Origin of the sequence: Agrococcus beijingensis, assembly GCF_030758955.1 — a bacterium.
Lineage (GTDB): Bacteria > Actinomycetota > Actinomycetes > Actinomycetales > Microbacteriaceae > Agrococcus > Agrococcus beijingensis.
Window position 1 is genome coordinate 2,308,141 of the sequence record NZ_CP132360.1, and the last position, 55,508, is coordinate 2,363,648.

Genomic DNA, 55,508 nt, shown 5'->3' on the forward strand with positions numbered 1-55,508 from the left:
CACGTGCCGTCGCTCGACTTCCTGGGCGTGCGCTTCCTGATCGCGGCGGCGATCATGACGGCGATCGCCTGGCGCCGCGTCGCACGGCTCGGGAGGCCGCTGCTGCTGCGCTCGGCGGTGCTCGGGCTCCTCTACACGGCGGCGCAGATCCTGCAGACCGTCGGCCTCGAGACGACGCCCGCCTCGGTCAGCGGCTTCCTCACCGGCGTCTACGTGGTGCTGACGCCGCTGATCGCCGCCCTGGCCTTCCGGCACCGCATCGAGCGCGGCACCTGGATCGCCGTCGCGGTGGCCGCCGCCGGCCTCGTGGTGCTGACCCTCACCGGCATCTCCTTCGGCGTCGGCGAGGCGCTCACGCTCGGCGGCGCGCTCGCCTACGCGCTGCACATCCTCGCCACCGCGCGCTGGGCCCGCGTGGAGCACGCGCTCGGCATGGCGATCGTGCAGCTGTGGGTGATCGGCGCGGTGTGCTTCGCCGCCGGCGCCCCCGACGGCATCACTCTGCCGTCGACCGCCGGGCAGTGGGCGTCGATGGGGTACATGGTGGTCTTCGCCTCGATCCTCGCGATGTGGGTGCAGACCTGGGCGCAGGCGCAGATCACCGCCACGCGCGCCGCGATCATCATGACGGCCGAGCCGGTGTGGGCGACGGCGTTCGCGGTCGCGTTCGGCGGCGAGGGCCTCACCTGGCGCCTCCTCGTCGGCGGCGGCATGATCCTGGGCGCGATGTACGCGGTCGAGCTCGTGGCCGCGCGCAGGCCCGCGCGCCGCGACGAGCCGCCGACCGGCGCGATCGATGCCGTGGTGCGGATGCCGGGCGAGTAGCACCGCGCCCGGCGGGTGCACGGCGGGGAGTGCGGCATGCTGGACGCATGCAGCTCGACCCGCGACGCATCCTGATCTTCCGCACCGTCGCGCGCGAAGGCTCCGTCTCCGGCGGTGCCCGCGCGCTCGGGTGGACGCAGCCTGCCGTCAGCCAGCACATCCGCCTGCTCGAGGAGGAGGTGGGCCAGGCGCTGCTGCTGCGGTCGTCGACCGGCGTCACCCTCACCGAGGCGGGCGAGCGGCTGCTGCGCCACGCCGACGGCATCGCCGGGCTGCTGGGCTCCGCCGAGGCCGAGCTCGCCTCGCTCGCCGAGGGCGCGGGCAGCGTCACGATCGCGGCGTTCCCCTCGGCGCTCGCCGACTTCGTGCCCCGCGCGATCGCCGCGGCGCGCCTCGCGGCGCCGGGGCTCACCGCCCGCGTGATCGAGGTCGAGCCGCCCGAGGCCATCGAGGCGGTGCTCGCCGGCGACGCGGACATCGCCGTCGCCTTCGAGTACGACGAGCTCCACGACGATGTGCAGCTCACCCGCATCGACCTCGGCCCCGACCCCTCGCGCATCGTGCTCCCCGCCGCGCACGGCCTCGCCCGCAGCAGCGCCATCGACATCGCCTCGCTCGCCGGCGACGACTGGGTCGGCGGGTGCGAGCGCTGCCGTGCGCACCTCGAGTCGCTCGCCGCCGACGCCGGCTTCTCGCCCCGCATCCAGTTCGAGACCGACGACTTCGTCGCCGCCCAGGCGTTCGTCTCGGCGACCGGCTCGGTGACGCTGCTGCCCGACATGGCGCTGCGGGCGCTGACGCGCGACGACGTCGTGGTCGTGCCGCTCGCCGACGGCTCAGGCCGGACCGTCTCCCTGCGCCATCGCCATGGCGCGGAGCGCGTTCCCGCGGTGCAGACCGTGCTCGACGCACTGCAGCGCATCTGGAGCGAGCGCGTCGCCTGACGCCTCGCCCAGCGCGACGCGGGCGAGAGCGCTCGCGTGCGCCAGGCACGAGTCGATCAGCGGCACCGTCGCGTCGGCCTCGCCGACGAGCAGCATGATCTCGGTGCAGGCGAGCACGATCGCATCGGCGCCCGCGTCGACGAGCGCGGCGAACGCGGCGCGGAAGACGGCGCGGGACGCATCCGTCACCGTGCCCTGCGTCAGCTCGTCGAAGACGATGCGGTCGAGCTCGACCTGGGCGGATGCGTCCGGCACGACTGCGCGGATGCCGTGGCGGGCGAGGCGGTCGCCGTAGAACGGCTCGGCCATCACCCAGCGGGTGCCGACGATGCCGAGGGTGCGGGCTCCCCGCTGCCGCGCCGCATCGGCCACCGCGTCGACGATGTGCACGAGCGGCACCGCGACGGCCGCCTCGACGGCCGGCGCGACCTTGTGCATCAGGTTCGTCGCGATCGCGATCGATCCTGCGCCGGCGCGCTCGAGGGCCGTCGCCTCGCGGGCGAGCAGCGCACCCGCGGCTGCCCAGTCGCCGCGCAGCTGGCAGTCGCGGATCTCGTCGAAGTCGAGGCTCGACAGCAGGATGCGGGCAGACGCGTGACCGCCGCGGGCGGCCGCGACCTGCTCGTTGATCGTGCGGTAGTAGGCGAGCGTGGAGTGCCAGCTCATGCCGCCGAGGATGCCGAGGACCGGTGGGCCCGGGGCGCGCGGGGCGCGCGAGGCGGCGGCTCGGCCGTGGGGCGCGGAGTCGGTCTGCGTCGAGGCGACGCCCTCGCCCGGGTGCTGCTGTTGCATGGGTTCGATCTCAGCACGGCGTTCGGGCAGTAGTCCAGCCTGTCTTGGTGCTCTAGGCTATTGGCTGTTCTTATGCGCGGCCGGAGCGGCGCGCAGCAGCAGCACGGCGAGCAGCCCGCCGACCAGTGCCATGGTCGCCAGCACGCCGCTCGCCAGCGGCAGGCTCACGGCGCCCACGAAGCCGGCGACCGGGTAGGCGATCAGGTAGCAGGCGTGCGAGAGCGAGAACTGCGCCGCGAATGCGGCGGGCCGCTCGGCCTCGGTGGTGGCGCGGCGCAGGATGCGCCCGGCCGGCGTGAGTGCGAGCGAGCTGGTCGCGCCGGCGAGCGCGAACGCGACGAGCAGCACCGGCCAGGCGATCGGCGACGGCGACTGCGCGGACGCGGCCAGCAGCAGCACCGGAGCCCCCGCCAGCGCGGCGACGGTCATCAGCGTCAGGTCGCGCACCCGCTCGACCAGCCGAGGTACCAGGAACGCGGCAGCCATCGAGCCGAGGCCGAACGCGGCCAGCACGACGCCCACCTCGGGCTCGCCCAGCTGCAGCGCGGCGCGCACGGTCACGGTGGTGTTCACCATCACCAGGCCGTAGACGGCAGCGACGGCCAGGTCGATCGCCAGCACCACGCGCAGGGCCGGGCGGCCGAAGAACATGCGGGTGCCCGCGGTGACGCGCTCGGCGAAGCCCGCCGACGAGGCGGGCTCGCCCTGGGGCAGCGCCGTCACCGCCACGAGCAGCGCAGAGCCGGCGAAGCCGACCACGGTGCCGGCGAAGAGCCAGCTGAAGGGCAGCACGCCCAGCAGCAGCGCGGCGATCGCGGGGGAGAGGAGCGCCTCGAGGTCGTAGGCGAGGCGCGACAGCGACAGGGCCTTCGTGTAGTCGGCCTCCTCCGGCAGCACCTCGGGGATGAGCGACTGGAAGGTGGGTGTGAAGGTGGCCGACGCCGCCTGCAGCACCGCGATCGCCAGGTAGATCTGCCACGCCTCGGTGATGAAGGGCAGGGCGAGCGCCGCGAGCGCGCGCACCGCGTCGGCGCCGATCAGCACCGCCTTGCGCGGCAGCCGGTGCACGAGCGCCTGCACGAGCGGCGCGACCAGCACGTACGCGAGGATCTTCACCGTCATGGCGATGCCCAGCACCAGGCCGCCGTCGGCGCCCGCGATCTCGAAGGCGAGGAGCCCGAGCGCGACGGTCAGCAGGCCGGTGCCGACGAGCGCCACGACCTGCGCGGCGAAGAGGCGGGCGTAGGTCGGGTGGCGAAGGACCGCGAGCATCAGACGAGTCTGACAGCGCCCGCGCCCGCGCCCGTGGCCGTGTCCGTGCCCGCGCCGAGGCCCAGCCGCTGCTGGAGGCTGAGCGCGAGGAGCGCCTGGGCGCCGACGTACGGGACCAGCACGACGAACGCCCGCAGCGCATCCGGGATCTCGATGACGTACAGCCCGAGGCCGAGCACCAGGTCGCTGACCAGGAAGAGCAGGCCGCCGAGCAGGCCGATCGCATCGATCGCCGCGAACGCCGCCATCGCGGCCAGCACGAGGGCGTAGGCGAGCACCGGGATCGCCAGCGGGCCTGCGTTGACGGCGATGATGCTGCCCGCGGTGAGGCCGACGAAGCCGTAGCCGAGCGCGCCCCAGCCCCAGGCGAGCGAGCGGCGACGGGTCGGCCAGAGGGCGGCGATGTAGCCGAGGTGGCCGACCAGGAACAGGGACAGCAGCACGAGGGTCTCGCCGGTGGCCGAGCCCAGCCCGTCGGCCAGCCAGCACAGCAGCAGCGCGAGGACGTGCCAGCGTCCGACGGGGTGCCGAAGGGCGCCGATCCAGACGAGCCCCACCGCGATCGGCGGCACCATCGCCCACATCAGCACCGAGCGCGCCGACCCGAGCACGCCGGCGTCGCCGAGCTCTGCGTCGATGAGCACCGCCGCAGCGACGTTGGCGGCCAGCACGAGCGCGGCGATGAGGAAGCCGGTGCGCAGCGGTCGCGGGATGGGCGACTGGGGCATGCCGCCATCGAACCACGCCCGCGCGCGCGGGCAGGCGTGCCGGGCAGCCGTGTCGCACGTCGGTGGCAGAGTGGGCGCGTGCACGACAACCCCTTCCGCCCCGGCTTCGGCATCTCGCCGCCCATGCTCGCCGGGCGCGACGCGCTGCTCTCCGAGTGGCGCGAGGTCTTCCGCCTGGGTGCCTGGTCGCCGTATCGCGCGGCGCTCGTCACCGGCATGCGCGGCGTCGGCAAGACCGTGCTGCTCAACGCGGTCGAGGACGCCGCGCTCGAGCGCGACTGGACGATCGTGCACGGCACCCTGCACGTCGGCCTGGTCGAGGCGCTCGAGCACGACCGCCTGCCGGCGAAGCTGCAGGAGCAGGATCCCGAGGCGGTCACCCGCGACGTCACCGGGCTCACCGTGCCGTCGGTGGGCGGCGTCACCTCGCAGCTGTCGAAGCGCTATCCGCGCGAGCCGCGGCTCGAGAGCATGCTGGCGCGGCTGGTCGAGCTGGCCGAGGCGCGCGGCGCGGGCGTGCTGGTCTCGCTCGACGAGGTGGCGCGCGAGTCGCTCGACGAGCTGCGGCGCATCGCGATCGCCGTGCAGCACCTGCTGCGCGAGGACCGCCGCGTCGCCATCGTCGCGGCGGGCGTGCCCGCGTCGATCGCCGCCGCGCTCGAGGCCGACGGGCTCACCTTCTTCCGCCGCGCGCAGCAGGTGCGCCTCGACACGCTGACGCTCGCCCAGACGCGGCAGGCGATCGCAGAGCCCATCCGGCAGCGCGGTCGCACCATCGACGAGCCGGCCCTCGACCGCGCGGCGCGCGCCAGCGAGGGCTACCCGTTCCTCGTGCAGTCGATCGGCGCCCGCGCCTGGGAGTACCAGACGCACGTCGAGGAGATCACGACGGATGCGGTGCAGCACGCCGTCGAGGTCGCCTACGCGGCGATGGGCGAGAGCGTGATCGTGCCCGCGCTTCGCGGGCTGTCGGGCCGCGACCGCGACTACCTGCTGGCGATGTCGGAGGACGACGGCCCCTCGTCGACCGCCGCGGTCGCCGAGCGGATGGGCGCGAGCCTCGGCAACGCGGGCAAGCAGCGAGCCCGCCTCCTCGACGCCGGCATCGTGGTGGCGCCGGAGCGAGGCCTGGTCGACTTCGCGATCCCGCGCATGCGGGACCACCTGCGCGCGCACCCGCACGACGCGCAGCTCGGCCTGCCGACCGCCGCCCGCGAGACCTTCCGGGACGCGGGCGCGACCGGCTAGCATCGGTCGGGTCAGGCGCTGCCCCTTCCGGATCCGCGCGCCGGCCACGAGAAAAGTGGCCACGTGCCCTCGCGCGCGACACACACGAACCCCTTCCGCGAGGTTCCGTGCGTGTCTGCGGACCTCTCCCTCTCGAGGAGCGTCTCCTGTGCCCGACCTGACCCAGACCACCGCCGCGCCGACCGCGACCACCGCCACCACCGTCTCCGCCGCCATCGCGGCAGAGCTCGAGCTGCACGCATCCCACGTCTTCGCCCTGATGGGCAACGGCAATGCCTGGTTCCTCGACGCCGTCGTGCGGCGCGGCGCCATGCAGGTCGTCACGGTGCGCCACGAGGCCGCGACCGTCGCCGCCGCCGACGCGCACCACCGCGCCAGCGGTGCCCTCGCGATCGCCACCACCACCTACGGCCCCGGCTACACGAACGCGCTGACGCCGCTCGCCGAGGCCGCGATGGCGCGCGTGCCGCTCGTGCTCGTCGTCGGCGATCAGCCCACCGCCGGCGCTCGCCCGTGGGACGTCGACCAGGCAGCGATCGCGACCGCCGTCGGCGCGACGACGATCGTCGCCGACGCGGCCGACCCCGCCGACGCCGCCCGGCGCGCGGTGCAGACGGCGCTCGTCGAGCGTGGGCCTGTCGTGCTGGCGATCCCGTACGACCTGGCGCAGGCACCGATCGAGGGCGCCGCCGTCGCGGGCGCCGCCGGCGACCTGCCCGCGGAGCCCTTCATCGCGCTCGACGCCGAGGAGCTCGCCGAGGTCGCGCAGCGGCTCGTCGAGGCGCGCCGGCCGCTGCTGCTCGCGGGCCGCGGCGCGCACCTCGCCACCGCATCGGAGGCGCTGCGGGAGCTCGCCGCGGCCCTCGGTGCCCGCACCGCGTCGAGCGTGCTGGGCAGCGGCATCTTCGCCGACGACCACCGGCACCTGGGCATCGCGGGCGGCTTCGCCTCGGAGCGCTCCGCCGCCGCGATCGAGGCCGCCGACGTCGTGCTCGTCGTCGGCGCGGGCCTCAACCAGTTCCAGACCCGCTTCGGCGAGGCCTTCGCCGACGACGCGCGCGTGCTGCAGGTCGACGTGCTCGATCGGGCGACGAACGCCCGTGTCGACCAGCTCGTGCGCGGCGACGCGCGCGCCGTCGTGCAGGCGCTCGTGGCGCTGGTCGCCGAGACGCCCGGGCTCGACGCGGCCGGGCGCGGCGACGACGGCTGGTCGGCAGCCGGGTTCGGCGATGTCACCGGTGCTCACCGACAGCGCGATGCGGGCGACGCGGCGGCGCCCGACGGCAGGCTCGACCCGCGCAGCCTCTTCCACGCGCTCGAGCGCATCCTGCCGGCCGACCGCGTGATCGTCTCGGACGGCGGCCACTTCATCGGCTGGGCGCCCACGCACCTCAGCGTCGCCGACCCCGAGCGGCTGCTGCTGGTCGGCACCGCGTTCCAGACGATCGGCCTCGGCTTCCCGAGCGCAGTCGGTGCGGGGGCGGCGCGACCCGAGTCGACGATCGTGCTCGTCACCGGCGACGGCGGCGCGCTCATGGGCATCGCCGACCTCGATTCGGTGATCCGCACCGTGCGGCACGGAGTCGTGGTGGTCGTCAACGACGCCGCCTACGGCGCAGAGGTGCACCAGTACGCGGTGCGCGGCGTGGCCGAGCAGCCCATGCTGATCGAGCAGGTCGACTTCGCCGCGGTCGGGCGGGGCTTCGGCGCCGAGGCCGCGGTCATCGCGTCGCTCGACGACCTGCGGCTGCTCGAGGCCTGGCTGGCGAGCGGCGCGACCGGCGTCTTCGTCGCCGACTGCCGGGTCAGCCAGCAGGTCGTCGCCCCCTACATGCTCGAGGTCGTCGAGGCGGCGACCCGCGCAGCCGCGAGGGCCGCCACGGCCTGATCGGCGCTACGCCTCGTCGAGCTCGAGCAGGCGGCGGAACAGCGCCAGCACCTCCTCAGGCAGCAGCGGCTCGGCGACGGTCACGTCGCACCGCGTCTCGATCGTCACCCGCCACAGCGCCGCATCCGGCAGCGTCTGGCCGTCGAGGTCGGCGAGCACGCCCGAGGCCATGAGCGTGTCGAGCTGCTCCCGGTCGTCGCCCGGGATCACCTGCAGCTCGAGCACCGCTGCCCGCGTGCGCCCGAGCATCCCACCCGTGCGGGCGACCCTGATCTCGGCATCGTCCACGGCATCCGTCGTCGCCTGCTCCTCGCCGACCCCGACGGCGGCCCACGCCGAGCGCACAGCCTCGGTCTCGGCCGCCTCGGCGCCGTAGCGCGCGACGGATGCGTCGACCGTGGCGCGCGCGAACGTCGCGAAGTCGGCGGTGCGGGAGAGACCGCCCGTCAGCGCGTCGATCCAGATGCGGCCCGGCGCCTCCCAGGCGCTGCCGCCGATCGCCGTCGCCACCAGGTGGAAGGCCTTGTTGGGGATGCCGGAGTTGATGTGCACGCCGCCCAGGTCGTCGGTCGTGACGACGAAGTCGCGCATGTGCGCGGGCTGCGGATCCTTGCCGAGCACCGGGTCGTCGTAGGCCGTGCCGGGCGCGGCCATCGAGCGCAGCGCCTCGCCCCGCACCGTGTCGGTGAACACGCCGGCGCCGATCAGCCAGTCGGCCTCGTCTGCTGTCTGCCCGAGGTGGTGCTGCTTGACGAGCGAGCCGAGCACGTCGGCGATCGACTCGTTCAGCGCACCCGACTGGTCGCGGTAGACCAGATCGGCGGTCGACGAGATGACGCCGTGGCCGAGCTCGTGGCCGATCACGTCGATCGCGTTCGTGAAGCCGGCGAACACCTCGCCGTCGCCGTCGCCGAAGACCATGCGCTCGCCGTCCCAGAACGCGTTGTCGTACCGCTTGCCGTAGTGCACCGTGGCGAGCAGCGGCAGCCCCGCGCCGTCGAGCGAGTCGCGGCCGAAGGCTTCGAACAGCATGCGCCAGGCGGCGCCGAGCCCGTCGTAGGCCTGGTCGGCGGCCGTGTCGCCGGTCGGGCCGGCGCCCTCGGCGCGCACCTCGACGCCCGGCAGGGTCGTGGTGCCCTGCGCGTCGCTGATCGTGCGGCGCGGGGCAGGCGGTCCGTCGGGCACGAGCGACGGCCTCGGTGCGCGCAGACCGGGGTGCGACGGGGCGGCCCGCTCGGCGCGCACATCGCGGTCGACGCCGAGGGTGCGGGCCGCGACCGCGGCGGCGGGGAGGTCGGCGGCGGCAAGCTGCTCGAGCAGGTAGGGAGGCACGATGCCGCGGCGCACCGGCGCGTCGTGCGCGGTGCCGTCGGGGCTGCGGCGATCGCCCGTGCGAGGCCCTCGCCGAGCGCCCGCGCCTCGGCCCGCCCGCCGCGCTCCTTCACCGCCGCGACCAGCCCGCGCACCGCGCCGCGATAGGCGGCGGCCGCGACGAGCGGCACCCCGTCGAGCTGCTCGTGCAGCGGAGGGCCGAGCAGCAGCGCGGCGCAGTCGTCGCACACCGCGATGTCGACGGCGCCGCAGCCCGCGCACTCGACCGGCCACAGCACCCCGGCCGCCTCCCGCAGCACCGCACGCATCCGCACGCCGGCATCGTGACGGGCGGATGCGTCGGTGCGGGCGGGGCGAGCGGGCGGCTGTGGAGAGCGCCCTCGAGAGCGGCGCGGGCAAGCGTTACTGCTGGGTGGCCACCAGGGCGATCGGCCCCAGGCCCTGCACCTGGCTCCAGACCCTGCCGCGCAGCGACAGCAGCGAGCCGTCGACGCCCAGCGCGCGGAGCGTCGAGGTGCCCTCGCTGCCGCCGACGATCGCCTGCACCGGCTCGCCGGGCGAGGGCAGCTGCTCCGACTCGCCGCCGATGGCCAGCACGCCGATCTGCGACCGGTCGCCGCTCGCGGCGAGCACCGCGATCTCGGTCGAGCTCACCCAGGTGAGATCGCTCGCGGTGCCCTCGAGCCGCGGCATCGCGTAGGGCTCGCCGAGCGACACGGGGGCGCCCTCGCCGTCGCGCACGACGGCCGTCACCCACACCTCGCTCGTGCTGCCCTCGACGGTCACGATCGCCAGCCGGGCGCCGTCGCGCGAGAGCTCGATCGCGACGACGCGATCGGAGCCGGCCGGCAGCGGGATCTCCCGCCGGGCGCCGTCGCGCCAGGCCAGCAGCCGCTGGGGCGCCGCGGCCTCCTGCACGATCACCCAGCCGCTGTCGTCGGTCGTGGCCGGCAGCGCCGCATCCGCCGAGATCGCGACCGGGTCCGCCCCGGGCTCGAGCCAGAGTGCGGTGGTGCCGGTGGTGGCCACCCCGCCCGCGGCGCCCACGGTGTAGGCGGTGGCGCCGATCGAGGAGAGCGTCGGGCCGACGTCGTCGATGCTCACCGCGCCGCCGCCGATCGGGCGCAGCGTGCTGCCGTCGAGCACGAGCGGCCGCTGGTCGACGTCGCCGTCGTCGAGCGCCGCGGCCGAGGCGCTGGTGGCGGTGAACCCGTCGAGGCCCTCGATCTGCACGCGCGCCTCGCGCACCTGCAGGTCGCGCAGCGACAGCGCCAGCTGGGCGGCGAACGGCTGCAGGCTGGTCGATCCGCGCTGCTCGACCTGGGCGATGTCGAGCGTCACCGTGGCGATCGTGCCCTCCATCAGCACCTCGCCGACCCGGCTCGCCTCGGGGGCGCCCGCGGTGGTGACCGCGGGCGCGAGCCAGGCCGAGGGCCCGCCGAGCAGCGCGTCGACGATGCGGCTCGGCAGGGTCGTCGCGGTGCGCTCGAACCAGCGCACCTCCGGCACCGAGCGCGTGCCGTCGCGCGTCAGCCAGTGCACCGGGTGCGGGCGGTAGAGCTGGGCGAAGTGGAAGCCCGAGAGCACGATGCCGTCGGGCGCGAGCGCGATGCGCCACTCCCCCGCGACCCGCAGCATCCGGAACTCGAGCAGCCGGTCGGCCCCGGCGAGCTCGAGCGCGCCGCCCGCGTCGACCTCGGACATCGCGGTGACCGTCGCGGTAGCGGCGGTCTCGCCGCCGAGCGACACCTCGGGCTGGCCCGAGCGCACGATCACCCGCGCGCTCGGATCCCACCGCTCCGACTCGCCGGCCACCAGGTACTCGCGGGCGATGGCGAAGTCGTCGTCGGGGCTGATGCCCGCGGCGAGGAAGCCGAGCACGATCTCCTCCTGCGTCGCACCGGCGCGCGGCGCCTCGGCGAGGAACACGAGGTCGCTGGTCTGCTCCTCGACGTCGACCTGGCCCGGGCTGACGGGCCCCGCGTCGGGGATCGCGACGCAGCCGGTGAGCAGCAGCAGCATCGCGGCGGCGGCGGTGGCGAGGCGCTTCATCGCTCCACCTCCTCGGTGGTCGTGGTGATGGTGGGGTCGACGAGCGCGATGGGCGCGCTGGCGGGCTCGTCGCCCGTCTCCGTCGGAGGCAGCTGATCGACCGGCAGCACGATCGCCGCGGTGTCGGCCGGGGGCAGCTCGATCGGCGACGCGACGACGCGCGAGCCCGCGCGCGGCAGCGTGAGCCGGAAGGCGGTGCCCTCGCCGGGCTTCGACCACACGTCGATCCAGCCGCCGTGCAGCGCCGCGTCGTCGCGGCTGATCGAGAGGCCGAGCCCGGTGCCGCCGGTGCGGCGCTGGCGCGACGGGTCGGCGCGCCAGAACCGGTCGAACACGCGCGGCACCTCGGCCTCGGTCATGCCCACGCCGTGGTCGCGCACCGCGATCGCCGCCGCGTCGCTCGTCGAGTCGACGGTCACGACGACGGGCCTGCCCTCGCCGTGGTCGATGGCGTTGCCGAGCAGGTTCTGCAGGATCCGGCGGATGCGGCGAGGGTCGACCTCGGCCTCGAAGTGCCCGCCGGGGGCGACCAGCCGCAGCTCGGTGCCGCGCTCGAGCGCGAGCGGCTGCACGGCGTCGATCTCGGCCTCGGCCAGGCGCACGAGGTTGGTGGGCTCGATCTCGAGCTGCGCGGCGCCGGCGTCGAAGCGGCTGAGCTCGAGAAGGTCGGCGAGCAGCCCCTCGAAGCGCTCGATCTGGGTGTGCAGCAGCTCGACCGTGCGCGCCGCCACCGGATCGAACGCTTCGCGACGGTCGTGCAGCACGTCGCCCGCGAGCCGGATCGTCGTCAGCGGGGTGCGCAGCTCGTGCGAGACGTCGCTGACGAAGCGCTGCTGCACCGTCGACAGCGTCGCGAGCTCGTTGATCTGCCGCGAGATCGAATCGGCCATGTCGTTGAACGAGGCGCCCAGCTTGGCGATCTCGTCGTCGCCCTGCACGGGGATGCGCACGTCGAGCTCGCCCGCGGCGATGCGCGCCGACGAGTCGGCAGCCAGCTGCACCGGGCCCACGATCATGCGCGCGACGAACCAGGTGATGAGGCCGATGAGGGCGATGAGGGCGGTGCCGCCGAGCGCCATCGTGAGCTGCATGAACGAGAGCGTGCCCTGCGTCGAGCGCAGGCTGGTCTGCAGGTAGAGCTCGTAGCGCCCGGCGAGCGGCACCTCGACGGGCGAGCCGACGATGATCGCGGGCTGGGCGCCGTCCGCCGTCTCGAGCCGCACCGACTGGTAGTACGGCGAGACCTCGGATGCGCCTGCGACGGCCGTGCGCAGATCTCCCGTCAGGAGGTCGGTGTCGAAGCCCTGCGACTGCACGTCGTTCATCTGCAGCAGCGTCGGCTCCTGGTCGTCGCTGCGCAGCATCGCGTACTCGGTGCTCGCGCGCGACGAGATCAGGCGGGTGACGGCGTCGAGCGCCCGGTCCTGGAGCGCATCCACCTCACCGCTGGTGAGCGACTGCGTCACTGCCTCGTTGAAGATCTGCTGCATCTCGCTCGAGGCGCGCACCGACTCGACGAGCGCCTCGTCGCGGCGGGTCTCGAAGAGGTTCTGGCCCACCGACGCCGACATGTAGCCGAACACCCCGATGAGGGCGAGCGTCGACAGCGCCATGCTGGCGGCGACGACGCGCCACTGCAGCGAGCGCCGCAGCACGCCCGTCGCCCGCTCCCAGTACGTGCGGGGTCGCACGGCCATCGCCCGCCTAGCCGATGGGCGCGCCGGCCCGGTAGCCGACGCCGCGCACGGTCGTCACGACCACGGGGTTGTCGACGTCGCGCTCGACCTTCGACCGCAGCCGCTGCACGTGCACGTTCACGAGGCGGGTGTCGGCCTTGTAGTGGTAGCCCCAGACCTGCTCGAGCAGCATCTCGCGCGAGAAGACCTGGTTGGGCTTCGAGGCGAGCGTCACGAGCAGCTCGAACTCGAGCGGCGTGAGCGCGATCGTCTGCCCGGCGCGGGCGACGCTGTGGCCCTCCACGTCGATGTCGAGGTCGGCGACGCGCAGCGTGCCGCCGCGCTCCTCGCGCTGCGGGCGCAGGCGGGTGCGCACGCGGGCGACGAGCTCCTTCGGGTTGAACGGCTTCACGACGTAGTCGTCGGCGCCCGACTCGAGGCCGACGACGATGTCGGTCGGGTCGCCCTTGGCCGTCAGCATGATGATCGGCACGCCCGACTCCGCCCGGATCTCGGTGCAGATCTGGATGCCGTCCTTGCCGGGCAGCATGAGGTCGAGCAGCACGAGATCGGGGCGCAGCTCGTGGAAGCGGGCCACCGCATCCGCCCCGTCGGCGACGTGCTCGAGCCGGTAGCCCTCGGCCGAGAGCACGATGCCGATCATCTCGGCGAGCGCCAGGTCGTCGTCGACGACGAGGATCGTCTGCTCGCCCATGGCGCCTCCCTGGCTCAGCTCCGGCTCGCGCCGGGGCCGCGCGCGGCGGCGCGGCTCCCGTCAGCGTATCCGAGCACGCCTCGGATCTGCCGTCACTCCGCCTGACGCGTCGGCAGCTGCCGCATGCGGGCGTAGGGGCTGAGCAGGATGGGCAGCGCGCCGAGCATCGCGACGACGGTGCCGATCCAGATCGCCGGCACGGTGCCGAGCACGGTGCCGAGCCAGCCGGCCAGCAGCGCGCCGATGGGCATCACGCCCCACACCACGAAGCGGATCGAGGCGTTCATGCGGCCCAGCAGCGGCTTCGGGCACACGCGCTGGCGGGCCGTCACCTGCACGATGTTGTAGACGAGGATGCTGAAGCCGAGCAGCACCTCGAAGACGATCAGCAGCGGCACCGCCAGCGGCGGGAAGTGCGCAGCGAGCGGCAGCAGCGCGGCCGAGCTGGTGAACACGAGCGTCGACAGCGCGAGCGCCTGACCCTCGCCGATCCAGCGGGCGATGCGGTTGGCGAGCACCGAGCCGACCAGGCCGCCGATGGCGCCGAGCGTCATGAGCACGCCGTAGATGGCCGGGTCGAGGCCGAGGATGCGCAGGATCAGGATGGGCGAGAGCGTCATGCCGATCGAGGTGCCGAGGTTGGTGAGCGCGGTGGTGCCCACGATGCGCACGAGGAAGTCGGTGCCGGCGACGAACCTGAGGCCGTCGCCGATCTCGCGCACGAGGTGCTGCCGCTCATGCTTGGGCTTCACCTGCTCGTCGTCGCGCACGAGCATGAGCGAGATCGCGCTGAACAGGAACCCGACGGCGTTGACGGCCAGCAGGATCGGCGCCGAGACGACGCGCAGCAGCACGCCGGCGACGGCGGGGCCGCCGAGGCGCATGGTCTGCGCGGTCGCCTCGAGCGCGCCGTTGGCGGGGCCGACGTGCTCGTCGCGCACGAGCACCGGCACGAACGACTGGTAGCCGACGTCGAAGAAGACGGTCGCGATGCCGACCACGGCGCCGATCACGAACAGGTGCCACATCTCGAGCATGTTCGCGAGCCACAGCAGCGGCACGGCGGCGACCGCGACGACCCGCACGAGGTCGGCGGCGATCATCACGTTGCGCTTGCGCACGCGGTCGAGCCAGGCGCCGGCCGGCAGGCCCACCAGCAGGAACGCAGCCGTCTCGGCGGCGTTCAGGTAGCCCATCTGCGCGTCGGTGGCCTGCAGCATCGAGACGGCGACGATGGGCATCGCGAGCGCGGCGAACTGGGCGCCGAGCTGGCTGAGCCCCTGCCCCGCCCAGAACGCGGGGAAGCCCCGCTCGCGCCAGAGGCCGCGGTGGCTGGGCGGCGCGTCGAGCGGGCTCGGCGGGCCGGGCGCGGTGCCGCCGCGCGCGTCGGGCGCGGCGGCGTCGGCGGGCGGTGCATCGGGGGCGGATGCGTTGGGCTCCACGGTCATGCACGTGACGATACACGAGTGATTGGGTTCTCCCAATCACTTTCTGCGAGTCCCCGTCTCTCGTGTGGCCCGCCCCTGTTTCGCTCGACCCCTTCCACCGAATCCGACCCGGTGGACCGGGTCGATATTGGTGGAAGGGGTCCGCGGCGCGTGTGCCGGCGAGCCGCTGCGGCGAGCGCGCTGCCGCGCCGAGCGAGCTGCCGCGCCGAGCGAGCTGCCGCGCCGAGCGAGCCGTGCCGCCGAGCGGCCCACGCGCAGCCGGTCGCTAGCCTGAGCGCATGACCGACAGCGCGCCCGCAGACACCGGGCTGACCGCGAAGGCGAAGGCGCTCTCGTCGCCGCTGCGCTGGCGCATCCTGCGCCTGTGCCTGCACCAGCCGCGCACCAACAAGGAGCTCGCCGAGCTGCTCTCAGTCAACCCCGGCACGATGCACCACCACGTGCAGTCGCTCGTCGACACCGGCTTCCTCGCCGCCGAGGAGCCGCGCGCCGGCGCCCGTGGCGCGAAGGAGATCCCCTACCGCGCCACCGGCCTCACCTGGCACGACTCCGCGGCGCCGCTCGCCGCGCCCGTGCTCGTGCAGACCTTCCTGCAGGAGATCGAGGGCGTGAAGCCCACCGACCTCGAGGTCAGCCGCCTCGGCGTGCGACTGACGCCCGCCGACCTCGACGAGTACCAGCGCCGCGCCGGCGAGCTGCTCGAGTGGCTGCGCAGCCGCGACTCGAGCGAGGGCGACCCGTTCTCGATCCTGGTCGCCATGCACCCCGACGTGCAGCAGCGCCGCTGACGCCGAGCCCGGCGCCCCGTCGATCCGACTCCTGCTGCTCCGGCTCCCGCTGCCCGGCGCTCGCTGCTGGGGCCTCCTACGACTCCAGGCCCTCGTGCGCCTCGAGCCACTGCTCCTCGAGCTGCCCGATCTTCTCGTCGAGCCCGGCGAGCTGCGTCTGCAGCGCGGTGAGCGCGTCGAGGTCGCTGTGGTCGACCACCTCGAAGCGCTCGAGCACGCCCTCGCGCTCCTTGTTCGCCTTCGCCAGCCGACGCTCGAGACTCGCGGCCTCCTTCTCGAGCGTGCGCCGCTCCGCGCCGCTGAGGGCCGGCTTGCCGGGCACTGCCGCGGCAGGCGCCCCACCGGCCGCCTGGGCCTTGGACCCCGTGACCGAGCCCTTCCCCGACATCGCCAGGTACGCATCCACGCCCCCGGGCACGTGCCGCAGCGCGCCGTCGAAGATCGCGTACTGGTGGTCGGTGACGCGCTCGATGAGGTAGCGGTCGTGGCTGACGACGATGAGGCAGCCGGCCCACGAGTCGAGCACGTCCTCCATGGCGGCGAGCATGTCGGTGTCGAGGTCGTTGGTGGGCTCGTCGAGGATCAGCACGTTCGGCTCGTCGAGCAGGATCAGCAGCAGCTGCAGGCGGCGGCGCTGGCCGCCCGAGAGGTCCTTCACGAGCGTCGAGAGCTCGCCCGAGCGGAAGCCGAGGCGCTCGAGCAGCTGCCCGGGCGTGAGCTCCTTGCCGCCCGACGCGTAGCTCGACTTCAGGTTGCCGACGACGACGCGCACGGGGTCGTCCTCGTGCTGCTTGAGCTCTTCGAGCTCCTGCGTGAGCTCGGCGATCTTCACCGTCTTGCCGGTCTTCACGCGCCCTTCCGTGGGGCGGATGCGGCCTGCGATCAGGGCGAGGAGGGTCGACTTCCCGGCGCCGTTGCGACCGAGCACGCCGGCGCGCTCGCCGGGCGCGATGCGCCAGGTGACGTCGTCGAGGATCGTGCGGCCGCCGAGCTCGACCGAGACGTCCTCGAGGTCGACGACGTCCTTGCCGAGGCGCGTCGCGGCGAGCTGCGCGAGCTGGATCGGGTCGCGCACCGGCGGCTCGTCCTCGATCAGCTGCGTGGCGGCCTCGATGCGGAACTTCGGCTTCGCCGTGCGGGCGGGCGCGCCGCGGCGGAGCCACGCGAGCTCCTTCTTCATCAGGTTCTGGCGCTTCGCCTCGCTGGCGGCCGACATGCGGTCGCGCTCGACGCGCTGCAGCACGTAGGCCGCGTAGCCGCCCTCGAACGGCTCCACGAGACCGTCGTGCACCTCCCACGTGCCCGTGCACACCGCATCCAGGAACCACCGGTCGTGCGTGACGGCGACGAACGCGCCGCGGCCGCTGGCGTAGCGGGCGTTCAGGTGGTCGGCGAGCCAGGCGATGCCCTGCACGTCGAGGTGGTTGGTGGGCTCGTCGAGGAACAGCACGTCCCAGTCGCCGGCCAGCAGCTGCGCGAGCGCGACGCGGCGGCGCTGGCCGCCGGAGAGGTCGCCGACGCGCGCGTGCCAGTCGAGGTCGCCGACGAGGCCCGCGATCAGGTCGCGGATGCGCGCGTCGCCCGCCCACTCGTGCTCGGGGGTGTCGCCGACCACGCTCTCGGCGATCGTCGCGTCGGGGTCGAGGGTGTCGCGCTGGTCGAGCACGCCCACCTGCAGGCCGCCGCGGCGCGTGACGCGGCCGCTGGTGGGCTCGAGGCTGCCAGCGAGCACGCGCAGCAGCGTCGACTTGCCGTCGCCGTTGCGGCCGACGATGCCGATGCGGTCGCCGTCCTCGAGGCCCAGCGAGATCGACTCGAAGACGGTGCGGGTGGGGAAAGCCATGCCGACGCGCTCGGCGCCAAGGAGGTGTGCCATATCGCCTCCATTCTCCCGCACGCCGCGCACTCGATCTCAACGTGCTGGGCGTGCGTTCGCCGCACAGGGTGCGCCATGCGCACACCTGGCACGTTGAGATCGGTCGGTCAGTCGATCAGGCGGGCGCCCGGCACCGGGCCCGTGACCTTCACGGCCATCACCTGCGCCGCGCCGAGCGACGCCTGCAGCTCGACGGCCGACTCGACGCTGTCGCACAGGAACGCCACGGTCGGGCCCGATCCCGAGACGATGCCGGCGAGCGCGCCGGAGCGCTCCCCCAGCTCGAGCGTGCCCACCAGCCGCGGGCGCAGCTGCAGGGCGGGCGCCTGCAGGTCGTTCTGCAGCGCCTCCGCGAGCATCGACGCGTCGCCGGCCCGGAGCGCCTGCAGCACCCGCGCATCCACCGTCGGCACGTCGTGGGCAGGGGCGATGTCGGCGGCGTGCAGCGCCCGGTGCTCGTCGAGCGCCCGGTAGACGTCGGGCGTCGAGAGGCCGTCGTCGGCGTAGGCCAGCACCCAGTGGAACTGCCCGCGCGCGAGCGCCGGCGTCAGCTGGTCGCCTCGGCCGGTGCCGACGGCCGTGCCGCCGGCGAGCGCGAACGGCACGTCGGCGCCCAGCTCGCGGGCGATCTCGTGCAGCGCGTCGCGGCCCAGGTGCAGGCCCCACAGCTCATCGCAGGCGACCAGCGTCGCCGCGGCGTCGGCCGAGCCGCCGCCCATGCCGCCGGCGATCGGCACGTGCTTGTCGATCGACAGCGAGACGCCGTCGGTCACGCGGCCGCGCCGGGCGAGCGCCATCGCCGCGCGGATCGCGAGGTTGTCGGCGCCCGTCGAGAGGCCGCTGCTGGCGATGGGGCCGGTGAAGCGCACCGAGAAGTCGGGTGCCGAGGTGGCCTCGACGATCTCGTAGAGGCTGACCGCCTGGTAGGCGGTCGCGACGTCGTGGTAGCCGTCGTCCTGCAGCGAGCCCACGCCGAGGTGCACGTTGATCTTGCCGGGCGCTTTCGCCCGCACCGTGCTCCTGCTCACCACGGAACCCAACCTAGTGCGCCGACCGGCCTCCTTCCTGCGCGCCAGGACCTACGGCGGCACTCAGCCCGCGACCGAGCCGAAGATCTGCTCGATCTCGTCCTTGGCCGCATCCACCGACGCCGCGTCGGGCAGCTTCTCGATCGTGAGGTTGACGGGGGTGCCGGTCTTGTTGGGCGCCTGCGCCGCCGCCGCGAGGCGCGTGCCGTCGGCGAGCCGCCAGCGCACGACGGGCTGCGCGGCCGCGAGGTTCTCGCCGTGCGCGGCGCCGTGCCGGGCGTCGACGGCGGCGCGCACGGCGGCGAGCGCCTCGAGCCGCTCCCCCGGCACCGTCTTGGTGCGCGACACCGCGAACGTGCCGTCGGCCTGCTGCCCGGGCAGCCGCCCCTTGCGGTCCTGCTCGAAGTCGACCGTGATGCCCTGCGACCACCACGGCTCGACGCCGTGCTCGGCGACGAGCCAGTCGGCGATCTGCCGGTGCGTCCACTCGAGCGCGCCGGCCTCCTGCAGCAGGTCGCGCCACTGCGCGTGCGTGCGGCCGGTGGCGGCGCGCATCGCCTCGGCGCCCATGTTGCGCTCGATCCGCTCGGGCATCAGTCCTCCTCGGCGACGGCCTGCCTGCGCACGGCGGGGTCGGATGCGTCGACGCGCACGCCGCTCGCCTCCCCGGCCTCCGCGATGCGGATGAAGTCGTCGAGCACCAGCGCCTCGCCGCGCAGGGTCGGATCCACACCCGCGCGCTCCAACACCTCGGTGGCCGCGGCCGACGAGCCGTAGACGCCCGACAGCGCCTGCCGCAGCATCTTGCGGCGCTGGCCGAAGGCGCCGTCGATCACGGTGAAGGTGCGGCGGCGCAGCGCCTCGTCTCCCCGAGGCGGACCGCGGTGGAAGCCCACGAGCACGCTGTCGACGTTGGGCACGGGCCAGAAGATCTGCCGCGACACGTCGCCCTCGAGCGCCCACCGCCCCCACCAGGCGACCTTCGCCGAGGGCGAGCCGTAGGCCTTGGTGCCGGGGTGCGCGGCGAGCCTGTGGCCGACCTCGGCCTGCACCATCACGAGCGCGCGCTCGATGGTCGGGAACCGCTCGAGCAGGTGGATCAGCACCGGCACCGACACGTTGTAGGGCAGGTTGGCGACGATCGCCTGCGGCGGCGTCGGCAGCGACTCGATGGTGAGCGCGTCGTGGTGCACCACCGCGAGCTGCGCGTCCGGCTGCTTGCGGGCGACGGTGCGCGGCAGCAGCTCGGCGAGGCGGCCGTCGATCTCGACCGCGGTCACCCGGGCGCCGACCTCCGTCAGGCCGAGCGTGAGCGACCCGAGACCAGGGCCCACCTCGACGACATCGCGACCGGACACATCCGCGGTCCTGACGATGCGCCGCACCGTGTTGGCGTCGACGACGAAGTTCTGCCCCCAGCGCTTGGTCGGCGTGAGGTCGAGCTCGGTCGCGAGCGCGCGGATCTCGGTGCCGCCCAGCAGCGTCTCGGCGCTGCGGTGGCCGTCGATGGGGCGCGCGTCGCCGGCATGGGCGCCGCCGGCGTGCCTGCCGCTCGGATCTCGGTCGCTGCTCACGCGTCGAGCCTATGCCGAGCGCGCCGCTGGGCGGTGCTCAGCGCCATGCGACAGGATGCCCCTGTCGAAGGAGACCGCCATGGCCCCCACCTCAGCCCCGTCCGGCACCGCAGACAGGCGGATGCGCTCCGGCGCCCGCGCACGGATCCTCGCCGCGCTCGCGGTCGTGGGCACCGCCGCGCTGCTCACCGCCTGCGCGACCGCCGGCCCCGGCCAGTCGACCGCGCCGACCGGGCCCGGGACGGGCGTCGCAGGCGCGGCACCGGTGCCGATCGACGACGAGCGGCTCGCGAACCCCATGGTCGGCGACCTCGTCGCGGCGGACGGCTACGCGCTGCGGTGGAACGTCGCCGGCGAGTCGGTGGCGTTCTTCCTCGGCGGCTCGGGCGGCGGCGGTGGCTGCATCCCGCAGCCGCACGCGATCGAGCTCGACCAGGCGGCGGCCGAGCTGCACCTCGGCTTCGACGGGCCCGACCCGGCGATGGCCTGCACGGCCGACTTCCGCATCCACGGCTGGGAGCTCGCGCTGCCCGAGTCGGTCGACGCGTCGCAGGTGTGGACGGTGCTGCTGCAGGACCTGCAGCAGCCCGGCACGATCGAGACGCAGCTCGGGCCCGACGACATCCTCACCTCGGGCGCCACCGCCGACCCGCAGCCGTCGCTCATCCCGGATGCCCCGACCGACGGCGCGGCACCGGCGCCCATCCCCTCCGACCAGCTGCCCGAGGCCGACGTCTCGATGCAGGACGCGTCGGTGCGATGGATCGAGCCCGGACGCCGCCTCGCGGTGCTGCTCGGCGGCTCGGGCGCCGCGCAGTGCGTGCCCACGCCGATCTCGGCGCGGGCCACCGGCCCCGGCACCGTCGAGGTCGCGTTCGAGTTCCCGAGCGGCGACATGGACTGCAGCGCCGACTTCCAGCTCTACGGCTGGCAGTTCGAGCTCGAGGAGCCCGTGTCGGGCACGCTCCCGGTCGAGGTCACCGTGACGGGCGCGACCGCGGCCGACAGCTCGACCGTGCTGCCGCTGCAGCCCGACGAGCTGCTCGGCACGCCGTAGCCGGCTCTGCTCAGCGCCAGTCGCCGTAGGCGCGCAGCGTGTTCTCGGCGGTCTCGGCCGCGAGCTCGTCGGCGTCGACGCCCAGCCGCTCGGCCATCGACCGCACCGTGACCGGGGTCAGGTAGGGGCTGTTGGGCCGGCCGCGGTGCGGCGCGGGCGTGAGGAACGGCGCGTCGGTCTCCACCAGGATGCGGCTGCGGTCGGCGACCGCGAGCGCCGCGTGCAGGTTCTTCGCGTTCGAGAAGGTGACGGTGCCGGCGAACGACAGGTACCAGCCGTGCTCGGCCGCGAGCCGGGCGAGGTGCTCGTCGCCCGAGAAGCAGTGGAAGACCGTCGTCTCGGGCGCCCCCACCCGCAGCAGCGTCTCGACCACCGCGTCGTGCGCGTCGCGGTCGTGGATCTGCAGCGCGATCCCGTGGCGCTTGGCGATGTCGATGTGCGCCTCGAACGACTCGTGCTGCGCGCGCCGGCCGTCGTCGCCGGTGCGGAAGAAGTCGAGCCCCGTCTCGCCCACGGCGCGCACGCGCGGCTGCGCCGCCAGCCGGTCGATGACGGCGAGCGCCTCGGGCAGCGTGCCCGCCTCGGCGTACCCGGGCGCCTCGTTCGGGTGCAGCGCGACGGCCGCCAGCACGCGAGGGTCCTGCGCGGCCAGCGCCGCCGACCACTCCGACGACTCGACGTCGCCGCCCACCTGGATCACGCCCGCGACGCCCGCCCGCTCGGCGGCGTCCAGCGCCGCCCAGTAGGGGAACCCATCCCCGTCCTTGATCTCCAGGTGCGTGTGGTTGTCGTAGATCGGCACGCCGAGCGGCTCGGGCGGCTCGGGCCGGGTGAGGTCGCGCTTGCCGTCGTCGAAGCGCTCGCGGATGTACTCGCCGCCGGGCAGCTCGGTCGCGCGCGGCGCCTCGCCGAGCGTCTCGGATCGGTCGTCGGCGAGCGGTGCGGTTCCGTCGTGGCTGCGGGGCATACGGCAAGCCTAGGAGCGTTGCACCATGGGAGATGCTGAGGCACCGTCCAGGTTCCGCCATGCATCGACTGCCACGATGTCCGCAAATCCCGGTTCTCGACGCCCTCGTCAGGAGGTCTCCCCGGCATGTTCCGCCGCTTCGCCCTGCCCGTCGCCCTCGCGACCGCGCTGCTGCTGACCGCCTGCGCGACCGGCCCCACCGGTCCGGGTGCGCTGGCGCCGCAGTCCTCGACGGAGACGACGGATGCGTCCGCGGGCGCGACCGAGCAGGGCACGACCGAGGGCGCTTCCGAGAGCGCCGCGGCGGGGGCCGACGCCTTCAGCAGCGCCTCCGCCTCGCTGAACGCCGGCGAGCCGGGCCTGCCGCAGGGCAGCGGCGCGTCGATCGACGACGTCCTGCGCCTCGGAGCGGTCGCCACCTGGGTCGAGGCGCCCGACGTCTTCGCGATCTCGCTGCCGGCGACCAGCGACTGCTGGGCGAGCGCCGGCGAGCCCGTCGCGGTCGACGGCAGCGTGGCGGTCTCGTTCATGCAGGAGGGCGAGTGCGCGATGGCGGATGCCGCCCGCACCTACACGCTGCCGATGCCCGCCGGCGTCGACACCTCCGAGGCGGTAGAGGTGGCGGTCGAGGGGCTCGACCTGCAGTTCACGCTGGCGCTGCCCGCGCCGTAGCGGCTTCGCGGTCGCCGTCGCGCCGTCGCGCGCGCCTCAGCGGCTGAGGTTCGCGAGCGCCTCGTCGAGCCGCTCGAAGTCCTCGTCCATGCCTCCGTCGATGCCCGACTCGACCATCGCGTCGCACGCCGCCTTCGAGCCGTAGGTCGAGGTGATCTCGAGCGAGCTGCGCCCGGCCTGCAGGTCTCGGAACTCGAGCACCTCGAGCGTCGGCTGCCCCGGCTGCTCCTGGAACTCCCAGGTGTGCACGATCCGCCCCTCGACGACCTCGTGGTACGAGCCCCAGAAGCGCCACTCGCCGCCGATCTCGACGGTGTAGTCGAAGCGGCCGCCGGTGTGGGCGTCGAAGCGCTCGATGCGCAGCGTCGAGCCGCGCGGACCCATCCACTGCGAGAACAGCTCGGCGGTCGTGTGGGCGCGCTGCACGTCGGCGGCGGAGGCGTCGAACTCGCGGCGGTGCACGATCGACTGCTCGCCGATGCGCTGGTGGGTGGTCTCGCTCATGCCCCGTGCCTACCGCGCCTGCACGCCGCGCGTCAACGATCCGCGCCCTACCAGCCTCACGCATCCCCTCGCCCCGCCCCGATCGGCCACTCCTGCACGTGACCGCCGCCTCCCGCACCTGACTGGCGCCGCCCGCACCTGACTGGCGGCTCCCGCACCTCACTGGCGCCGCCCGCACCTGACTGGCGCCTCCCGCACCTGACTGGCGGCTCCCGCACCTCTCTGGCGCCTCCCGCACCTTACTGGCGCCTCCCGCACCTGACTGGCGGCTCCCGCACCTCTCTGGCGCCTCCCGCACCTTACTGGCGCCTCCCGCACCTGACTGGCGGCTCCCGCACCTGACTGGCGCCTCCCGCATCTGACTGGCGCCTCCCGCACCCGACTGGCGGCTCCCGCACCTGACTGGCGACTCCCGCACCTGACTGGCGACTCCCGCACCTGACTGGCGCCTCCCGCACCTGACTGGCGACTCCCGCACCTGACTGGCGGCTCCCGCCGGCCAGTGCCCGCTTCCGCGACGGGGTGGCCGTGAGCGCCACTCAGCCACCGCAAGCGCCACTCAGCGACCGGGGGCGCCACTCAGCGACCGGGGGCGCCACTCACCCACCGCAAGCGCCACTCAGCGACCGGGGGCGCCACTCACCCACCGCAAGCGCCAATCAGCGACCGCAGGCGCCACTCACCCACCGGAGGCGCCACTCAGCGACCGGAGACCGGAGGGTGGCGGCGGCCGGGCTCAGGCGGCGGGGGTCGCCTNCGCCACTCAGCGACCGGAGACCGGAGGGTGGCGGCGGCCGGGCTCAGGCGGCGGGGGTCGCCTGCTCGATGCGGGGGAAGAGCGGCGGCACGGTCGTCACACGGCCGGTGCCCGACCAGTCGTGCGCCGACTGGATCGGCTGCGCGAGCACGTCGCCCTCGCCGCCGACCGCGGCCCACAGCGTCTGCGCGCTCTCGGGCATGACCGGCGCGAGCAGGATCGCGGCCGCCCCGATGCCGTGCACGTTCGAGGCCAGCACCTGGTGCAGCCGCTCGCGCTGCGCCTCGTCCTTCGCGAGCACCCAGGGCGCCTGCTCGGTGATGTAGCCGTTCAGCCGCTCGACGATGCTCATCGCGGCGTCGACGGCCTGGTCGATCGCGAAACGGTCGATGGCCTCGTCGGCGCGACGCACCGCATCCGCCGTCAACGCCTGGATGTCGGCGTCGACCTCGACGTGCGGCACGACGCCGTCGCAGTACTTGTGCACCATGGCGATCACGCGCGAGGCGAGGTTGCCGAGGCCGTTCGCGAGCTCGGAGTGGTAGCGGGCGTCGAGGTCCTCCCACGAGAAGGAGCCGTCGGAGCCGAAGGCGATCGCCGACGAGAAGTAGTAGCGGAACGCGTCGACGCCGAACACGTCGGTGATCTGGCGCGGCTCGATGCCGGTCGCCTTCGACTTCGACATCTTCTCGCCGCCGACGAGCAGCCAGCCGTGGCCGAAGACGTGCTCCGAGATCGGCAGGCCCGCGGCCATCTGCATGGCGGGCCAGATGACCGCGTGGAAGCGGGCGATGTCCTTGCCGACGATGTGGTTGGCGGGCCAGCGGCGGGCGAAGAGCTCGTCGTCGACGCCGTAGCCGTTGGCGGTGATGTAGTTCAGCAGCGCCTCGAACCAGACGTAGACGACGTGCGTCTCGTCCCACGGCACCTTGATGCCCCAGTCGAACGTGTTGCGGCTGATCGACAGGTCGGTGAGGCCCTGCTTGACGAACTGCCGCACCTCGTTGCGCACGTGCTCGGGCTGCACGTAGTCGGGGCGCTCGTCGTAGAGCGCGAGCAGGCGGTCGCCGAACTCGCTCAGCTTGAAGAAGTAGTTCGCCTCGCGCACGGTCTCGACCGGCCGCGAGTGGATCGCGCACACCTGCTCGCCCTCGAACTCGCCGGTGCCGGGCACCAGGTCGTTCGGCGTCTTGTACTCCTCGCAGCCCACGCAGTACTGGCCCTCGAACTCGCCGTGATAGACGTAGCCGGCCTCCTTGAGCCGCTCGAGGAAGATGCGCACGCCCACCTTGTGGCGCTCGTCGGTGGTGCGGATGTAGTCGTCGTTCGAGATGTTCAGCAGCTCGAGCTGCGGCTTCCAGGCGGTCTCGACGAGGCGGTCGGTCCACTCCTGCGGGCTGACGCCGTTGGCGGCGGCGGTGCGCATGATCTTCTGGCCGTGCTCGTCGGTGCCGGTGAGCATCCACACGTCGTCGCCGCGCATGCGGTGCCAGCGGGCGAGGACGTCGGTGGCGACCTCGTTGTAGGCGTGCCCGATGTGGGGCACGTCGTTGACGTAGTAGATCGGCGTCGTCACGGAGAAGCGCTCGGGCATGGGGTCCAGTCTAGAAGTCGCGCGGCGACGTCTGACGCCAGGCGTCGGGCGCTCAGACGGGCGGATGCGTGAGCGCGGCCTGGTAGAGCGCGTTGCGCGGGTGCCCGGTCGCCTCCGCGACCTCGGCGGCGGCATCCTTCAGCCGCATCCCGGCGCTCTTCAGCCGCAGCACCTGCGCCACGGCCGCGTCGAGGTCGGCGAGCACCGGTGTGGCGCCCTCGATGACGATGACGATCTCGCCCTTCACGCCGCCCTGCGCCCATTCGAGCAGCTCGGCGGCGGTGCCGCGGCGCACCTCCTCGAACTTCTTCGTCAGCTCGCGGGCGACGGCGATGCGGCGGTCGGGCATCGCGCGGGCGATCGCCTCGACCGACTCGGCGAGCCGGTGCGGCGCCTCGAACAGCACCACGGTGCGCTCCTCGCGGGCGAGGCTCTGGAGGAACCGGTCGCGCTCGCCGCCCTTGCGGGGCAGGAAGCCGTCGAACGCGAAGCGGTCGGTGGGCAGGCCCGACAGGGCGAGCGCGGTGAGCACCGCCGAGGGGCCTGGCAGGCAGGTGACGGCGACGCCGGCGGCGACCGCGGCCTGCACGAGCCGGAAGCCCGGGTCGCTCACGGTCGGCATGCCGGCGTCGGTGAGCACGAGCACGTCCTCGTCGCGGGCGCGCTCGACGAGGGCGGGGGCGGCGGCCTCCTCGTTGTGCTCGTGCAGGGCGACGAGCTGCGGCTGCGCGTCGATGCCCAAGGCGCGGATGAGCTGCTTGGCAGTGCGGGTGTCCTCGGCCGCGATGATGGGCGCGGTGGCGAGCGCCTCGCGGAGCCTGCCGCTCGCGTCGCCCAGGTTGCCGATGGGCGTCGCGCCGAGGATGATCACGCCGCCCAGGCTATCGACGGCCCGGTGTCGACGGCCCGGTGTCGACGGCCCGGTGTCGACGGCCCGACGCCGTCGGGCGCGCTCAGCGAGCCGCTTCGACCCGCAGCGTGCACGCCCGTGCGTCGTCGCTCAGCATCATGTCGACCGACTCCGGGCTGCCGGAATACTTGCGCCGGAGCTCTTCGTCGATCCTCGCCTGCACCTCGTCGTCGACCGGCACGTAGGTGGTCGCGACCTGCGCACGCGGAAGCTCCAGCGCGGCCGCTCGATCACGCTCCGCGATCGAGCCGTCGCCGAGCGCGAACGCCACCGGCCGACCGGCGCGCACATGCCGGTACCACCAGGCTCCGGCGCCGTTCACCGATCGCACGTAGGGCACCCCGTCGATGACCATCGACCAGATCGGCGTCGCGATCGGCTGACCGTCGGCCTTCGTGGTGACCACAGCCACGACCTTCGTCTCATCCAGCACCTGCACCACGTCGTCGAAGCTCATGAGGCCGAACTTACCGCGCTGCGGGAGGCGAACGCAGGGCCGGCGAAGGAACTGGTGCCAGAATCGCCCGCGTGACCCTTTCGAGCGGCGACCTCGCCCAGCGCGACGCCGTCGCCACCGAGGATGCACCCGACGCACCGTCTCCGTCCCGCCTGGCACGGCTGACGGATGCGTACGGTTCCGTCGAGCGGCGCCTTGCCGAGCCGCGCATCCGCCGCCGCATCGAGATCGCGGCGCCGATCGCCATCCTCAGCATCGCGGCCGTCGCGCGGCTGGTCGGCCTCGGCCACCCCGGGATCCTCGTGTTCGACGAGACCTACTACGTCAAGGAGGGCTGGTCGACCTGGCAGCTCGGCTACGAGGGCGAGTGGGGCGAGGGCAGCGACGAGCGCTTCCAGGACGGCGACCCCGGCGGCCTCACCACCGAGGCCGACTACGTCGTGCACCCGCCGCTGGGCAAGTGGATCATCGGCATGGCGATGGCCCTGTTCGGCATGGCCGACCCCTTCTGGTGGCGGCTGCCCAGCGCCCTCGCCGGCATCGCGCTCGTCGGCCTCACCTACGCCATCGCCCGCGGCCTGCTGCGGTCGGTCGCGTTCGCCTCGCTCGCCGGCTTCTGGATGGCCATCGACGGCTTCGCGATCGTGATGAGCCGCACCGCACTGCTCGACGGCATCCTCGCCCTGTTCGTGCTCGCCGGCGCCGGCGCGCTGCTGCTCGACCGGCGCGGCTCCCCCGCCCGCACCATCAGGGCCCTCGCCGACCGACCGAACCGCGTGCTCGCCGCCTTCTGGTGGCGGCCCTGGCTCGTCACCGCCGGCGTGCTGCTCGGCGCCGGCGCCGCCACCAAGTGGTCGGGCGCCGTCTTCATCGCCGCCTTCGGCCTCTGGAGCGTGCTGCTCGACGCGCTCGACCGACGCCGCGCCGGCTACCGCTCCCCCTGGCTCGGCACGCTGCTCTCGCAGGCGCCCACCAGCCTCGTGCTGCTCGTCGGCCCGGCGCTGATCGTCTACGTCGTCAGCTACGCCGGCTGGTTCGACGGCGGCTGGGGCTCGCAGCTCATGCTCGAGCGCGCCGACCTCCGCTGGGGCGGCCTGCTCGCCTGGGTGCCGCTCGGCCTGCAGTCGCTCTGGCAGTACCACCTGCAGCAGTTCGGGTTCCACGTCGGCCTCGTGGGCGACCACGTCTACCAGTCGCCCGCCTACGAATGGCTCTACCTCGGCCGCCCGACGGCGTTCGAGATGGAGGCGGGATCGTCGGGCACCTGGTGGGTGACCGCGCTGCCGAACCTGCTCATCTGGTACGCCTCGGTGGCGGCGCTGGCCTTCCTGCTGTTCCACCTCGGGCGCCGGCTCGACCGCCGCGCGGGCTTCCTGTTGGTGGGGGTCGCCGCCGGCTACCTGCCCTGGCTGCTGGTGCCCGACCGCACGATCTTCCTCTTCTACGCGATCGTCTTCCTGCCGTTCATGGTGATCGGGCTGGCGCTGGCCCTGCAGCACCTCGTGGGGCCGCGCGGTGTCGCGACCGGGCTGGCGGATGCGTCGCCTCGGCTCGACGCGGACCTCGCGGTCGCGGTGCCGCCCCTCGACAAGGTGGAGGGATCCGTCGAGCGGCGGGCCGCGGGCTGGTTCGTGATCGCGGCGCTCGTGGTCGTCTCGGTCGTCGTCTTCGCCTGGTTCTTCCCGGTCTGGTACGGGGTGACGCTCGACTCGGATCTCATGCGGCTGCGGCATTGGCCGCCGACCTGGCCGGGGCGCTGACCGTCGGCAGGCCGCGTCAGTAGGGCTGCGGGAGGTCGCAGACGAAGCCCTCGCAGCGGTAGGCGGCCGGCGCCGACTTGCCCTCGAAGAGCGAGAAGCCTGCCTCGGCGAGCGCGGCCGCCTGCTCCGGGCTCGCGAGCACTGCGCCGGGCTCGCGGCGCATCGCGGCGGGCGGATCGCCGATGAGCACGGTGGTGCGCGGCGGCTCGGCGAGGCTGGCGGCGACGCGCAGCGTCGCGGCGCCCGCGAGGGGGTTGCGGATGGCCAGGCTCGCGTCGAGCAGGCGGCTCGCGCGGGCGAGATGGTCGCCGTCGCCGGTCAGCGCGTAGAGCGCGTGGAGCGCGCCGGCGAGCGACGATCGGCCGCCCGGCGCATCGCCGTCGGAGTCGGGGCCGAGCTGCAGCGCCGGGCCCTGCCCGGCGACGGTCGCGGGATCGGGGGCGGCGTCGAGGATGGCGCGCGCAGCGATGGCCCAGCGTGCCTCGCCGGTCGCGGCGGTGAGCGCGAGCAGCCCCTGCGCGAGGTTGCCGGCGTCTGCCGCGGTCGCGGCCGCGGCCGAGGGCACGCCGTCGAGGCTGGCGTGCACGAGCGCCGCGGGATCGCTGGCGTGGGCGGTCAGCAGGTGCTCGGCCGCGCCTCGGGCGAGCTCGAGCGCGCGGGCGTCGCCGTCGCGCAGCGCGCGCACCGCGAGCGCCTCGATCGCCAGCCCGTTGGCTGCGGTGACGAGCAGCCGATCGAGCGGCGGCCGCTCGACGCCCGGCGTGCCCGGCTCGGCGAGGTGCCAGCCGCCCTCGGCGCGGCGACCGGCGACCGTCGACTCGGCGTCCTCGGCCACGGCGAACCCGCCGCCCGGCAGTCGCAGCACCTCCCCGAGGAAGCCCACGATGCCGGCGGCGACCCGCTCCCGGCCCAGCAGCGTGGCGGCATGCAGCAGCTGCGCGTTGTCGATGAGCATCCGCTCGAAGTGCGGCACGCCCCAGTCGCGCTGGGTCGCGTAGCGGAAGAACCCGCCATCGCGCCCGCGCAGGTGCGAGAAGCCGCCTGCCTCGACCACGTTGTCGTCGCCGGCTGCCGCGTCGAGCAGGCGCCCGGCGAGGCCGGGTGCGCCCTGCGCCGCCTGGGGGTCCGTGCTGTCGCCACCGGACGCATCCGCCTCAGACGACTGCGCGTCCGCGCTGCCGCGTTCCGCCGGCTCGGCATCGGCCGCCGCCTCTGCCTCGGCCAGCGCGACGATCAGCCCCGGCTGCGGAAACTTCTGGCCGGTGCCGAGCCCGCCGTGCAGCGGATCCTCGAGCGCGGCGACCCCCGCGAGCGCCGCCCGAGTCTCGGCCGCCGTCGGCGCGGCGCCGCCCTCGCCGGAGGCCGAGGCCCGCAGCGCCTCCTGCACCCGCGCCGCCGTGTCGAGCGCCTGGTCGGGCCGCTCGCGCCACGCGTCGCCGACGGCGGCCAGCACCTGGCGGAACGCGGGCACCCCCTGCACCTCGACCGGCGGGAAGTAGGTGCCGGCGTAGAACGGCAGGCCGTCGGGCGTCAGGAACACGCTCAGCGGCCAGCCCAGCGACCGGGTGAAGGCGGATGCGGCGCCCATCAGCGCCGCGTCGACGTCGGGCCGCTCCTCGCGGTCGATCTTGATCGCCACGAAGCCGTCGCGCAGCGCCTCGCCGATGGCCGGGTCGGCGAACGACTCGCGCGCCATCACGTGGCACCAGTGGCAGGTGGCGTAGCCGACGGAGGCGAACACCGGCACGCCGCGCTCGCGCGCCTCGGCGAAGGCGTCGTCGCCCCACTCGCGCCAGTCGACGGGGTTGTCGGCGTGCAGGCGGAGGTAGTCGCTCGCGGCGCCCGCGAGCCGGTTGTCGTTGCGCTGCTGCATGCGGCGACCGTAGCGGGGCGACCTCGGCACGGGGTGTGCGCGACAGCACCGCGTCACCGCCCCCGGTAGCGCGCGGGGCGCCGCATGGTGTGCCAGTTGCGGCAGGGCTGCGTCGAGCCGCGCCGCACGCCCGTGCACGGCGGCATCGACGGCGGCGGCTCCGCCTCGAGCACGATCTCGCGCCCGTCGATCTCGATCTCGCGGCTCGTCGACCACAGGTGCCAGGCCGGCTGCAAGGCGTTGCAGAGCACCTCGCAGTCGCAGAAGCCGCCCATCGACTCGAGCCGCTCCACGAGCGCCGTCGCGCGCGGCGCGGCCACGTCGCGGTAGTGCTCGGCGAGCGCCAGGTCGCCGGCGCAGCGATGTCGCTCGAGCGCCCGATCGAGATAGCAGGCGAGGCACTCGCCGGGGTCGGGGTCGAGCCACTCGGAGAGCAGCCCGCGCACGTAGGCCTCGGCTTCGTCAGCGATCGATGCGTCCATGCGGTGCACCATCGCACCCGGAGCTCACGCTGCGCGCCGAGCCCGCAGCGCCCTGTGGAAAGCCGCCCGACGAAGGCGCAGTCAGCGCGCGGGCACCGCCCGGTCGACGAACGCGTCGACCGCGGCGAGCGCCTGCTCAAGCGTGAGGTGCCCGGCCTGCGCCAGCTGCGCGAGCCCGTGGGCGACACCCCACGAGGCGGCTGCCAGCGCCTCGATCGCGGCTCCGTCGGCGTCCTCCCCCAGCACATCGCGCACGACGTCGCCGACGAGCTGCTCCTCCGCCGCGATGAGCGGCGCCATCGTGTCGGTGGGCTGCCCCGGCACGCACACCGCGGGGTCATAGATGACGGCGAACGCGTGCGGACGCTCCGCGGCGAACCGCACGTAGTCGTGCCCGATGCGCCGCAGCCGCTCGACCGGGTCGCCGACCCCGCCCGCCGCCCGGTTCGACTCCAGCAGCGCCGCCATCGACCGCTCGGCGAGCACCTTCAGCAGCGCCTTGCGGTCGCCGAAGTGGTGGTACGGCGCGTTGTGGCTGACGCCGGCCGCCCGCGCGACCTCGCGCAGGCTGATCTCGTTCGCGGGCTGGGTCTCGAGCAGCGCCATCGCGCCGCGCTCCAACGCCTCCCGAAGGTTGCCGTGGTGGTAGCCGTCGCCCGATCTTGACACGAGCATGATGCTACGTCACAGTTGGCACTGTCTAGATTCTAGACAGTGCCAAGATCGGCGTCGCAAGAGTCGCCCCACGACCCCACCAGCACCCAAGGAGCCACCATGTCCGCCCTCGTCATCGACGCCCACCCGAACCCCGACTCGCTCGTCTCGGCCCTCGCATCCGCCTACGCCGAAGGGCACGGCGATGCGCGCGTCATCCGGCTGCGCGAGCTCGACTTCGACGTGCACATGCGCTTCGGCTACACGCGGCGCATGGCGATCGAGCCCGACCTCGCCGATGCCCGGCAGGCGATCCGCGACGCCGACCACATCGTCATCGCGACGCCCGTCTGGTGGCGCTCGACGCCCGCGCTGCTGAAGGGCTTCCTCGACCGCGCGCTGCTCCCCCAGCAGGACTACCGCTACAAGGGCTCACTGCCAGAGGGCCTGCTGACCGGCCGCACCGGCCGCATCATCGCCACCAGCGACACCCCGGGCTGGCTCGCGCCGCTGCTGCCCGACACCCGGCTCGACCAGCTGCGCTCGGGCACCCTGGCGCTCTGCGGCATCAAGCCCGTGCGGATGCGTCGCCTCGGCCCCGTCAAGCAGTCCACCGCCGAGCAGCGACAGGCGTGGCTCAGCCAGGTGGCAGCCGACGGCGCGAAGGACGCCGCCCGGGCACCGCGGCGCACCAGCCCGCTGGTCGCGGCCTGACGCACGCGCGACCAGCGCCCCGCTGCCGCGCCTCCGGGCTTGAGCCGGGGGGCGCTGCGCGTGGCAGGCTCGACTGCATGGATGCCACGCGCCAGGTCGTGCCCGTCACGATCGACCACCCGACGGTGCCGCACGTCGACGCCATCGTCGACCTCCCCGCGGCCGCATGGACGAGCATCGTGCTGCTGCACGGCGCCGGCGGTTCCGCCACGCACCCGTGGATGGAGGGCGCCGCCCGCGGGCTGGTCGGCGAAGGCGTCGCGGTGCTGCGCGCGAGCTTCCCGAACGCGCAGGCGGGCAAGCGGCAGCCGGAGCGTGCGCCGAGCGCGATCGCGACCTGGCACGCGGTGATGGATGCGGCGAAGGGCCTCCTGCCGCACCTGCCGTGGGCGGGCGGCAAGTCGTTCGGCGGACGGATGGCCGCAGCCGCCGTCGCGGCCGGCATGCCCGCCACCGGCCTGCTCTACCTCGGCTACCCGCTGCACCCGCCCGGCAAGCCCGAGCCACTGCGCGAGGAGCACCTGCGCGACATCGCGCTGCCGCAGCGGTTCCTGCAGGGCACGAACGATGCGTTCCAGTCGGGGGATGCGCTCGACCGGCTGGTCGCGCAGCTGCCGGACGCGCGCATCGACTGGGTCGCAGGCGGCGACCACTCGTTCCTGGTGGCCGGCGGCGACCGCGACCCGGCGCGCGTGGCCGAGGCGCTCGGCCCGCGGATCGCAGCGCTGCTGCGCTGACGGGCTGGCGGCCTGACGCCGCCGCCCGCCGACGCGTCGCCAGCCCGCGTCGCGAGCCCTCTCCGCGAGCCCGCGCCGCGAGCGCAACGCGGACCCCTTCCACCAAGCGCGACCCGGTGCACCAGGTCGATTTCGGTGGAAGGGGTCGAGCTCGCGGTGCGCAGCCCGGCCGCGCGACCGGCACACGCGAGCGGCCGACGCGCCAGGGCCGCGCGCCGGGCCACGCGACAGGCCCGCGCGAGCGGCGCCGCGCCGAGCCGCTAGTTCGCGTCCGCGGGGTCGCTCGACACGCGGCCGGCCGCGCCCAGGTCGAGCGCGTCGATCGCCGCGATGTCGGCGGCCGACAGCTCGACCGAGGCGGCGGCGAGGTTCTCCTCCATGCGCTCGCGGCGGTTCGACTTCGGGAAGACGATGCGCCCGGCGGCGAGGTGCCACGCGAGCACGACCTGCGCCCACGAGGCGCCGGTCCGGGCGGCGATCTCGCCGATGACGCCGCCGGTGTAGTCGACCTTGCCCTGGCCGAGCGGCCCCCACGCCTCGATCGCGATGTCGTGCTGCGCGGCCAGCGACACCGCGGGCCGCTGCTGGAACTGCGGGTGCAGCTCGATCTGGTCGATCGCCGGGATCACGCCGGTCGACAGGATCTCGGGCAGGTAGCGCTCGTCGAAGTTCGAGACGCCGATCGAGGTGGTGAGCCCCTCCGAGCGCAGCGCGCCCAGCGTCTCCCACGTCTCGACCGGGCTGCCGTTCTTCGGCGTCGGCCAGTGGATCAGGTAGAGGTCGACGTGCGACAGCCCGAGCTTCTCGAGGCTCTCGCCGAGCGCCGCGCGGGTGTCGGCGGCGCCGCGCCGGTCGTTCCACAGCTTGGTGGTGATGAAGAGCTCATCGCGCGGGATGCCGCTGGCCGCGATCGCGCGCCCGACGCCCTCCTCGTTGCGGTAGATCGCCGCCGTGTCGATGTGGCGGTAGCCGGCCTCGAACGCGTCGAGCACGATGCGCTCGGTCTCGTCGGGCTCGACCTTGAACACGCCGAAGCCGAGCTGCGGGATGCTGCGGCCGTCGTTCAGCGTGCGGGTGGGGATGGTCACTCGGTCTCCTCGATGGTCGACGTGTCGGTGGGCAGGGCGGATGCGTCGACCCCGTCGACGTGCCGCTCGTCCGGTCCGCTGTAGGCCGAGAGCGGCCTGATCAGCGCGTTGCTCGCCCGCTGCTCGATGATGTGCGCGGTCCAACCGGTGACGCGCGCGGCGACGAACAGCGGCGTGAAGATGGGCACGTCGAAGCCGATGAGCGCGTACGCCGGGCCCGACGGGAAGTCGAGGTTGGGCTTGATGGGCTTCCGGTCGGCCATGGCCTGCTCGAGCGCGTTGTAGATCTCGAGCACCTCGGGCTTGCCGTAGTGCTCCACGAGCCTGACGAGGGCGGCCCGCATAGTGGGCACCCGCGAGTCGCCGTTCTTGTACACGCGGTGCCCGAAGCCCATGATCTTGCGCTTCTCGTCGAGCGCGGTCTGCATCCACGCATCCGCCTCCTCCGCCGAGCCGACCTCGTCGAAGATGCCCATCACGGCCTCGTTGGCGCCGCCGTGCAGGTGGCCCTTGAGCGCGCCGATGGCTGCGGTGACGGCCGAGTAGAGGTCGGCGAGCGTCGAGGTGACGACGCGGGCGGTGAAGGTGGATGCGTTGAACGAGTGCTCGGCGTACAGCACCATCGACTGGTTGAACGCCTCGACGACGACCGGGTCGGCCTCCTCGCCGAACGACATCCACAGGAAGTTGGCGGCGTAGTCGAGGTCGTCGCGCGGCTCGACGAGCTCGAGGCCGTTGCGGCGACGCTGCTCGTAGCTGACGATCGCGGGCAGCACGGCGAAGAGGTTGAACGCCTTGTCGAGATCGGCGGATGCGTCCTCGGCCTTGGGGTCGTTGGCTCCGACGATGCTGACGGCGGTGCGCACGATGTCCATGGGGTGCGCGCTGTCGGGCAGCGCATCCATCACGGTCTTCACGTTGTCGGGGAGGGCGCGGTGCTGGCGCTCCCTCGCGCAGAACTCGGCGAGCTGGTCGGCCGTGGGCAGGTCGCCGAACCAGAGCAGGTAGGCGACGGCCTCGAACGGCTGCGTCAGCGCAAGCTCGGGCACGGGGTAGCCGCGGTAGAGCAGCGAGTTGGTGTCGGGGTTGACCTTCGAGATCTCGGTGGTGTCGGCGTAGACGCCAGCGAGACCCTTCTTGATGTCGGGCTCGGCCATGGTGCTCCTCGATGAACGGGTGGGCGGACGCCCGACGACTCTATGCCACCGGCCCCGCGCGACCGGCCCGGCGCCACCGGCCCCGCGCGACCGGCCCGGCGCGACCGGCCCCGCGCGACCGGCCCTGCGCGACCCGCACCCGGCCACCGGCCGCAGGCCGCAGGTTGACGGCGCACCCTGCGCCGGTCAGGCTCGAGGCAGACCCTGGAGGCACCCGTGCAGCAGATCCGCATCGAGCAGGCGGTCGACATCGCCGCCCACGCCGACGTCGTCTGGCACGCGCTCGTCGACGAGCCGTCGGCGTGGTGGGGCAAGCCGTACCTGCTGCTCGAGGGCATGCTGCCCGGGATGCCGTGCGTGATCGAGCTGCCGCTGCGCGCGGGCGAGGCCGTGCTCGAGCACGCCGGCGACGCGTCGGCGCTCTGGGGCGTGGTGACCGAGTGCGTGCCGGGCGCGAGCTATGCCTGGCGCGGCCAGATGGGCATGGGCGACAACGTCGAGGGGCACGTGCGGCTGGTGCTCGAGCCGCGCCCGCGAGGCACGCGCGTGAGCCTCGTGCACGAGGCGGCGCTGCTGTGGGGCGACGGCGGCGGCGCCGACGGCGTGCAGCGCTCCTACGACGAGGGCTGGGCCGACCTGCTGGCGCGGCTCAAGGCGCTCGTCGAGACGGGCGCGCGGCACGGGTCGGCGGGGCTGAGCGCGCCGGTCGCGCCCGCAGCGCGCGGCCAGTAGCGCCGACGCGGCCCGGCCCCGAGGCCCGAGAGACCGGCAGATCTCGTCGGCTCAGCGCCTCCGGCGGGATAGTCCCAGCGGAAGCCCCCAGCGCCCGAGACCTGCCGGAGCCGAGCCAGCGACGGCGGACGCAGCGCCTACGCGACGCCGAGCGCCCGCGCCACCACCAGCAGCTGCACCTCGCTCGTGCCCTCGCCGATCTCGAGGATCTTCGAGTCGCGGAAGTGCCGGGCCACCGAGTACTCGTTCATGAACCCGTTGCCGCCGAAGATCTGCGTCGCGTCGCGCGCGTTGTCCATCGCCGCGTCGCTGGCGGTGAGCTTGGCGATGGCCGCCTCGGTCTTGAAGGGCTTGCCGGCATCGCGCAGCCGCGCCGCCTGGTGCCACGCGAGCCGGGCCGTGTGCACGCGCGCCTGCATGCGGGCGAGCGTGAACTGGATGCTCTGGCGGGTCGCGAGCGGCTCGCCGAAGACCGTGCGCTGCTTGGCGTAGTCGATCGCGTCCTCGAGGCAGCCCTCGGCGGCGCCGGTCGACAGCGCCGCGATCGCGATGCGCCCCTCGTCGAGGATGTGCAGGAAGTTCGCGAAGCCGCGGCCCTGCTGCCCGAGCAGGTTGCCCGCGGGCACGCGCGCGTCGACGAACGTGAGCGGGTGCGTGTCGGAGGCGTGCCAGCCGACCTTGTCGTAGGCGGCCTCGACGGTGAAGCCCGGGGTGCCGTTGGGCACGACGATCGTCGAGATCTCCTTGCGACCGCCCTGCTCGCCGGTGACGGCGGTGACGGTGACGAACTTCGTGATCGGCGTGCCCGAGTTGGTGATGAACTGCTTGGCGCCGTTGATGACCCACTCGTCGCCGTCGAGGCGCGCGGTGGTGCGGGTCGCGCCCGCGTCCGAGCCCGCCTCGGGCTCGGTGAGCCCGAAGCCCGCGAGCGCCCTGCCCGCGAGCAGCTCGGGCAGCAGCTCGGCCTTCTGCTCGTCGCTGCCGAAGCGGAACACCGGCATCGCGCCGAGGCTGACCCCGGCCTCGAGCGTGATGGCGATCGACTGGTCGACGCGCGCGAGCGCCTCGATGGCGAGGCAGAGCGCGAAGTAGTCGCCGCCCTGGCCGCCGAGCTCCTCGGGGAACGGGATGCCGAACAGGCCGAGCTCGCCCATCTGCGCGACGACGTCCATCGGCAGCGTCTTCGTGCGGTCGGCCTCGTAGGAGGCCGGCGCGACGACGCGGTCGGCGAACTCGCGGATCGTCTCGGCGAGCGTCACCTCGTCGTCGCTGAGGGCGTAGGTGGCCAGGTCGATCGTCATGCCGTCTCCTTGTCTGAGAAGACCGCCATCCGCGCGGGGATCCCGGGATCCGATCGGGATCCAGCCGGGTCGCTCCACGCTGAGCGGTCGGCAAGTACCTTACGGCACGGGCCGTTGCGCAGACACAGGCCGTTGCGCAGGCACAGGTGCGGATGCGTGCCGTCGCCTGCGCTGGACGCGTCGCGGTATGACTCGTTATACTTTCGGCATGAAGACTGCGATCTCGATCCCTGACCGCGACTTCGAGCGCTTCGAGCGCATCGCCGCGCGGCACGGCATGAATCGCTCCGAGTTCTATCGGCGCGCTGGTCGCCGCCTCGCCGACGAGCTCGAGGGCGAGGCCGAGCTGACCGCGCTCGCGAACGCCGTCATCGCTCGCGTCGGCCAGCCGGCCGCAGACGGCCTGCTCCTGCGGGAGTCGGAGCGCATCATCGGCGAGGGCACCGACTGGTGATCGCGCACGGAGATGTCGTCTGGGTCGACTTCGGGTCGCCGCGCGGCTCAGAGCCGGCGAAGCGGCGGCCGGCTGTCGTCATGCAGGAGGACTGGCTGCTCGCCTCGCAGATCGCCACCGTGCTCGTCGTGCCGTTGACCTCGAACCTCGCGCTGGAGGCCTTCCCCGGCAACGTGCTCGTGCCGGCCCATGCCTCCGGTCTCGACAAGGACTCCGTCGCGGTCGTGTCGCAGCTCGGCGCGGTCAGCCGCGAGTTCCTGGAGCCGTACCCCGTGGGGCGCGTCCCGGCCTACGTCCTCTCGAAGATGGCCGACGGCATCCGCCTGGTCACGGGCATCTGACCGCCCGCTGCCGGTGGCTCAACGGTGCTGGCGCGCCCGGGTGTACTGGTCGGGCCACACCGACGCAGCCGCCTCGCCGTCGAGCTCGGCCTCGGCCGCCAGCGCCCAGTGCGGATTGCGCAGCCAGGCGCGCGCGAGCATGACCGCGTCGGCGTCGCCCTCGGCGAGCAGCTGCTCGGCGTGCGCCGGCTCGTCGATCAGCCCGACCGCGTTGACCGGCAGGCCGGTCGCGGCGCGCACCTCGCGCGCGAAGTGCACCTGGTAGCCGGGCCCCAGCGGGATCTCCTGCCGCGGGTCGAGCCCACCGCTCGACAGGTCGAACCAGTCGGCGCCCGCCTCGGCCGCGACCCGCACGTGCTCGATGGTGCGGTCGACCTCGATGCCGCCGTCGACCCAGTCGGATGCGCTGAGTCGCACCATGAGGGCGGCCTCCGGTGCCGCTGCCCTCACCGCCGCGACGACCTGCCGCAGCAGCTCGACGCGCAGTCCGCCGGCGTCGGCGCCCCACTCGTCGTCGCGCTGGTTGGTGAGCGGCGAGAGGAACTGGTGCAGCAGGTAGCCGTGGGCGGCGTGCAGCTCGATCGCCTCGAAGCCGGCGTCGACCGCGCGGCGGGCGGCCGCCGCGAACAGGCTCGGCAGCTGCGCGACCTCGTCGCTCTCCAACGCGCGGGGCGCGGAGAACCGGCCGAACGCATCCGCCCCCGCAGCCACGCTCTGCCAGCCGCCCTCGTCGGCGGGCGCGGTGCCGTGGCCCGACCAGGGGCGGCGCGCGGAGGCCTTGCGGCCGGCGTGGGCGAGCTGCATGGCGGCGACGGCGCCGTGGGCGCGGATGCGCTCGGCGATCACCGCCCACGCCTCGGCCTGCTCGTCGTTCCAGATGCCGGTGTCCTGCGGCGAGATGCGGCCGATCGGCTCGACCGCCGCCGCCTCGGTCATCACGAGGCCCGCGCCGCCGCGCGCGAACGACGCGAGGTGCTCGAGGTGCCACTGACCGGGGATGCCGTCCTGCCGCTCGCAGGAGTACTGGCACATGGGCGAGACCCAGGCGCGGTTGCGCGCCTCGACCCCGCCCACCTGCACGGGCGCGAAGAGCAGGCTCAAGACGCGTCGCCTCCGGTGGATCCCTCTCCGGTCGTGCCGCCCGCGAAGCCGCTCGGCACCTCGAAGTCGAACACACCCTCGTCGAACGCGTTGTATGCGGCGTAGTCGTTCAGCTCGTACAGGCGGGCGCGCGTCTGCATGCGCGGCACCGCGTCGTCGAGCGTGCCCGTCTCGTTCAGCAGCCCAAGCTCGCGCTCGATCGCGCCCATCGCGATGCGCAGCAGCGACACCGGGTGGATGGCGATGTTCACGCCCACGTCCTGCAGCTGCTGGTGCGTGAAGAGCGCGCTCTTGCCGAACTCGGTCATGTTGGCGAGGATCGGCACGTCGACCGCCGCGCGGATGGCCGCGAACTCCTCGAGCGTGGCCATCGCCTCGGGGAAGATCGCGTCGGCGCCGGCCGCCTCGAGCGCCTTCGCGCGGTCGACGGCGGCGCCGAGGCCCTGCACGCCGCGGATGTCGGTGCGCGCCATGATCAGCAGGTCGCTGTCGCGGCGGGCCCGCACTGCGGCGGCGATGCGCTGCACGGCGAGGTCGAGCGAGACGACCTCCTTGCCGTCGAGGTGGCCGCAGCGCTTGGGGTTGACCTGATCCTCGAGGTGCAGGCCCGAGACGCCGGCGTCCTCGAGCTCGTGCACGGCCCGCGCCACGTTCATCGCCTCGCCGAAGCCGGTGTCGGCGTCGATGAGGGTCGGCAGGTCGGTCATCCGCGAGATCTGGCGGCCGCGCTCGGCGACCTCCGACAGCGTCGTCAGCCCGATGTCGGGCAGCCCCAGCTCGGCCGCCATCACGGCGCCCGAGATGTAGGCGCCCTCGAAGCCCAGCTGCTCGATGAGCGGCGCGGTGAGCGGCGTGAAGGCGCCCGGGAAGCGCTGGATGGTGCCCGAGGCGAGGCCCGCCCGCAGCGCCTTCCGCTTCTCGTTCGGCGTGACGCGGGTCGACAGCACTAGAAGAGGCCCTTCGTGGTGCCGCCGTCGACCGTGCCCGCGGGCGCGACGACGTTGAGCTGGCGCACCTCGTCGGCGGTGAGCTCCGGCAGGCGGTCGACGAGGGCGAGGAAGCGGTCGATCTCGGCGTCGCCGATGATGCCCTGCGCGAGCGTGCGGAGCTTGTGCTCGTACTCCGCCCGGCCGAACGGGCGCGCCCCGGCCGGGTGCGCATCCGCCACCGAGATCTCGTCCTCGATCGTCTCGCCCGAGGTGAGGGTGACGACGATGCGGCCGCCGAACGCCTTCTTGTCGGGGTCGGGGTCGTGGTAGCGCTCGGTCCACACCGGGTCCTCGAGGGTGGTGATCCTGTTCCACAGCGCGACGGTGTCGGGCCGCTGCGCGCGCTCGGGCGCGTAGGAGTCGACGTGGTGCCAGCCGCCGTCCTGCAGCGCGACCGCGACGATGTACGGGATCGAGTGGTCGAGCGTCTCGCGGCTCGCGGTCGGGTCGTACTTCTGCGGGTCGTTGGCACCCGAGCCGATCACGAAGTGGGTGTGGTGGCTGGTGTGCAACACGATCGAGACGACGTTCTCGGGGTCGCGCAGCTCGGGGCGCTCGGCCGAGAGCTTGCGGGCCAGGTCGATCCAGGCCTGCGCCTGGTACTCGGCCGAGTGCTCCTTCGTGTAGGTGTCGAGGATGCCGCGCTTGGGCTCGCCCGGTGCGGGCAGCGGCACCTGGTAGGAGCCCTCCCAGCCGTCGAGCAGCCAGGCGATGACGCCGTCCTCGCCCTCGTAGATCGGCACGGGGCTCGTCTGGCCGCGCATGGCGCGGTCGACCGACTCGACCGCCATCTTGCCGGCGAAGGCGGGGGCGTGCGCCTTCCAGGTGGAGATCTCGCCCTTGCGCGACTGGCGCGTGGCGGTGGTGGTGTGGAGCGCCTGGCCGACGGCCTGGAAGATCGTCTCGGCGTCGAGGCCGAGCATGGTGCCGATGCCGGCGGCGGCCGAGGGGCCGAGGTGGGCGACGTGGTCGATCTTGTGCTTGTGCAGCGAGATGGCGCGCACCAGGTCGACCTGGATCTCGTAGCCGGTGGCGATGCCGCGCACCAGCGCGCGCCCGTCGCAGCCGACGTGCTGGGCGACGGCGAGGATCGGGGGGATGTTGTCGCCCGGGTGGGAGTACTCGGCCGCCAGGAAGGTGTCGTGGTAGTCGAGCTCGCGCACGGCGACGCCGTTGGCCCACGCCGCCCACTCGGGGCTGACGCGGTCGCCGATGCCGAAGACGGCGGCGCCCGGCTGGAAGGGGTGGCGCTGCGCCTGCTCGCGGGCCGAGACGACCGGCGGGCGGTTGAGGCTCGCGATCGCGACCGAGGCGTTGTCGATGATGCGGTTCGCGATCATCTCGACGACCTCGGCCTCGACCTCGACGGGGTCGACCGCGACCTGCGCGATCTTCCAGGCGAGCTGCTCTTCGCGGGGCAGGTTCTCGGCGCTCTTGCGGGCGCGGACCTCGTGCTGGATCATGGCTTCTCCTTGGTTGCGGGGGTCTGCTGGGCGGACGCGGGCTGGGGTTCGGTGAGCTGGATGGGGTGCTCGCGGTCGTCGCGCTCGTCGCGCTGGTCGCGGTGGTCGTCGGGCACCGTCTCCAGCATGGTGGTTCTCGTGAGGCGGCGCCGGTTCAGGGTGCGGATGAGCAGCGGCAGGGTGAGCACGACCGCCAGCGTGACGTAGACGACCACCGAGAACGGCGAGGCGAGCAGGGTGAGCGGGTCGCCCGCCGAGATGTCGAGCGCGCGGCGCAGCTGCAGCTCGGCGAGCGGGCCGAGGATGGCGCCGACGACGACGGGGGCGATCGGGAAGCCGAAGCGCCGCAGCAGGTAGCCGACGACGCCGAAGACGATCAGCAGCAGCACGTCGAACGACGCGCCGTTGACGGCGTAGGCCCCCAGCAGCGCGAAGGTCGCGATGCCCGCGAACAGGTAGGGCTTCGGGATCTTGAGCAGCTTCACCCAGACCCCGACCAGCGGCAGGTTGAGCACGAGCAGCATCAGGTTGCCGATCAGCAGGCTCGCGATGAGTCCCCACACCAGGTCGGGCTCGTTGCGCAGCAGCGCCGGGCCGGGCTGCAGCCCGTACTGCTGGAACGCGACCAGGATGATCGCCGCGGTCGCCGAGGTCGGGATGCCGAGGGTCAGCAGCGGCACCATCGTGCCGGCGGCGTTCGCGTTGTTGGCGGCCTCGGGGCCTGCGACGCCCTCGATGGCGCCGTTGCCGAATTCCTTGCGCCGCGCGCCCTTCGCGAGCCGCTTCTCGAGCGAGTACGACAGGAACGTGGGGATCTCGCTGCCGCCGGCGGGGATCACGCCGAGCGGGAAGCCGATCGCGGTGCCGCGCAGCCAGGGCTTCCACGACCGGCGCAGGTCGGTGCGCGTCATCCAGCGCTGGCCCTTGATCGACTCGACCGCGTACTTCGACGTGGTCTGGTGCGCGACGACGTAGAGCACCTCGCCGATGGCGAAGAGCGCGACGATGAGCACGACCGTGTCGATGCCGTCGAGCAGTCGCGGCATGCCGAAGGTCAGGCGATCCTGGCCGGACTGGAAGTCGATGCCGACGAGGCCGAGCGTGAGGCCGAGGGCGAGCGACGTCAGGCCGCGCAGCGGCGAGCCGCCGACGAGTGCGCCGACCGTCAGGAAGGCCACGACCATGAGCGCGAAGAAGTCGCGCGCGCCCAGCTGCACCGCGATGTCGACGATGCCCGGCGCGAACAGCGCCACGAGCACCGTGGCGATCGTGCCGGCGATGAACGAGCCGATCGCCGCAGTCGCGAGCGCCGCGGCGCCGCGGCCCGCGCGTGCCATCTTGTTGCCGTCGATGGCGGCGACGATCGAGCCGGACTCGCCGGGAGTCTTGAGCAGGATCGAGGTCGTCGATCCGCCGTACATGGCGCCGTAGTAGATGCCGGCGAAGAGGATGAAGGCGCTCGCGACCTCCATGCCGTAGGTCATCGGCAGGAGCAGCGCGATGGTGAGCGCCGGGCCGATGCCCGGCAGGACGCCGATCATCGTGCCGACGAATGCGCCGAGCAGCGCGAAGAGCAGGTTCTGGAGCGTGAACGCGACCGTGAAGCCGTGGACGAGTCCTTCGATGCCGTCCATCACAGGATTCCCGTCAGGATGCCCGCCGGCAGCTGGATGCGCAGCAGCAGGGTGAAGAGGTAGAAGACGCCGAGGGAGAGCACGACGGCGATGCCGATGGTGAGGAGCCAGCGCTTGGCGCCGGTGGCGAAGGCGACCGCGACGAAGGTGATGGCCGCGGCGATCGGGTAGCCGAGCACGTCGACTGTGAGCGCGAACAGCACGAGCGCGGCGGTGGCGAGCAGCAGCTGCCACCAATGGAGGCGGCTGGCGTCGACGTCGCCCTCTGCGGCATCCGGATGCCCGAGCCTGCCGCGCAGGATCTGCACGATGAGGAGGATGCCCAGCCCGGTGGTCAGGCCGCCGACGATCATCGGGAACTGACCCGCGCCGAGTCCGGAGGCGGAGGTCGAGGCAGGCTGCGACAGCCCGTCGAGGATCGTGACGATGCCGATGGCGACGACGGCGATGCCGAGCAGCAGCTCGGGCCAGCGCCGCTTGGCTCCTGCCTCCGGCACGCGGGTCGCCCCGGCGCCGGGGGCCGCGATCGCGGCTCCCGACTCCGGGGCGACAGTGGGGCGGTTCGTCACTGGACGACGAGGCCCAGCTGCGAGAGCACACCCTCGACGCGGGTGTTCTCCTCGTCGAGCCACGCGTCGAACTCGTCGCCGGCGAGGAACAGGTCGGCCCAGTCGTTCGTCTCGAGCTGCTCGGCCCAGGCGTCCGAGCCGGCGAGCTCGGTCACGACGTCGACGTACTGCTGGCGCAGCTCGTCGTCGATGCCGCCCGGCGCCATGATCGAGCGCCAGTTGGCGAACTCGAGGTCGGGGTGACCGATGTCGGCGACGCTCTGCACCTCGATGCCCTCGACCGGCTCGCTGCTCGAGAGCAGCAGCGGCCGCAGCTCCTCCTCGAGGATCTGGTCGCGGAACTCGCCGATGCCGGCGATGCCGGCGCTGACCTGGTTGCCGAGCAGGGCGGTGGTCGCCTCGCCGCCGCCCGAGAACGGCACGTAGTTGAGCTGGCTGGGCTCGATGTCGTACGCCTCGGCCAGGAGGCCCAGGAACACGTGGTCGGCGCTGCCGGCCGAGCCGCCCGCGATCGGCACGCCGGCGGGGTCCTCGGCGATCGCGGCCAGCAGGTCCTCGATCGTCTGGAACTCCGAAGCCGCGGGCACCACGATGATCTCCGCCTCGCCGATCAGGCGCGCGATGGGCGTGACGTCGTCGAGGCTCACGCCCGTGTCGTTCGTCAGCACGCCGCTCATCATCGCGAGGCCGGAGGCCATGAGCACGCCCTCCTGGCCGGGGTTGGCCGCGACCTGCGCGAGCGCGACGGTGCCCGAGGCGCCGGGCACGTTCGTGACGGTGATCGACTCGGCGAACTCACCGCCCTCGAGGGCGGTGCCCAGGGCGCGTGCGGTCTGGTCCCAGCCCGAGCCGGGGGCGGCCGGGGCGAGGATCTCCATGCGACCCAGCGCCTGCACCTCTGCGGCCGCCGTCTCGCCCGCGTCCGACGCCTGCGGCGCCTGGTTCGCGGTCGTGCATCCGACCAGTGCGATCGCCACTGCCGCGATCATCGCCGCGGACTTCACCTGCTGCTTCACGTGCACTCCCTCGTGTTCGTGTCCTGCGCGGCCTCAGCGCCGCACCCTTGAAGCATACTTGCATACAGGTATCCAACTGCGCGAGCCCTGTGCCATCATGGCGGCATGGAAGGCAGCGGGCGAGGGCGACGCGACAGCCGGTCCCCCGCCTACGAGCGGCTGCGGGCCCTCATCGTCGATCGCACGCTCTCCCCCGGCTCGCTGCTCTCGGAGCCCGAGCTCGCCGACCAGCTCGGCGTCTCTCGCACGCCTGTGCGCGAGGCGCTCCGCACGCTGACGGCCGAGGGCCTGGCGGTGAAGCTCAGCTCGAACCGCACCATCGTCGCGCCCGTGTCGATCGAGGAGCTGCGCCACGTCTACGACGTGCGCTCGCGCCTCGAGGGGCTGATCGCCGCCGATGCCGCACAGCGGGTCACGCCCGCCGACGAGCAGTACCTGCTGCGCCAGGTGTCGCTCATGGAGCGCCTGCGCGACGACGACGAGGAGGTCGTGCGCATCGGCGCCGACTTCCACGACCACATCCTGGCGATGAGCGGCAACGAGCTGGCCGGCAACCTGCTGCACATCGTGCGCGGGCACGTCGACCGCTATCGGGCGCTCACGACCCGCGAGCCGGGCCGCAGCTCCGACGCGGTCGACGAGCACCGGCGCGTCTGCGAGGCTGTGCTCTCGGGCGACCCGGCGCTGGCCGAGCGCACCATGCGAGAGCACATCGACGCTGCTCGCGGCATCGCGATCGGCCTCACCCCCGAGCCCGACGACGCCGACGCCTGACCGGAGGCAGCGACGACGGCTTCGCGGCTACCTGACCTCGACCAGCTTCGCGAACACCACGAGGTTGTTCGGGAACTCGTCGGGGTTGTCGTCGAAGCTGTCGCAGGTGATGAGCCGCAGCTCGGCGCCCGGCACCGGATAGTAGACGGCGCGGGTCGGGAAGGCGTCCTTGGCGAACGACTCCACCCGGTAGGTCTCGAACACCGCGACCGAGCCGTCCTCGCGCGCGACCTCGACGAGGTCGCCGGCCTGCATCGTCTCGAGGCCGTAGAAGACGCCGCTGTCGTCGATGGGCGAATTGACGTGGCCGAGCAGCACGGCGGCGCCGCGCTCGCCCGGGGTGGGCGATCCGTCGTACCAGCTGGCGGGCGAGCCCTCGGGCTCCGGCGGCACCTCGAGGCGACGGTCGGCGCGCATGCCGGTGACGACCAGGTCGGCGACGCGCTCGAGCGCCGGGATCGTCACCTGCACCGGTCGCGACGCGGGCATCGACGGCGACGCCGGCTCGCTCTCGGCCGCAGGAGCCGCGGCCTCGGGCTGGGGCTCGGGCTGGGGCTCGGACTGCGCGGGCGTCGGCGCCGCCGTCGGGCTGGCGGATGTCGTGGGCGGCACGGGCGCGGAGGCCGCGGTGCCGCAGGCGGTCAGGCTGAGCAGCAGGGCCGCCGCCACCGCCGTGAGGCGGAGGCGACGGCCCGTGCTGTGGAGCATCATCATGCGTGTCGAGGCTCAGCTGACCCGGATCGCGCGGCGACGGATCGCCGTGATGCCGGCGAGCAGCAGCGTGGCGAACAGGCCGCCCATGGCGACGAAGCCCATCGTGGCCACCTCGTTGCCCTCATCGGCTGCAGAGACGACACCGGTGTCGACGCCGCCGGCGGGCGCCATCGCCACCACGCCGCAGAGCGCCGGGGAGGTCGCGGCGAGCGGCAGCTCGGGCACCAGGTCGCTGGGCGACATGCCCGACTCGGGCTGGGTCGCCGGGTCGAGTCCGTGCACCACCACGACGGCGGTGCCGGCGCTCAGGTTGTCGAGCGTGGCCTGATCCATCTGGAACGTCTCCTCATACGTGATGGTCGGGCCGGACGGCGCGACCATCAGGTCGAGGCCCGCGTCCGGGCTCTTGTCGGCGAGTCCGATCGAGAGCGTCGTGCCGATGCCACCGTAGAAGGGCGCGCCCTCGGTGGTGCTGATGATGCCGTCGCCGTTGGTGTCCGCGCTCGGCGCGGGGCAGGCGCCCTGTGCGCCGATGTGGATGTGCTGCACGTGCGGGTACGGGTTGCCGTCGAACTCGGCGGCCAGCCCGGTCGCGTTCAGGGTCACCGTGGCCATGTCGCCCTCGACATCGATCCACACCTCGCCCGATGCACCGCTGTTGTTGATCTCGTCGAGCGTCGTGGAGTACGAGCCCGTCGCGTCGGCCGCCATCGCGGGCGATGCGCTCAGGATCACGAGGCCGAACCCGAGGGCCGGTGCCATGATCAGCATTGACTTCTTCTTCATGAGAGGTACCTCTTCCGAAGGTTCCTGGGGCACCACGTGCGCCCCTCTGCCACGGTCTTCGGCGCCCCCGGGCTGACGGATTGGAGATTGCCGTCGGACTTCGCGCGCCGGCCGGCTGCCGCATCGCTGCAATCCGATCGGCGGTCCGCACCGAACCCCTTCCACGCACCCGCCTCGCTCGCTCAGCGCGCACCGGCGGGATCGACACAGATCGGGATCGACACAGATCGGGATCGACACAGATCGGATGGATCGCATGGCTCGCACGAACCGCCTCGTCGCCCTCGCGGTCGGCGCCGCCGCGCTGCTGCTGACCGGATGCGCGTCAGCCACCGCATCCCCCGCCGCCTCCCCCTCGCCCGCTCCGTCATCGACCGAGGCGTCGCACGCCATGCCCGACGGCTCGACGATGTCGGGCGCGGAGCACGGCGGCGACTCGGGCGACGCCGTCGTGGCGGCCGAGCCCTCGGCGGCTGCGCAGATGATCTGCGGCGGCCAGGTGGTGACCGCCGTCGCCGCCATCTTCGGGATCCCGGGCGTGGATGCGCCCGAGTCGTCGTGGCAGGCGCCGACCTACACGTGCACCTTCGACATCGATGGCGCGCCGCTGGAGCTGACCGTGCATGACACGGCGGATGCGGCGGCCGGCCAGGCGCACTTCGACCAGTTGCAGGAGTCCCTCGGCGCCGACGACATCGAGGGGCTGCTCGGGCTCGGCCTGCCCTCCTTCTCGACCGGCGAGGGCGTGGTCGGGTTCCTCAAGGACGGCCGCACGCTCACGGTCGATGCGACCGCGGTGCCGGACGGCTTCGCCGGCGGCTCGCGCACGCAGGAGGGCGCGGCCTACGCCGTCGCCTCTGCCGTGCTCACCTGCTGGGTCCAGCACGACTGACCCGCGGCGGGCGCCCGACGCAGCTCATGCGGCCGGCTGACCCGAGACCTGTGGCGATCGTGACGAGATCGTGATCGATCGCTCGGCAGATGCCATTGCTGCGGGCGCATGCTCTGGTCATGCAGGCACGACGCATGCTGGCGCTGGCGATCGGCGGCGCAGCGCTGCTGGGGCTCACCGGCTGCGCGCCCGAGCCGAGCGTGCCTGCGGAGCCGAGCGCGGCCGAGCCTGAGCGCACGACCGAGCCGGACGCATCCGGCGGGCAGACCGCTGGGCCGACTGCCGAGCCGACCGCCGCGCCGTCCGGTGCGCCGTCCGGTGCGCCGAGCGCCGGGCCGACCGCCGGGCCGAGCGCGAGCGCCTCGCCGCGACCGAGCCGCTCCCCCGCGGAGAGGCCCCCTCCCGAGCCGAGCCGCTCCGCCGAGTCGACGCCGCCGGCGCCGAGCGCGACCGCGGCGTCCGCACCGGACCCGGGTCCCGATCCGCTGCCTCCTGCCCCGCCGTCGCCGACCGCCACCGCCGACGCCGTGCCGTACTGCGGCGACGAGTTCGTGCTCGATCGCAACCACCTGATGTGGTGGCCGGGCGACGCCGCCGCGCAGCTCGCGGCGGCCGACGTGCGAGATGCCTTCGAGCCCGCCGACGCGATCGCGGGGCTCGACGTGGTGTGCGCCGCGTCGTACTCGAGCCCGGTCGACGGCGCAGGAGGCGGCATCGTGCGGGTGTCCGAGGCGCTGCTCGAGCGCGCCCCCCGCTCGTTCGCGGCGCTGCGCCGCTGGGCACGCACCAACGGCTACACCACGACGGCCGAGCAGCCCTTCGTCGAGCGCTCACGGCCCGAGGCCGCCGACGGCACCACGACGATGAAGATCTTCTGGGCGCCGCTCGACGGCGACGACCCGACGATCGGCGGCGCCGACGACATCGCGCGGCAGACCGGCGCGGCCAGCGACGCGATCTACGTCTGGCACGCCGACTTCACGGGCGGTTGAGCCGGCGGATCGTGCCTTCTCGACGCGCGCGTCGACGGCGCGTCAGCGCTTGTCGACCACCCGACGCAGGTAGCGGATGCGGTCGCGCAGCTGCTGCATGGAAGCCTGTGCGACGGGCGGGCCGCCGCAGACCCGCCGCGACTCGGCGTGCACGAGCGCGTGCGCCTCGCCGCGCCGCTTCGCGACGATCGCGACGAGGGAGTTGAGCAGCTGCCGCTCCTCGCGCATGTTGCGGTAGAGCGGCTCGGGCGGGGCCTCCGCCGCCGGGCGCTCGCGGATGCGCGCCGCCTGCCGCTGGTGCCGGCGCTTCAGCAGCTCGGAGACGTCCTCGGCCTCGAGCAGCCCGGGGATGCCGATGAAGTCGAGCTCCTCCTCGGTCTCGGGCTCCACCAGCTGCCCGAACTCCAGGTCGCCGAAGAGCACCTTGTCGAACGTGGCGCTCGACTCCATCGGCTCCCACGTGAAGGGGGCCGGCTCGCGGTCGTCCTTGTCGCCCTGCTCGGCTGCCGCCATCAGGTCGTCGTCGAGCAGCTGGTCGTCGTCGCGCTCGCGGTCGAGCGCGTGGTCGCGCTGCCGCTCGAGCTCGGCCGCCAGTGTCAGCAGCGGCGGCACCGAGGGCAGGAAGATGGTGGCGATCTCGCCGCGCCTCCGCGAGCGGACGAAGCGGCCGATGGCCTGCGCGAAGAACAGCGGCGTCGACGAGCTCGTCGCGTAGACGCCCACCGCGAGCCGAGGCACGTCGACCCCCTCCGAGACCATGCGCACCGCCACCATCCACCTCGTCGTGGAATCCGCGAACGCGCCGATGCGATCCGAGGCGCCCGCGTCGTCGGAGAGCACGACGGTCGGCTCCTGCCCCGAGATCGACCTGAGCAGCTGTGCATACTGACGCGCCTGGGCCTGGTCGGTCGCGATCACGAGACCGCCCGCATCCGGCACCGTCTGCCGCACGTGCGTCAGCCGCACGTCGGCCGAGCGCAGCACCTGCTGGATCCACTCGCCGCCCGGGTCGAGGGCGGTGCGCCAGGCGCCGTTGGTGATGTCCTTGGTGTCGCCGTGCCCGAGCGTCGCCTTCATCTCGTCGCCCATCGACGTGCGCCACTGCATGGTGCCGGCGTAGGCCATGAAGAGCACCGGCCGCACGACGCTGTCGCGCAGCGCCGCGTCGTAGCCGTAGGCGTAGTCGGTCTGGCTGAGGCGCACGCCGCGCTCGTCGCGCACGTACTGCACGAACGGGATCGGCGAGGTGTCGCTGCGGAACGGCGTGCCCGTCAGCGACAGCCGGCGGGTGGCCGGGCCGAACGCCTCGAGCACCGCATCGCCCCAGCTGAGCGCGTCGCCGGCGTGGTGCACCTCGTCGAGGATGATCAGGCTCGGCGCCGACCGGGTGATGCGCTCGTGCACGGATGCGCGGGCCGCGACCTGCGCGTACGTCACGACGACGCCGTGGTACTGCCGCGGGTAGTCGCCGTCGCCGTTCGAGAAGTCGGGGTCGAGGCGGATGCCGGCCTTGTGCGCGGCGTCGGCCCACTGCTGCTTCAGGTGCTCGGTGGGGGCGACGACGGTGATGCGCTGCACGGCGCCGCGGCGCAGCAGCTCGGAGGCGAGCCGCAGCGCGAAGGTGGTCTTGCCGGCGCCCGGGGTGGCCGCCGCGAGGAAGTCGCGCGGCTCGGTGCGGAAGTACTGCTCGAGCGCCTCCTGCTGCCAGGCGCGCAGCGGCTGGGCGGTGCCCCAGGCGGCGCGCTCGGGGTAGCTGGGGCTCAGGTGATCGGCGGCCCACGACCCGAAGTGCGCATTGGGATGCGTCGAGGCGGGCAGGCTGGTCACTCGCTCAATGGTAGGCGCGTGCGCCCACTTCGCCCCGCCTGCGTGTCGCCCCGCGCGCCCCGACGACTGCGCGCCGGCTCGCGCCCGGCGCGGCCCGACGACTGCGCGCCGGCTCGCGCCCGGATCTCAACGTGCTCTGTGTCTGCTCGGCGCATGGGGTGCGGCGAAGCAGCACCTCGCACGTTGAGATGCGCGGGTTCGGTGCGCGTTCGGGGTGCGGCGCCTAGGCTGACGCCATGCACTATCTGCTCGGTCTTGCAGCGCTGCTGATCGGCGTCGTCATCGCGACCCGCCGCACCCGCCCCATGTGGTTCGTCGTGCTGACCGGCGTGCTCGTCGGCGTCGGTGCGCTGCTCGCGATCCTCAGCTACACCCGCGTCACCGACGGCCTCGGGCTCGTCGCGAACAACGTGCTCGGCTGGGTGTTCGTCGGACTCTCGCTGATCACCATGCTGTCGGCCGTGTTCGTGCTCGAGCGGCGCGGCGAGCGCGGCGAGGAGCTGCCTCCGCTGATCGGCGACAACCCGTTCGACGGCGACACCGACGACAGCGACGACCCGGCGCGCGGCCAGGCGGGTCCCGCCTCCACGGCAGCACCGGCAGTGCGGGCGGAGCGGGCAGCCGCCGCTGAGAGCCGAGCCGAGGCGCAGGGCGCCGCGGGCATGTCTGCGGGCCTGGCCGGCGGCGCGGGTGCGGCGGCCGCGACGGCTGCCGCCTTCGGCGACGGGGTGGTGCCGACGGTGCACGAGATCGGCGCCGACCCGACGACCACCCGCGGCGGCACCTTGCCGAGCGACTCCGTCGCCGGCGCCGAGACCGGAGCGGCGGACCAGCGCGAGCCCGAGCAGGGCGGCACGCCCGGAACGCCGGGCGGCACGCTGCCCGAGGCTCACGCCCCGCACGACGGCGACGAGCGTCGCGGCTTCACCGCCGCTCCGGAGGAGGGGCACCAGGGTCGCGACGACGAGCACAGCGCGTCGGAGCCCGCCGGCGACCGCCCCGGCCCCAGCGACGTCGCCGTCGACGGCACGACCGTCGTCGGCGCCGACCCCGACATCGCGACCGATCCCGCCGAGACCGATGTCGACGCGGCGCCCGAGGGGGGCGTCGACGACGACCGCACCGACGGCGGCGACCGCACCTGACGCATCCGCCAGACACGACGACGCCCGCCGGTGCTCCGGCGGGCGTCTCGCGTTGCGTGGCAGGTCAGGCGGTCTCCTCGCCCTTCGTGTCGACCTCCTCCACCCACTTCGGCGGCTCGTCGCGGCCGGCCTCCTCGTCGGCGTCGGCCTTCTGCTTGGTCGGCTGCACGATGCCCTTGGCGTGGTGCGTCGGCGCGTAGACCGTGTAGAGGCGCAGCGGCTCGTCGCCGGTGTTCTCGACGTCGTGCCACGTGCCGGCGGGCACCTGGATGCTCCAGCCGTCCTCGACCTCGTGCTCCTGCAGGTCGTCCTTCTCGGGACCCATCTTGGCGACGCCCTTGCCCTGGTCGATGCGCAGGAACTGGTCGGTGCCGTGATGCACCTCGAGGCCGATCGAGGCGCCGGGCTCGATCGACATGAGCGTCACCTGCAGGTGCTTGCCCGTCCAGGCGACGGCGCGATAGTTGGTGTTCTCGACCGTCGCGGTCTCGATGTTGAACGCGTTGGGCTTGGGGCCGTTGTCGTGGATGTCCATGCGCGGCATCCTGCCCTCGCTGCCTGAGCGTCGCCAGAGCGCGGGGGCGGGCGGCCGGCGGTGGCGGCTGCGGGGGCCGCCGCGGGGCACCGCGCTCCCCGCCGCGCTTCCGGACCTCTTCCACCAAATCCGACCTGGTGCACCAGGTCGATATTGGTGGAAAGGGTCCGAGGTTCGATCTTGGCGGAAGGGGTCCCAGGTCGATATTGGTTGAAGGGGTCCGGGGCAGTCACGCCGAACGCGACATGTCCACGACCGGAGGGCGCAGGCGCGGCACCTCGTACGCGGTCATGATGCGCTCGAGCCGCGACGGCTGCTGCAGGTCGGCCCAGATCCAGTGGACGGGATCCCCGCTGAACAGCAGCTCGTCGTCGCGAGCCTTCTCCTTCATGAGCGCCCGCACGCCGGAGCTGCCCTGCTCGTTGGCGAGCTTGCCGTACTTCTGCTCGCCGTCGAACTCGCCGTAGACCGGCCTGCGGCCCTCGCGCCGGAACCGCATGTCGACTCGCCACTGCTTGTCGGTCGGTCCCGCGACCCACACCTGCAGCTCTGGAGCGGCAAACCCGAGTTGGTGGATGCGCACTCGGCTCCACGACTCGCCGACCGATTCCGACGCGCCGTCGGCGAAGGCGATCGCCCACTCCGCCCGCGCACGGCGGTACTTGCCCTGCCTGCCGAGCGCCTCGATGATCTGTGCCTTCGTCACCGAGCCCTGATGCAGCGCCGCGTCGATCGCCGAGACGGCGTCGAGCACGCTGCACTTGCGCGCGACGTCGGCGAGCGCATACGCGAGCGAGCACACTGCCAGATCGCCCACGGCCGTGATGTCCAACGGCTGCAGCTCGACCGGAGCGTGCACGATGCCGGCTTTCTTCCCCGCCGTCCTCGTGTCGCCGGTCGTGAAGACTGCGGCAGGTGCGAGGCCGTAGGGCACGTCGTGGATCGCGAGCGCCGATTCGCGGGCGAAGACCGCGTTGGGCCGAGCGGCGTGGGCGGCGCGGATCCGCATGAGGTAGGCGGCGTCGCGATCCGCCGCGGCCCACGACGCCGTCGGTGCGTAGACACCGCGGCGCACCCGCATGAGCCCGTCATCGCGCTCCGGCCGGAACCCCGACTCCTGCGCCACGATGGCGCTCACCCGTCGCACCTGCTCGCCCGTCGATGCACTCTCCGCCTGCATGCTGCGCACACTGTCACGCTCGCCGGCGCTCGAGGGTGACGGATGCGTTCACCTGTGGAGCGCGCACGCGCGGCCCCGAGCGGCCACACACCGGCCCGACCTCTTCCACCAATATCGACCTGGTGCACCAGGTCGAATTTGGTGGAAGGGGTCGAGCGAGTGTGGGCGGAGCGCGCGGCGGCTGCGGGCGGTGGGCGAAGCGCGCGAGGGTGGCGGGCGGTGGGCGGCGCGCGCGGGCGGTGGGCGGCACCATCACCGTCACCATCCCCGCCACCGAGCTGCTGCACGAGCCCCACACCGACGACCTCGACGATGCCCCCGAGCCGGAGCTGCGCTGGCCGGCCGCCCTCGACGGCCGCGTGCTCGTCGACGCGGCCACCATCCGAGCGCTCGCCGCAGAGACGGTCGTCTGGGAGCGGCTGTTCCTGCACCCGGTCACCGGGCTGCCGGTCACGGTCGACACCTACCAGCCCAACCGTGCGCAACGCCGGCTGCTGCGCGCCCGCGACGGGCACTGCCGCTGGCCCGGCTGCGCCAACCCCGTCTCCCGCGCCGACGTCGACCACACGAAGGACTTCGCGAAGGGCGGCATGACCACCCTGTCGAACCTCGCCCACCTGTGCCGACGCCACCACACGATGAAGCACGCCACCCGCTGGACCGTCCGGCAGCTGCCCGACGGGGTACTCGAATGGACCAGCCCGCTCGGCGACATCCACCGCGACGAACCAGAACCGCAGGGCCCACGCTTCGCCGACACGCCCGCCTGGGACCCGCGGGAGAGCTCCTGGGAGATCCCGATCGGCATCGTCGCCCCACCCGGCCCCGACGAACCACCCNTCCACCAGCGGCGGAGTCGACCGACTGAAGCCGACCCCTGGCTTGATCAAGCGCGCGCTCGGGCTCCGGCCGAGCGCTCACACCGCCGGCATCGTCTCCGGTGCACCCTCGAGACGCCGGTAGCGCAGCAGCATGCTGCCTGCCGGGTAGGCCTGCGGCGGCTCCTCGAGCGCGAACCGCGTCGGCGCCGTGCCCTCGGGGAAGAGCCGCTTGCCGACGCCCAGCGCGATCGGGTACGTGAAGAGGTTGACGACGTCGACCAGACCCTCGGCGAAGAGCGTCCGCAGCAGATCAGCGCTCCCCCACATCTGGATCTGCCGGTGCCGTTCGCGCAGCGCCCGCACCTCCACCGCAGCATCGCGCAGCTGCGTGGTGCCCTCCCACGACAGCGCAGGCGCGCCGCGAGACGCGACGTACTTGGGCACCCGATCGAACGCGATGCCGATGCGATCCTGCTTGCCCGGCCAGTAGGCGCGGAAGATGTCGTAGGTGACGCGGCCCAGCAGCAGCGCGTCGGCATCCTCGATGATCTCCATCAGGCGGGCGCCCGACTCGTCGTCGGCGTATGCCCATTCCCATCCCGGATGCGGATAGCCGGCGTCCTGATCGGTCGGTCCGCCGTTGGCCTGGATCACGCCGTCCAGCGTCATGTGC

General features: G+C 73.5%; 52 protein-coding genes and 1 pseudogene (2 of these 53 only partly in view). 18 read left to right on the plus strand and 35 right to left on the minus strand.

All coding sequences use genetic code 11. The features are described from left to right. Both Q9250_RS11255 and Q9250_RS11260 read left to right on the plus strand, forming a co-directional pair. Positions 1–825, plus strand: partial view of a DMT family transporter gene (locus Q9250_RS11255; RefSeq protein WP_306231971.1) — the 3' portion only. The gene continues 99 nt to the left of window position 1, outside the view; only the last 825 of its 924 coding nucleotides appear in the window; the start codon falls outside the window, past its left edge; its stop codon occupies positions 823–825. 47 nt (positions 826–872) lie between these two features. Next, entirely contained in the window at positions 873–1,769 is an 897-nt protein-coding gene (locus Q9250_RS11260; RefSeq protein ID WP_306231972.1) for a LysR family transcriptional regulator, read from the plus strand. Here the strand turns inward: Q9250_RS11260 and Q9250_RS11265 are convergent. The 3 genes from Q9250_RS11265 to Q9250_RS11275 are packed head-to-tail and all read right to left on the minus strand — an operon-like array spanning position 1,662 to position 4,561. Continuing rightward, positions 1,662–2,561, minus strand: a complete 900-nt coding sequence (locus tag Q9250_RS11265) for an aspartate/glutamate racemase family protein (protein ID WP_306231973.1) — start codon at positions 2,559–2,561, stop codon at positions 1,662–1,664. The genes Q9250_RS11260 and Q9250_RS11265 overlap by 108 nt on opposite strands. Before the next feature lie 57 nt (positions 2,562–2,618). Further along, the gene (locus Q9250_RS11270; RefSeq protein ID WP_306231974.1) at positions 2,619–3,833 is read right to left on the minus strand and encodes an MFS transporter; all 1,215 of its coding nucleotides are present in this window, start codon (positions 3,831–3,833) and stop codon (positions 2,619–2,621) included. Next, complete coding sequence (locus tag Q9250_RS11275; RefSeq protein ID WP_306231975.1) at positions 3,833–4,561, minus strand: lysoplasmalogenase family protein; 729 nt, start codon at positions 4,559–4,561, stop codon at positions 3,833–3,835. Before Q9250_RS11275 ends, Q9250_RS11270 begins: the two co-directional genes overlap by 1 nt. 78 nt (positions 4,562–4,639) lie before the next feature. Between Q9250_RS11275 and Q9250_RS11280 the strand changes: the two genes are divergently transcribed. Continuing rightward, positions 4,640–5,809, plus strand: a complete 1,170-nt coding sequence (locus Q9250_RS11280) for a P-loop NTPase family protein (RefSeq protein ID WP_306231976.1) — start codon at positions 4,640–4,642, stop codon at positions 5,807–5,809. Between the two features lie 148 nt (positions 5,810–5,957). Then, complete coding sequence (locus tag Q9250_RS11285) at positions 5,958–7,697, plus strand: thiamine pyrophosphate-binding protein (RefSeq protein WP_306231977.1); 1,740 nt, start codon at positions 5,958–5,960, stop codon at positions 7,695–7,697. Between the two features lie 6 nt (positions 7,698–7,703). Here Q9250_RS11285 and Q9250_RS11290 read toward each other — a convergent pair whose 3' ends face one another. From Q9250_RS11290 to Q9250_RS11310, 5 genes are all read right to left on the minus strand, one after another. Then, entirely contained in the window at positions 7,704–9,044 is a 1,341-nt protein-coding gene (locus tag Q9250_RS11290) for a protealysin inhibitor emfourin (protein ID WP_306231978.1), read from the minus strand. Between the two features lie 387 nt (positions 9,045–9,431). Beyond that, positions 9,432–11,081 carry an LpqB family beta-propeller domain-containing protein gene (locus tag Q9250_RS11295; RefSeq protein ID WP_306231979.1) on the minus strand — a complete coding sequence of 550 codons (1,650 nt, stop codon included), beginning with the start codon at positions 11,079–11,081 and terminating at the stop codon, positions 9,432–9,434. Beyond that, entirely contained in the window at positions 11,078–12,778 is a 1,701-nt protein-coding gene (gene mtrB / locus Q9250_RS11300) for an MtrAB system histidine kinase MtrB (protein ID WP_306231980.1), read from the minus strand. The genes Q9250_RS11295 and mtrB overlap by 4 nt, the downstream gene beginning before the upstream one ends. Before the next feature lie 7 nt (positions 12,779–12,785). After that, the gene (gene mtrA, locus Q9250_RS11305) at positions 12,786–13,472 is read right to left on the minus strand and encodes an MtrAB system response regulator MtrA (protein ID WP_306231981.1); all 687 of its coding nucleotides are present in this window, start codon (positions 13,470–13,472) and stop codon (positions 12,786–12,788) included. A gap of 92 nt (positions 13,473–13,564) precedes the next feature. Beyond that, complete coding sequence (locus Q9250_RS11310; RefSeq protein WP_306231982.1) at positions 13,565–14,920, minus strand: MFS transporter; 1,356 nt, start codon at positions 14,918–14,920, stop codon at positions 13,565–13,567. A gap of 278 nt (positions 14,921–15,198) precedes the next feature. On the opposite strand from Q9250_RS11310, the gene Q9250_RS11315 reads away from it, so the two are divergent. Further along, positions 15,199–15,708, plus strand: coding sequence for an ArsR/SmtB family transcription factor (locus tag Q9250_RS11315; protein WP_306231983.1), 510 nt, complete (start codon positions 15,199–15,201; stop codon positions 15,706–15,708). 76 nt (positions 15,709–15,784) lie between these two features. On the opposite strand, the gene Q9250_RS11320 is transcribed toward Q9250_RS11315, so the two are convergent. The 4 genes from Q9250_RS11320 to rsmA form a co-directional block, all read right to left on the minus strand. Continuing rightward, positions 15,785–17,584 (minus strand): ABC-F family ATP-binding cassette domain-containing protein, encoded by a 1,800-nt coding sequence (locus tag Q9250_RS11320; protein ID WP_306231984.1) that lies wholly within the window; start codon positions 17,582–17,584, stop codon positions 15,785–15,787. 107 nt (positions 17,585–17,691) lie between these two features. Then, entirely contained in the window at positions 17,692–18,615 is a 924-nt protein-coding gene (locus tag Q9250_RS11325) for a 4-(cytidine 5'-diphospho)-2-C-methyl-D-erythritol kinase (RefSeq protein ID WP_306231985.1), read from the minus strand. A 60-nt stretch (positions 18,616–18,675) separates the two neighbouring features. Further along, complete coding sequence (locus Q9250_RS11330) at positions 18,676–19,206, minus strand: DUF4287 domain-containing protein (protein WP_306231986.1); 531 nt, start codon at positions 19,204–19,206, stop codon at positions 18,676–18,678. Continuing rightward, positions 19,206–20,120: a 16S rRNA (adenine(1518)-N(6)/adenine(1519)-N(6))-dimethyltransferase RsmA gene (gene rsmA, locus Q9250_RS11335; RefSeq protein WP_306233988.1), complete on the minus strand. Its 915-nt coding sequence runs from the start codon at positions 20,118–20,120 to the stop codon at positions 19,206–19,208. Before rsmA ends, Q9250_RS11330 begins: the two co-directional genes overlap by 1 nt. A gap of 145 nt (positions 20,121–20,265) precedes the next feature. Between rsmA and Q9250_RS11340 the strand changes: the two genes are divergently transcribed. After that, positions 20,266–21,243, plus strand: coding sequence for a hypothetical protein (locus tag Q9250_RS11340; protein ID WP_306231987.1), 978 nt, complete (start codon positions 20,266–20,268; stop codon positions 21,241–21,243). A gap of 10 nt (positions 21,244–21,253) precedes the next feature. On the opposite strand, the gene Q9250_RS11345 is transcribed toward Q9250_RS11340, so the two are convergent. Then, positions 21,254–22,210 (minus strand): TatD family hydrolase, encoded by a 957-nt coding sequence (locus Q9250_RS11345; RefSeq protein WP_306231988.1) that lies wholly within the window; start codon positions 22,208–22,210, stop codon positions 21,254–21,256. A 126-nt stretch (positions 22,211–22,336) separates the two neighbouring features. Here Q9250_RS11345 and Q9250_RS11350 point away from each other — a divergent pair, with 126 nt between their 5' ends. Further along, positions 22,337–22,882 carry a hypothetical protein gene (locus Q9250_RS11350; RefSeq protein WP_306231989.1) on the plus strand — a complete coding sequence of 182 codons (546 nt, stop codon included), beginning with the start codon at positions 22,337–22,339 and terminating at the stop codon, positions 22,880–22,882. 36 nt (positions 22,883–22,918) lie between these two features. Here the strand turns inward: Q9250_RS11350 and Q9250_RS11355 are convergent, their stop codons facing one another. The 4 genes from Q9250_RS11355 to Q9250_RS11370 form a co-directional block, all read right to left on the minus strand. Then, entirely contained in the window at positions 22,919–23,386 is a 468-nt protein-coding gene (locus Q9250_RS11355; protein ID WP_306231990.1) for an SRPBCC domain-containing protein, read from the minus strand. 800 nt (positions 23,387–24,186) lie between these two features. Then, complete coding sequence (gene metG / locus Q9250_RS11360; RefSeq protein WP_306231991.1) at positions 24,187–25,737, minus strand: methionine--tRNA ligase; 1,551 nt, start codon at positions 25,735–25,737, stop codon at positions 24,187–24,189. Between the two features lie 52 nt (positions 25,738–25,789). Continuing rightward, positions 25,790–26,608 carry a 16S rRNA (cytidine(1402)-2'-O)-methyltransferase gene (rsmI, locus tag Q9250_RS11365; protein WP_306231992.1) on the minus strand — a complete coding sequence of 273 codons (819 nt, stop codon included), beginning with the start codon at positions 26,606–26,608 and terminating at the stop codon, positions 25,790–25,792. A gap of 82 nt (positions 26,609–26,690) precedes the next feature. Next, positions 26,691–27,104, minus strand: a complete 414-nt coding sequence (locus tag Q9250_RS11370; RefSeq protein ID WP_306231993.1) for a DUF2255 family protein — start codon at positions 27,102–27,104, stop codon at positions 26,691–26,693. Positions 27,105–27,175: 71 nt separating this feature from the next. Here Q9250_RS11370 and Q9250_RS11375 point away from each other — a divergent pair, with 71 nt between their 5' ends. Continuing rightward, the gene (locus Q9250_RS11375; protein WP_306231994.1) at positions 27,176–28,864 is read left to right on the plus strand and encodes a dolichyl-phosphate-mannose--protein mannosyltransferase; all 1,689 of its coding nucleotides are present in this window, start codon (positions 27,176–27,178) and stop codon (positions 28,862–28,864) included. Positions 28,865–28,880: 16 nt separating this feature from the next. Here Q9250_RS11375 and Q9250_RS11380 read toward each other — a convergent pair whose 3' ends face one another. The 3 genes from Q9250_RS11380 to Q9250_RS11390 all read right to left on the minus strand — a co-directional run bounded on the left by Q9250_RS11380 (position 28,881) and on the right by Q9250_RS11390 (position 31,888). Further along, entirely contained in the window at positions 28,881–30,737 is a 1,857-nt protein-coding gene (locus Q9250_RS11380; RefSeq protein WP_306231995.1) for a thioredoxin domain-containing protein, read from the minus strand. Between the two features lie 53 nt (positions 30,738–30,790). Beyond that, positions 30,791–31,219, minus strand: a complete 429-nt coding sequence (locus Q9250_RS11385) for a DUF2695 domain-containing protein (RefSeq protein ID WP_306231996.1) — start codon at positions 31,217–31,219, stop codon at positions 30,791–30,793. 81 nt (positions 31,220–31,300) lie between these two features. Then, positions 31,301–31,888: a TetR/AcrR family transcriptional regulator gene (locus Q9250_RS11390; RefSeq protein ID WP_306231997.1), complete on the minus strand. Its 588-nt coding sequence runs from the start codon at positions 31,886–31,888 to the stop codon at positions 31,301–31,303. Positions 31,889–31,993: 105 nt separating this feature from the next. On the opposite strand from Q9250_RS11390, the gene Q9250_RS11395 reads away from it, so the two are divergent. Further along, positions 31,994–32,587 carry an NAD(P)H-dependent oxidoreductase gene (locus tag Q9250_RS11395; RefSeq protein ID WP_306231998.1) on the plus strand — a complete coding sequence of 198 codons (594 nt, stop codon included), beginning with the start codon at positions 31,994–31,996 and terminating at the stop codon, positions 32,585–32,587. Positions 32,588–32,664: 77 nt separating this feature from the next. Further along, a complete protein-coding gene (locus Q9250_RS11400; RefSeq protein WP_306231999.1) occupies positions 32,665–33,324 on the plus strand; it encodes an alpha/beta hydrolase family protein in 660 nt (219 codons plus the stop codon). A gap of 260 nt (positions 33,325–33,584) precedes the next feature. Here Q9250_RS11400 and Q9250_RS11405 read toward each other — a convergent pair whose 3' ends face one another. Both Q9250_RS11405 and Q9250_RS11410 read right to left on the minus strand, forming a co-directional pair. Continuing rightward, a complete protein-coding gene (locus tag Q9250_RS11405) occupies positions 33,585–34,412 on the minus strand; it encodes an aldo/keto reductase (protein WP_306232000.1) in 828 nt (275 codons plus the stop codon). Further along, a complete protein-coding gene (locus Q9250_RS11410; RefSeq protein WP_306232001.1) occupies positions 34,409–35,569 on the minus strand; it encodes a bifunctional 2-methylcitrate synthase/citrate synthase in 1,161 nt (386 codons plus the stop codon). The genes Q9250_RS11405 and Q9250_RS11410 overlap by 4 nt, the downstream gene beginning before the upstream one ends. Before the next feature lie 216 nt (positions 35,570–35,785). Here Q9250_RS11410 and Q9250_RS11415 point away from each other — a divergent pair, with 216 nt between their 5' ends. Further along, complete coding sequence (locus Q9250_RS11415; protein WP_306232002.1) at positions 35,786–36,301, plus strand: SRPBCC family protein; 516 nt, start codon at positions 35,786–35,788, stop codon at positions 36,299–36,301. Positions 36,302–36,438: 137 nt separating this feature from the next. Here the strand turns inward: Q9250_RS11415 and Q9250_RS11420 are convergent, their stop codons facing one another. After that, positions 36,439–37,602, minus strand: a complete 1,164-nt coding sequence (locus tag Q9250_RS11420; RefSeq protein ID WP_306232003.1) for an acyl-CoA dehydrogenase family protein — start codon at positions 37,600–37,602, stop codon at positions 36,439–36,441. A 208-nt stretch (positions 37,603–37,810) separates the two neighbouring features. Between Q9250_RS11420 and Q9250_RS11425 the strand changes: the two genes are divergently transcribed. Both Q9250_RS11425 and Q9250_RS11430 read left to right on the plus strand, forming a co-directional pair. Beyond that, positions 37,811–38,056 carry a ribbon-helix-helix domain-containing protein gene (locus Q9250_RS11425; RefSeq protein ID WP_306232004.1) on the plus strand — a complete coding sequence of 82 codons (246 nt, stop codon included), beginning with the start codon at positions 37,811–37,813 and terminating at the stop codon, positions 38,054–38,056. Beyond that, positions 38,053–38,397 (plus strand): type II toxin-antitoxin system PemK/MazF family toxin, encoded by a 345-nt coding sequence (locus Q9250_RS11430; protein WP_306232005.1) that lies wholly within the window; start codon positions 38,053–38,055, stop codon positions 38,395–38,397. The genes Q9250_RS11425 and Q9250_RS11430 overlap by 4 nt, the downstream gene beginning before the upstream one ends. Positions 38,398–38,415: 18 nt before the next feature. Here the strand turns inward: Q9250_RS11430 and Q9250_RS11435 are convergent, their stop codons facing one another. Genes Q9250_RS11435 through Q9250_RS11460 form a run of 6 tightly spaced genes read right to left on the minus strand, consistent with a single transcriptional unit; the run spans position 38,416 to position 45,169 of the window. After that, complete coding sequence (locus tag Q9250_RS11435; protein ID WP_306232006.1) at positions 38,416–39,498, minus strand: oxidoreductase; 1,083 nt, start codon at positions 39,496–39,498, stop codon at positions 38,416–38,418. Then, positions 39,495–40,445 carry a methylisocitrate lyase gene (gene prpB / locus Q9250_RS11440; protein ID WP_306232007.1) on the minus strand — a complete coding sequence of 317 codons (951 nt, stop codon included), beginning with the start codon at positions 40,443–40,445 and terminating at the stop codon, positions 39,495–39,497. Before prpB ends, Q9250_RS11435 begins: the two co-directional genes overlap by 4 nt. Then, on the minus strand, positions 40,445–41,950 hold the full coding sequence (locus Q9250_RS11445) for an MmgE/PrpD family protein (RefSeq protein ID WP_306232008.1): 1,506 nt from the start codon (positions 41,948–41,950) through the stop codon (positions 40,445–40,447). The genes prpB and Q9250_RS11445 overlap by 1 nt, the downstream gene beginning before the upstream one ends. After that, a complete protein-coding gene (locus tag Q9250_RS11450) occupies positions 41,947–43,584 on the minus strand; it encodes a tripartite tricarboxylate transporter permease (protein WP_306232009.1) in 1,638 nt (545 codons plus the stop codon). Before Q9250_RS11450 ends, Q9250_RS11445 begins: the two co-directional genes overlap by 4 nt. Then, positions 43,584–44,153: a tripartite tricarboxylate transporter TctB family protein gene (locus Q9250_RS11455; protein WP_306232010.1), complete on the minus strand. Its 570-nt coding sequence runs from the start codon at positions 44,151–44,153 to the stop codon at positions 43,584–43,586. Before Q9250_RS11455 ends, Q9250_RS11450 begins: the two co-directional genes overlap by 1 nt. Continuing rightward, positions 44,150–45,169, minus strand: coding sequence for a Bug family tripartite tricarboxylate transporter substrate binding protein (locus tag Q9250_RS11460; protein ID WP_306232011.1), 1,020 nt, complete (start codon positions 45,167–45,169; stop codon positions 44,150–44,152). The genes Q9250_RS11455 and Q9250_RS11460 overlap by 4 nt, the downstream gene beginning before the upstream one ends. Before the next feature lie 105 nt (positions 45,170–45,274). Here Q9250_RS11460 and Q9250_RS11465 point away from each other — a divergent pair, with 105 nt between their 5' ends. Next, positions 45,275–45,943 carry a GntR family transcriptional regulator gene (locus tag Q9250_RS11465; RefSeq protein WP_306232012.1) on the plus strand — a complete coding sequence of 223 codons (669 nt, stop codon included), beginning with the start codon at positions 45,275–45,277 and terminating at the stop codon, positions 45,941–45,943. A gap of 27 nt (positions 45,944–45,970) precedes the next feature. Here the strand turns inward: Q9250_RS11465 and Q9250_RS11470 are convergent, their stop codons facing one another. Together Q9250_RS11470 and Q9250_RS11475 are read right to left on the minus strand one after the other, a co-directional pair. After that, positions 45,971–46,657: a sortase domain-containing protein gene (locus Q9250_RS11470; RefSeq protein WP_306232013.1), complete on the minus strand. Its 687-nt coding sequence runs from the start codon at positions 46,655–46,657 to the stop codon at positions 45,971–45,973. A 12-nt stretch (positions 46,658–46,669) separates the two neighbouring features. After that, entirely contained in the window at positions 46,670–47,443 is a 774-nt protein-coding gene (locus Q9250_RS11475; RefSeq protein ID WP_306232014.1) for a hypothetical protein, read from the minus strand. 256 nt (positions 47,444–47,699) lie between these two features. On the opposite strand from Q9250_RS11475, the gene Q9250_RS11480 reads away from it, so the two are divergent. Together Q9250_RS11480 and Q9250_RS11485 are read left to right on the plus strand one after the other, a co-directional pair. After that, a complete protein-coding gene (locus Q9250_RS11480) occupies positions 47,700–48,335 on the plus strand; it encodes a hypothetical protein (RefSeq protein WP_306232015.1) in 636 nt (211 codons plus the stop codon). A gap of 119 nt (positions 48,336–48,454) precedes the next feature. Next, on the plus strand, positions 48,455–49,327 hold the full coding sequence (locus Q9250_RS11485; protein ID WP_306232016.1) for a hypothetical protein: 873 nt from the start codon (positions 48,455–48,457) through the stop codon (positions 49,325–49,327). A 42-nt stretch (positions 49,328–49,369) separates the two neighbouring features. Here Q9250_RS11485 and Q9250_RS11490 read toward each other — a convergent pair whose 3' ends face one another. After that, positions 49,370–51,154, minus strand: a complete 1,785-nt coding sequence (locus tag Q9250_RS11490; protein WP_306232017.1) for a DEAD/DEAH box helicase — start codon at positions 51,152–51,154, stop codon at positions 49,370–49,372. Positions 51,155–51,390: 236 nt separating this feature from the next. Here Q9250_RS11490 and Q9250_RS11495 point away from each other — a divergent pair, with 236 nt between their 5' ends. Continuing rightward, positions 51,391–52,299, plus strand: a complete 909-nt coding sequence (locus tag Q9250_RS11495) for a hypothetical protein (protein ID WP_306232018.1) — start codon at positions 51,391–51,393, stop codon at positions 52,297–52,299. Between the two features lie 64 nt (positions 52,300–52,363). Here Q9250_RS11495 and Q9250_RS11500 read toward each other — a convergent pair whose 3' ends face one another. Then, positions 52,364–52,834 carry a cupin domain-containing protein gene (locus Q9250_RS11500; RefSeq protein ID WP_306232019.1) on the minus strand — a complete coding sequence of 157 codons (471 nt, stop codon included), beginning with the start codon at positions 52,832–52,834 and terminating at the stop codon, positions 52,364–52,366. Positions 52,835–53,063: 229 nt separating this feature from the next. Then, positions 53,064–54,014, minus strand: coding sequence for a hypothetical protein (locus Q9250_RS11505; protein WP_306232020.1), 951 nt, complete (start codon positions 54,012–54,014; stop codon positions 53,064–53,066). Between Q9250_RS11505 and Q9250_RS14195 the strand changes: the two are divergent. Further along, positions 53,996–54,652 (plus strand): annotated as a pseudogene (locus Q9250_RS14195) (HNH endonuclease signature motif containing protein); the annotation flags it as partial. The gene Q9250_RS11505 and the pseudogene Q9250_RS14195 overlap by 19 nt on opposite strands. Before the next feature lie 279 nt (positions 54,653–54,931). Here the strand turns inward: Q9250_RS14195 and Q9250_RS11510 are convergent. After that, positions 54,932–55,508, minus strand: partial view of a dihydrofolate reductase family protein gene (locus Q9250_RS11510; RefSeq protein WP_306232021.1) — the 3' portion only. It continues 23 nt past the right edge of the window; only the last 577 of its 600 coding nucleotides appear in the window; its start codon lies off the right edge, out of view; the stop codon is at positions 54,932–54,934.

What these genes read in the sequence shown, in the direction of transcription:
- Q9250_RS11330 (WP_306231986.1), bottom strand. Translation starts at nt 19,206, where the DNA reads ATGCCCGAGCGGATCGAGCGCAACATGGGCGCCGAGGCGATGCGCGCC.
- Q9250_RS11350 (WP_306231989.1), top strand. Translation starts at nt 22,337, where the DNA reads ATGTTCCGCCGCTTCGCCCTGCCCGTCGCCCTCGCGACCGCGCTGCTG.
- Q9250_RS11425 (WP_306232004.1), top strand. Translation starts at nt 37,811, where the DNA reads ATGAAGACTGCGATCTCGATCCCTGACCGCGACTTCGAGCGCTTCGAG.
- Q9250_RS11315 (WP_306231983.1), top strand. Translation starts at nt 15,199, where the DNA reads ATGACCGACAGCGCGCCCGCAGACACCGGGCTGACCGCGAAGGCGAAG.
- Q9250_RS11370 (WP_306231993.1), bottom strand. Translation starts at nt 27,104, where the DNA reads ATGAGCTTCGACGACGTGGTGCAGGTGCTGGATGAGACGAAGGTCGTG.
- Q9250_RS11395 (WP_306231998.1), top strand. Translation starts at nt 31,994, where the DNA reads ATGTCCGCCCTCGTCATCGACGCCCACCCGAACCCCGACTCGCTCGTC.
- mtrB (WP_306231980.1), bottom strand. Translation starts at nt 12,778, where the DNA reads ATGGCCGTGCGACCCCGCACGTACTGGGAGCGGGCGACGGGCGTGCTG.
- Q9250_RS11340 (WP_306231987.1), top strand. Translation starts at nt 20,266, where the DNA reads ATGGCCCCCACCTCAGCCCCGTCCGGCACCGCAGACAGGCGGATGCGC.
- Q9250_RS11320 (WP_306231984.1), bottom strand. Translation starts at nt 17,584, where the DNA reads ATGGCACACCTCCTTGGCGCCGAGCGCGTCGGCATGGCTTTCCCCACC.
- Q9250_RS11505 (WP_306232020.1), bottom strand. Translation starts at nt 54,014, where the DNA reads ATGCAGGCGGAGAGTGCATCGACGGGCGAGCAGGTGCGACGGGTGAGC.
- Q9250_RS11475 (WP_306232014.1), bottom strand. Translation starts at nt 47,443, where the DNA reads ATGAAGAAGAAGTCAATGCTGATCATGGCACCGGCCCTCGGGTTCGGC.
- Q9250_RS11270 (WP_306231974.1), bottom strand. Translation starts at nt 3,833, where the DNA reads ATGCTCGCGGTCCTTCGCCACCCGACCTACGCCCGCCTCTTCGCCGCG.
- Q9250_RS11470 (WP_306232013.1), bottom strand. Translation starts at nt 46,657, where the DNA reads ATGATGATGCTCCACAGCACGGGCCGTCGCCTCCGCCTCACGGCGGTG.
- Q9250_RS11400 (WP_306231999.1), top strand. Translation starts at nt 32,665, where the DNA reads ATGGATGCCACGCGCCAGGTCGTGCCCGTCACGATCGACCACCCGACG.
- Q9250_RS11420 (WP_306232003.1), bottom strand. Translation starts at nt 37,602, where the DNA reads ATGACGATCGACCTGGCCACCTACGCCCTCAGCGACGACGAGGTGACG.
- Q9250_RS11495 (WP_306232018.1), top strand. Translation starts at nt 51,391, where the DNA reads ATGCACTATCTGCTCGGTCTTGCAGCGCTGCTGATCGGCGTCGTCATC.
- Q9250_RS11310 (WP_306231982.1), bottom strand. Translation starts at nt 14,920, where the DNA reads ATGACCGTGGAGCCCAACGCATCCGCCCCCGATGCACCGCCCGCCGAC.
- Q9250_RS11480 (WP_306232015.1), top strand. Translation starts at nt 47,700, where the DNA reads ATGGCTCGCACGAACCGCCTCGTCGCCCTCGCGGTCGGCGCCGCCGCG.
- Q9250_RS11355 (WP_306231990.1), bottom strand. Translation starts at nt 23,386, where the DNA reads ATGAGCGAGACCACCCACCAGCGCATCGGCGAGCAGTCGATCGTGCAC.
- Q9250_RS11380 (WP_306231995.1), bottom strand. Translation starts at nt 30,737, where the DNA reads ATGCAGCAGCGCAACGACAACCGGCTCGCGGGCGCCGCGAGCGACTAC.
- Q9250_RS11345 (WP_306231988.1), bottom strand. Translation starts at nt 22,210, where the DNA reads ATGCCCCGCAGCCACGACGGAACCGCACCGCTCGCCGACGACCGATCC.
- Q9250_RS11500 (WP_306232019.1), bottom strand. Translation starts at nt 52,834, where the DNA reads ATGGACATCCACGACAACGGCCCCAAGCCCAACGCGTTCAACATCGAG.
- Q9250_RS11465 (WP_306232012.1), top strand. Translation starts at nt 45,275, where the DNA reads ATGGAAGGCAGCGGGCGAGGGCGACGCGACAGCCGGTCCCCCGCCTAC.
- Q9250_RS11295 (WP_306231979.1), bottom strand. Translation starts at nt 11,081, where the DNA reads ATGAAGCGCCTCGCCACCGCCGCCGCCGCGATGCTGCTGCTGCTCACC.
- Q9250_RS11260 (WP_306231972.1), top strand. Translation starts at nt 873, where the DNA reads ATGCAGCTCGACCCGCGACGCATCCTGATCTTCCGCACCGTCGCGCGC.
- Q9250_RS11275 (WP_306231975.1), bottom strand. Translation starts at nt 4,561, where the DNA reads ATGCCCCAGTCGCCCATCCCGCGACCGCTGCGCACCGGCTTCCTCATC.
- Q9250_RS11485 (WP_306232016.1), top strand. Translation starts at nt 48,455, where the DNA reads ATGCAGGCACGACGCATGCTGGCGCTGGCGATCGGCGGCGCAGCGCTG.
- Q9250_RS11410 (WP_306232001.1), bottom strand. Translation starts at nt 35,569, where the DNA reads ATGGCCGAGCCCGACATCAAGAAGGGTCTCGCTGGCGTCTACGCCGAC.
- mtrA (WP_306231981.1), bottom strand. Translation starts at nt 13,472, where the DNA reads ATGGGCGAGCAGACGATCCTCGTCGTCGACGACGACCTGGCGCTCGCC.
- Q9250_RS11385 (WP_306231996.1), bottom strand. Translation starts at nt 31,219, where the DNA reads ATGGACGCATCGATCGCTGACGAAGCCGAGGCCTACGTGCGCGGGCTG.
- metG (WP_306231991.1), bottom strand. Translation starts at nt 25,737, where the DNA reads ATGCCCGAGCGCTTCTCCGTGACGACGCCGATCTACTACGTCAACGAC.
- Q9250_RS11450 (WP_306232009.1), bottom strand. Translation starts at nt 43,584, where the DNA reads ATGGACGGCATCGAAGGACTCGTCCACGGCTTCACGGTCGCGTTCACG.
- Q9250_RS11265 (WP_306231973.1), bottom strand. Translation starts at nt 2,561, where the DNA reads ATGCAACAGCAGCACCCGGGCGAGGGCGTCGCCTCGACGCAGACCGAC.
- Q9250_RS11445 (WP_306232008.1), bottom strand. Translation starts at nt 41,950, where the DNA reads ATGATCCAGCACGAGGTCCGCGCCCGCAAGAGCGCCGAGAACCTGCCC.